52 protein-coding genes (1 of these 52 only partly in view) are annotated in these 56,378 nt (G+C 70.7%); 26 read left to right on the top strand and 26 right to left on the bottom strand.

What is annotated here, in order from left to right; all coding sequences use genetic code 11:
- The 3 genes from QQM67_RS12230 to QQM67_RS12220 all read right to left on the bottom strand — a co-directional run.
- Positions 1–1,938, bottom strand: the 5' portion of a protein-coding gene (locus QQM67_RS12230; protein ID WP_314173728.1) for a DnaB-like helicase C-terminal domain-containing protein. Its footprint begins 411 nt before the window's first position; the window shows 1,938 of its 2,349 coding nt (coding positions 1–1,938); its start codon is at positions 1,936–1,938; the stop codon falls past the left edge of the window.
- A 2,524-nt stretch (positions 1,939–4,462) separates the two neighbouring features.
- Positions 4,463–5,041, bottom strand: coding sequence for an alpha/beta fold hydrolase (locus QQM67_RS12225; RefSeq protein WP_314173727.1), 579 nt, complete (start codon positions 5,039–5,041; stop codon positions 4,463–4,465).
- Between the two features lie 445 nt (positions 5,042–5,486).
- Positions 5,487–5,933, bottom strand: a complete 447-nt coding sequence (locus QQM67_RS12220; RefSeq protein ID WP_314173726.1) for an HAD family hydrolase — start codon at positions 5,931–5,933, stop codon at positions 5,487–5,489.
- A gap of 323 nt (positions 5,934–6,256) precedes the next feature.
- Between QQM67_RS12220 and QQM67_RS12215 the strand changes: the two genes are divergently transcribed.
- From QQM67_RS12215 to QQM67_RS12205, 3 genes are all read left to right on the top strand, one after another.
- Entirely contained in the window at positions 6,257–6,964 is a 708-nt protein-coding gene (locus tag QQM67_RS12215) for an SDR family NAD(P)-dependent oxidoreductase (protein ID WP_314173725.1), read from the top strand.
- 79 nt (positions 6,965–7,043) lie between these two features.
- Positions 7,044–7,889: an NAD(P)-dependent oxidoreductase gene (locus tag QQM67_RS12210; protein WP_314173724.1), complete on the top strand. Its 846-nt coding sequence runs from the start codon at positions 7,044–7,046 to the stop codon at positions 7,887–7,889.
- Positions 7,890–8,500: 611 nt separating this feature from the next.
- A complete protein-coding gene (locus QQM67_RS12205; protein WP_314173723.1) occupies positions 8,501–9,439 on the top strand; it encodes a hypothetical protein in 939 nt (312 codons plus the stop codon).
- 272 nt (positions 9,440–9,711) lie between these two features.
- Here the strand turns inward: QQM67_RS12205 and QQM67_RS12200 are convergent, their stop codons facing one another.
- The 7 genes from QQM67_RS12200 to QQM67_RS12170 all read right to left on the bottom strand — a co-directional run bounded on the left by QQM67_RS12200 (position 9,712) and on the right by QQM67_RS12170 (position 16,303).
- Positions 9,712–10,404: a calcium-binding protein gene (locus QQM67_RS12200; protein ID WP_314173722.1), complete on the bottom strand. Its 693-nt coding sequence runs from the start codon at positions 10,402–10,404 to the stop codon at positions 9,712–9,714.
- 462 nt (positions 10,405–10,866) lie between these two features.
- The gene (locus QQM67_RS12195; protein WP_314173721.1) at positions 10,867–12,369 is read right to left on the bottom strand and encodes an FG-GAP repeat protein; all 1,503 of its coding nucleotides are present in this window, start codon (positions 12,367–12,369) and stop codon (positions 10,867–10,869) included.
- 547 nt (positions 12,370–12,916) lie between these two features.
- Complete coding sequence (locus QQM67_RS12190; RefSeq protein WP_314173720.1) at positions 12,917–14,209, bottom strand: glucarate dehydratase family protein; 1,293 nt, start codon at positions 14,207–14,209, stop codon at positions 12,917–12,919.
- A gap of 288 nt (positions 14,210–14,497) precedes the next feature.
- Positions 14,498–14,794: a DUF3817 domain-containing protein gene (locus tag QQM67_RS12185; RefSeq protein ID WP_314173719.1), complete on the bottom strand. Its 297-nt coding sequence runs from the start codon at positions 14,792–14,794 to the stop codon at positions 14,498–14,500.
- Between the two features lie 2 nt (positions 14,795–14,796).
- Entirely contained in the window at positions 14,797–15,249 is a 453-nt protein-coding gene (locus QQM67_RS12180) for a hypothetical protein (RefSeq protein ID WP_314173718.1), read from the bottom strand.
- Entirely contained in the window at positions 15,246–15,563 is a 318-nt protein-coding gene (locus QQM67_RS12175; protein ID WP_314173717.1) for a hypothetical protein, read from the bottom strand. The genes QQM67_RS12180 and QQM67_RS12175 overlap by 4 nt, the downstream gene beginning before the upstream one ends.
- Before the next feature lie 50 nt (positions 15,564–15,613).
- Entirely contained in the window at positions 15,614–16,303 is a 690-nt protein-coding gene (locus QQM67_RS12170; protein WP_314173716.1) for a DJ-1/PfpI family protein, read from the bottom strand.
- A 194-nt stretch (positions 16,304–16,497) separates the two neighbouring features.
- Here QQM67_RS12170 and QQM67_RS12165 point away from each other — a divergent pair, with 194 nt between their 5' ends.
- Positions 16,498–17,436, top strand: coding sequence for a GlxA family transcriptional regulator (locus QQM67_RS12165; RefSeq protein WP_314173715.1), 939 nt, complete (start codon positions 16,498–16,500; stop codon positions 17,434–17,436).
- Between the two features lie 99 nt (positions 17,437–17,535).
- Here the strand turns inward: QQM67_RS12165 and QQM67_RS12160 are convergent, their stop codons facing one another.
- Positions 17,536–18,681 (bottom strand): GAF domain-containing protein, encoded by a 1,146-nt coding sequence (locus QQM67_RS12160; protein ID WP_314173714.1) that lies wholly within the window; start codon positions 18,679–18,681, stop codon positions 17,536–17,538.
- 246 nt (positions 18,682–18,927) lie between these two features.
- Here QQM67_RS12160 and QQM67_RS12155 point away from each other — a divergent pair, with 246 nt between their 5' ends.
- Positions 18,928–20,745 (top strand): NAD(P)/FAD-dependent oxidoreductase, encoded by a 1,818-nt coding sequence (locus tag QQM67_RS12155; RefSeq protein WP_314173713.1) that lies wholly within the window; start codon positions 18,928–18,930, stop codon positions 20,743–20,745.
- Positions 20,746–20,825: 80 nt separating this feature from the next.
- Positions 20,826–22,208 carry an FAD-binding oxidoreductase gene (locus tag QQM67_RS12150; protein ID WP_314173712.1) on the top strand — a complete coding sequence of 461 codons (1,383 nt, stop codon included), beginning with the start codon at positions 20,826–20,828 and terminating at the stop codon, positions 22,206–22,208.
- A gap of 60 nt (positions 22,209–22,268) precedes the next feature.
- On the opposite strand, the gene QQM67_RS12145 is transcribed toward QQM67_RS12150, so the two are convergent.
- Entirely contained in the window at positions 22,269–23,039 is a 771-nt protein-coding gene (locus QQM67_RS12145; protein ID WP_314173711.1) for a FadR/GntR family transcriptional regulator, read from the bottom strand.
- 224 nt (positions 23,040–23,263) lie between these two features.
- On the opposite strand from QQM67_RS12145, the gene QQM67_RS12140 reads away from it, so the two are divergent.
- The 6 genes from QQM67_RS12140 to QQM67_RS12115 all read left to right on the top strand — a co-directional run bounded on the left by QQM67_RS12140 (position 23,264) and on the right by QQM67_RS12115 (position 30,444).
- Positions 23,264–24,523 (top strand): M20 family metallopeptidase, encoded by a 1,260-nt coding sequence (locus QQM67_RS12140; protein ID WP_314173710.1) that lies wholly within the window; start codon positions 23,264–23,266, stop codon positions 24,521–24,523.
- Positions 24,524–24,573: 50 nt separating this feature from the next.
- Positions 24,574–26,028, top strand: coding sequence for an aldehyde dehydrogenase family protein (locus QQM67_RS12135; protein ID WP_314173789.1), 1,455 nt, complete (start codon positions 24,574–24,576; stop codon positions 26,026–26,028).
- A 23-nt stretch (positions 26,029–26,051) separates the two neighbouring features.
- Positions 26,052–26,852, top strand: coding sequence for an SDR family NAD(P)-dependent oxidoreductase (locus tag QQM67_RS12130; RefSeq protein ID WP_314173709.1), 801 nt, complete (start codon positions 26,052–26,054; stop codon positions 26,850–26,852).
- Between the two features lie 72 nt (positions 26,853–26,924).
- Entirely contained in the window at positions 26,925–27,302 is a 378-nt protein-coding gene (locus tag QQM67_RS12125; RefSeq protein ID WP_314173708.1) for a DUF3311 domain-containing protein, read from the top strand.
- Entirely contained in the window at positions 27,299–28,822 is a 1,524-nt protein-coding gene (locus QQM67_RS12120; RefSeq protein ID WP_314173707.1) for a sodium:solute symporter family protein, read from the top strand. The genes QQM67_RS12125 and QQM67_RS12120 overlap by 4 nt, the downstream gene beginning before the upstream one ends.
- Positions 28,819–30,444, top strand: a complete 1,626-nt coding sequence (locus QQM67_RS12115; RefSeq protein WP_314173706.1) for an amidohydrolase — start codon at positions 28,819–28,821, stop codon at positions 30,442–30,444. The genes QQM67_RS12120 and QQM67_RS12115 overlap by 4 nt, the downstream gene beginning before the upstream one ends.
- Positions 30,445–30,493: 49 nt before the next feature.
- Here the strand turns inward: QQM67_RS12115 and QQM67_RS12110 are convergent, their stop codons facing one another.
- The 5 genes from QQM67_RS12110 to QQM67_RS12090 form a co-directional block, all read right to left on the bottom strand.
- Complete coding sequence (locus QQM67_RS12110; protein WP_314173705.1) at positions 30,494–30,700, bottom strand: hypothetical protein; 207 nt, start codon at positions 30,698–30,700, stop codon at positions 30,494–30,496.
- 233 nt (positions 30,701–30,933) lie between these two features.
- Positions 30,934–32,013 (bottom strand): LacI family DNA-binding transcriptional regulator, encoded by a 1,080-nt coding sequence (locus QQM67_RS12105; protein ID WP_314173704.1) that lies wholly within the window; start codon positions 32,011–32,013, stop codon positions 30,934–30,936.
- Positions 32,014–32,113: 100 nt separating this feature from the next.
- Positions 32,114–32,560 carry an SRPBCC family protein gene (locus QQM67_RS12100; RefSeq protein ID WP_314173703.1) on the bottom strand — a complete coding sequence of 149 codons (447 nt, stop codon included), beginning with the start codon at positions 32,558–32,560 and terminating at the stop codon, positions 32,114–32,116.
- Positions 32,561–32,607: 47 nt separating this feature from the next.
- Entirely contained in the window at positions 32,608–33,144 is a 537-nt protein-coding gene (locus QQM67_RS12095; protein ID WP_314173788.1) for a Dps family protein, read from the bottom strand.
- Positions 33,145–33,349: 205 nt separating this feature from the next.
- Positions 33,350–34,504 carry a polyprenyl synthetase family protein gene (locus tag QQM67_RS12090; protein WP_314173702.1) on the bottom strand — a complete coding sequence of 385 codons (1,155 nt, stop codon included), beginning with the start codon at positions 34,502–34,504 and terminating at the stop codon, positions 33,350–33,352.
- Between the two features lie 480 nt (positions 34,505–34,984).
- Between QQM67_RS12090 and QQM67_RS12085 the strand changes: the two genes are divergently transcribed.
- Positions 34,985–35,320, top strand: a complete 336-nt coding sequence (locus QQM67_RS12085; RefSeq protein WP_314173787.1) for a DUF3140 domain-containing protein — start codon at positions 34,985–34,987, stop codon at positions 35,318–35,320.
- 125 nt (positions 35,321–35,445) lie between these two features.
- A complete protein-coding gene (locus QQM67_RS12080; RefSeq protein WP_314173701.1) occupies positions 35,446–36,981 on the top strand; it encodes an ATP-dependent DNA ligase in 1,536 nt (511 codons plus the stop codon).
- Positions 36,982–37,109: 128 nt separating this feature from the next.
- Here the strand turns inward: QQM67_RS12080 and QQM67_RS12075 are convergent, their stop codons facing one another.
- The gene (locus QQM67_RS12075) at positions 37,110–38,162 is read right to left on the bottom strand and encodes a phosphatidylinositol-specific phospholipase C domain-containing protein (RefSeq protein ID WP_314173700.1); all 1,053 of its coding nucleotides are present in this window, start codon (positions 38,160–38,162) and stop codon (positions 37,110–37,112) included.
- Positions 38,163–38,374: 212 nt separating this feature from the next.
- Positions 38,375–38,641, bottom strand: a complete 267-nt coding sequence (locus QQM67_RS12070) for a GlsB/YeaQ/YmgE family stress response membrane protein (protein ID WP_314173699.1) — start codon at positions 38,639–38,641, stop codon at positions 38,375–38,377.
- A 245-nt stretch (positions 38,642–38,886) separates the two neighbouring features.
- Between QQM67_RS12070 and QQM67_RS12065 the strand changes: the two genes are divergently transcribed.
- Both QQM67_RS12065 and QQM67_RS12060 read left to right on the top strand, forming a co-directional pair.
- Entirely contained in the window at positions 38,887–39,561 is a 675-nt protein-coding gene (locus tag QQM67_RS12065) for an alpha-ketoglutarate-dependent dioxygenase AlkB family protein (RefSeq protein WP_314173698.1), read from the top strand.
- Positions 39,562–39,673: 112 nt separating this feature from the next.
- Positions 39,674–39,904, top strand: a complete 231-nt coding sequence (locus QQM67_RS12060) for a DUF6480 family protein (RefSeq protein ID WP_314173697.1) — start codon at positions 39,674–39,676, stop codon at positions 39,902–39,904.
- 462 nt (positions 39,905–40,366) lie between these two features.
- Here QQM67_RS12060 and gndA read toward each other — a convergent pair whose 3' ends face one another.
- The 4 genes from gndA to QQM67_RS12040 all read right to left on the bottom strand — a co-directional run bounded on the left by gndA (position 40,367) and on the right by QQM67_RS12040 (position 44,723).
- Positions 40,367–41,809, bottom strand: a complete 1,443-nt coding sequence (gene gndA / locus QQM67_RS12055) for an NADP-dependent phosphogluconate dehydrogenase (RefSeq protein ID WP_314173696.1) — start codon at positions 41,807–41,809, stop codon at positions 40,367–40,369.
- Between the two features lie 102 nt (positions 41,810–41,911).
- Positions 41,912–42,499 (bottom strand): pyridoxamine 5'-phosphate oxidase family protein, encoded by a 588-nt coding sequence (locus QQM67_RS12050; protein ID WP_314173695.1) that lies wholly within the window; start codon positions 42,497–42,499, stop codon positions 41,912–41,914.
- Positions 42,500–42,609: 110 nt separating this feature from the next.
- A complete protein-coding gene (locus QQM67_RS12045) occupies positions 42,610–43,410 on the bottom strand; it encodes a DUF427 domain-containing protein (RefSeq protein WP_314173694.1) in 801 nt (266 codons plus the stop codon).
- Between the two features lie 83 nt (positions 43,411–43,493).
- The gene (locus tag QQM67_RS12040) at positions 43,494–44,723 is read right to left on the bottom strand and encodes an acyl-CoA dehydrogenase family protein (RefSeq protein ID WP_314173693.1); all 1,230 of its coding nucleotides are present in this window, start codon (positions 44,721–44,723) and stop codon (positions 43,494–43,496) included.
- A gap of 154 nt (positions 44,724–44,877) precedes the next feature.
- Here QQM67_RS12040 and QQM67_RS12035 point away from each other — a divergent pair, with 154 nt between their 5' ends.
- The 6 genes from QQM67_RS12035 to QQM67_RS12010 all read left to right on the top strand — a co-directional run bounded on the left by QQM67_RS12035 (position 44,878) and on the right by QQM67_RS12010 (position 49,875).
- Positions 44,878–45,525, top strand: a complete 648-nt coding sequence (locus tag QQM67_RS12035) for a TetR family transcriptional regulator (RefSeq protein ID WP_314173692.1) — start codon at positions 44,878–44,880, stop codon at positions 45,523–45,525.
- Between the two features lie 158 nt (positions 45,526–45,683).
- Complete coding sequence (locus QQM67_RS12030) at positions 45,684–46,922, top strand: MurT ligase domain-containing protein (protein WP_314173691.1); 1,239 nt, start codon at positions 45,684–45,686, stop codon at positions 46,920–46,922.
- Between the two features lie 30 nt (positions 46,923–46,952).
- A complete protein-coding gene (locus tag QQM67_RS12025) occupies positions 46,953–47,681 on the top strand; it encodes a type 1 glutamine amidotransferase (protein WP_314173690.1) in 729 nt (242 codons plus the stop codon).
- Positions 47,682–47,830: 149 nt separating this feature from the next.
- Positions 47,831–48,790 carry a cytochrome c oxidase assembly protein gene (locus QQM67_RS12020; RefSeq protein ID WP_314173689.1) on the top strand — a complete coding sequence of 320 codons (960 nt, stop codon included), beginning with the start codon at positions 47,831–47,833 and terminating at the stop codon, positions 48,788–48,790.
- A 108-nt stretch (positions 48,791–48,898) separates the two neighbouring features.
- Positions 48,899–49,057: a hypothetical protein gene (locus QQM67_RS12015; protein WP_314173688.1), complete on the top strand. Its 159-nt coding sequence runs from the start codon at positions 48,899–48,901 to the stop codon at positions 49,055–49,057.
- Between the two features lie 86 nt (positions 49,058–49,143).
- Positions 49,144–49,875: a lysophospholipid acyltransferase family protein gene (locus QQM67_RS12010; RefSeq protein WP_314173687.1), complete on the top strand. Its 732-nt coding sequence runs from the start codon at positions 49,144–49,146 to the stop codon at positions 49,873–49,875.
- 157 nt (positions 49,876–50,032) lie between these two features.
- Here the strand turns inward: QQM67_RS12010 and QQM67_RS12005 are convergent, their stop codons facing one another.
- Together QQM67_RS12005 and QQM67_RS12000 are read right to left on the bottom strand one after the other, a co-directional pair.
- Positions 50,033–51,685, bottom strand: coding sequence for an alpha/beta hydrolase (locus tag QQM67_RS12005; protein ID WP_314173686.1), 1,653 nt, complete (start codon positions 51,683–51,685; stop codon positions 50,033–50,035).
- Positions 51,686–51,948: 263 nt separating this feature from the next.
- A complete protein-coding gene (locus QQM67_RS12000; protein ID WP_314173685.1) occupies positions 51,949–52,590 on the bottom strand; it encodes a TetR/AcrR family transcriptional regulator in 642 nt (213 codons plus the stop codon).
- A 110-nt stretch (positions 52,591–52,700) separates the two neighbouring features.
- On the opposite strand from QQM67_RS12000, the gene QQM67_RS11995 reads away from it, so the two are divergent.
- Both QQM67_RS11995 and QQM67_RS11990 read left to right on the top strand, forming a co-directional pair.
- Complete coding sequence (locus tag QQM67_RS11995; protein ID WP_314173684.1) at positions 52,701–53,750, top strand: ABC transporter permease; 1,050 nt, start codon at positions 52,701–52,703, stop codon at positions 53,748–53,750.
- Positions 53,751–54,068: 318 nt separating this feature from the next.
- Positions 54,069–54,965, top strand: coding sequence for a M28 family metallopeptidase (locus QQM67_RS11990; protein WP_314173683.1), 897 nt, complete (start codon positions 54,069–54,071; stop codon positions 54,963–54,965).
- A 51-nt stretch (positions 54,966–55,016) separates the two neighbouring features.
- Here the strand turns inward: QQM67_RS11990 and QQM67_RS11985 are convergent, their stop codons facing one another.
- A complete protein-coding gene (locus QQM67_RS11985) occupies positions 55,017–55,319 on the bottom strand; it encodes a type II toxin-antitoxin system Phd/YefM family antitoxin (protein ID WP_314173682.1) in 303 nt (100 codons plus the stop codon).
- A 73-nt stretch (positions 55,320–55,392) separates the two neighbouring features.
- Between QQM67_RS11985 and QQM67_RS11980 the strand changes: the two genes are divergently transcribed.
- Positions 55,393–56,037, top strand: coding sequence for an ATP-dependent Clp protease proteolytic subunit (locus QQM67_RS11980; RefSeq protein WP_314173681.1), 645 nt, complete (start codon positions 55,393–55,395; stop codon positions 56,035–56,037).
- 7 nt (positions 56,038–56,044) lie between these two features.
- On the top strand, positions 56,045–56,359 hold the full coding sequence (locus tag QQM67_RS11975) for a hypothetical protein (RefSeq protein ID WP_314173680.1): 315 nt from the start codon (positions 56,045–56,047) through the stop codon (positions 56,357–56,359).
- Positions 56,360–56,378 lie beyond the last annotated feature (19 nt).

The raw sequence follows: 56,378 nt of genomic DNA, 5'->3' as shown, positions 1-56,378 counted from the left end.
CAGGGTCTCCCGGGCGCAGCGCTGGAGGAGGCGGAGGGTCGGTTCGCTCACCCACACCTGGCCGGCTGTGCGGCGGTCTCCGAGGGGGGAGGGCAGATCGGTGTGGTCCCAGGCGGGCGGGGTGATCAGGTGGATGCCTGCGCGCTTGGGGTCGTGGGTGCCGCTGGTGTCCTGGGTGAGCTGTCCGATCGGCAGGTAGGTCTTGAACGCGGACAGGTAGGCGGCGTTGGCATCGAGCGCGACGACCTCGCGGGGGGTGGCGTCTGTGCGGATGTTCATGTTCTTCCAGTTCAGGCGGCCTTCCCAGATGGCATCGGCGCCTTTCTTCTGGCCTTCTTTCTGGAGCTGGGCGAGCTTGGGCGGGAAGCTGGAGTGCTCGTAGCGGGAGCCTTTGCGGGTGCGGTCGAACCAGGACATGACGTCGGGCACGGCTCGCTTGTCCAGCGCCTTGATCGCGGCGTCCGCGTCGCCTCCGGCGGCGTCGAGGGCGTCGGTGACGGTGGCGTGGATCTGCTCGATGACGTCGGTGTCGACGGAGCCCGAACGCGCCGCCGCAGGGCGGGAGTTGGGTGGCTTCGTCGGGGGCGCGGCAGCGGGCGCTGCCGGAGGGGTTTCCGGGGAGTTGAGCCCGGGGTGTGGTGCGGGGGCGGCGGGGAGCGCAGCCGCCGTTTGCGCGGCCGCTGGTGCAGGTGCGGATTCGGGGAGCGCCGCCGCCTGTTCGGGGGCGGGGGCGTCGAGGAAGCGGGCGCGCAGGAAATCCGGGCGCAGCCGCACCGCGGTCACGTCGTGGGGGTCGGTGCCGAAGTCGGAGTCGGCGACGGTGAGTCGGGCGGTCTCGCCGTCCCGCTCCAGGCGGAGGACGACGTCGGCGCGCAGCCTGGTCAGGACGGCGGGGTCGTCGGTGTCGACGGCCGCGAGCACCGGCAGCTGGTGTTCCCGGGCGAGGCGCACCAGCTCGCGCGTCGCCGCGGGCAAAGCGTCGCCGGACAGCGGCACGGCCGGGTCGCCAGCGGCCTGGAGACGGTCGACCACGAGCAGGGCCAGACCCTCCACATCGGCGACGGTGCCCGCGATCGCGCTGATGTCGAGGTCCTCGCCGTCGTCGACGAACAGCGGCACGTTACGGGCCGCGTCGACCGCGGCGCGTACCTCCGCGGGCGCGTCCAGGGTGCCGGCGCGCAGCAGCTGGTAGTTGGCGCCCGCGTGGGCCGCGGCGACACGGCAGGAGACGTCCGTCGCGGACGGTCCCGACGCCGCGTACAGGACGGTGCGGCCGTGCACGACGGCGGCGTCCCGGGCCGCGGACACCGCCAGCAGGCTCCCGCCGACGCCGGGCGCGGCGGCCACGAGGGCGAGGCGGCCGGGCAGCAGACCCCCGGTCGCGTCATCGAGCGCGGGCAGTCCGTAGGAGAGCGGGGCGCGGCCGGTGGTGGCCAGCGAGTCGAGCGCCGCCGCAGGAGCGGTCAACCGGCGGCGCCCGTGGGCGAGTTCAGCGGGAGCCGTCCGAGCCGGCGATACCGCACCGCCGGCGACGGCAACCTGCACCGAGGTCGCCGAGGTGGTGGCCGAGGTCGACGGGGCGGCCGGGGTCGACGGGGCGGCCGGGGTCGACGGGGCGGCCGGGGTCGACGGGGCGGCCGGGGTCGACGGGGCGTCGGCGGGAAGCAGAGCCGCCACGTCCCGTCCCCGCTTGGTCAGGCGCTGCGGAGCACCAGCGTGGGCCTGTGCGACGAGGTTCCCCAGGGTGCTCCGAGCCCGCGTGAGAGCGTGAGAGGGCCAGGACGCAAGCGCCGTGCGCTGCCGCTCGGACAGGGTCTGCAGTGGTGCGAGGACGGCGCGCTGCGACTCCCGCGTGATGACCACCTGCTCACCGGCCTCCAGCAGCCGGAACAGCTCCTTACGGGCCTGCTCGGTACCAACGGTCGACGCGTCAGGCATCCCGCCCCACTCCCACCACCAAAACGTAAGCACCACCCTAACATCCCGTAAGCCACAGGATGTTGACGTGCTAAAACCCCTGCCTTACACATTTCTGTAAGGACCGAACGGGCCTTGGCCGGAAGATCCCCGCACAACACCGCACCTGCGTGCCGCAAGACCGGAGCTGACACCTCACCAGCCCTGCCAGCACGGACAAGGAATCCAGGCGAAGGAATTGAGGCGAGGGAATCGAGGCGCCGCGACGGGAAGCGAACACGAGCAGCAGACCCTTCTTCTGCCGCCGCACGGACCCCGCACGGACCCTGCGGCCAGCGCGGGCCACGACGCGTACGGCCGCACGCCCGCCTCAGTTCCCGCGGAGCGGAAGCAGGAGCCGGTGCCGGCCGCCGCGCAGGCCGAGCCGGAGATCGCCGGGCAGCGGGTTCCCGAGCCCGAGCCACGCGAGACACGACGTACCAGACGGCCCCGCCCCCACCGCGCACCTCCCCTGACCCGGCGCACCGTATGCCACACGGCACACCGTCAAAGGCGCACGACGTCACCTGTACCGGGCCGTCAGGGGGCTTAGGCCCGCGATCGCCGCGACCGGAATCGTCGAGGGTGGATCTCGACGTGGCAGCCACCCTCGCGGCGCAGCGGGCGACTCCACGGGCTTCCCGGCCGACGCCGACGCCGTCGCGGTCCACGGCCTGGGCCAGCCGCCACCACCACCTGCACCATCCCCAGGCGCCACGAACGGCAGGGGCCATGTCCTGGGTCGCGTCTTCCGGAAGCTTGCCGGGTCCTCGCGGCAGCGGCTCGCACAAACACTGCGCAGCCTCGCCGGCCGGCTCGAACCCCCCGCTGCGACCCGGCGCTTCAGCCAGCTCGATCACCTCCATCATCAGCCGGGAGACGATCTCCCCTCTCGGCCCTCCTTGATGAATGCCGGCGGATCAGCTCCCCGCATCGCCCCCGTCACCCCGGGCGCCAACCAACGGCGGACAGGCCGCCGGCAACAAGGGCCAGGCGCGCGGAGATGCCGACCGAGGCGCATCGCGCCGAGCTCACCTCAGCCCGGACTTCACACCGTAGATGACGTCCACAACCACGCCGCACGCAGCGGCGGACAGGCGAGAGACCTCAGGCCCTTGCCCAGAGGGAAGCCCTCGGCCCTGACCCCCGCGCCCCTGAAGCGCGTCGAGCGGGCACGGCACACCTGGAGACCAAGGTGCGGTTGACCGCAGCGCGCGCCTCGCCCCCCGGTGGCCCCTCGAACCTCTCCACGAACTCCCGCTCCATGAACTCCCCTACGGCCCCGGCCATTTCACGGCAGTCGGCCCTCATCCACCCCGGGCCAGCCGATCCCGACACCATCCAGGACCTCACCAGCCAGCCCGGACGGAACCTCACCACCCATCCCCCGCTACCCCCTACGCAGACGTTCAACGCCCTGGCGACGAACGATTCGAAGCACAAGCAAGGCGGAAAGGGCACCAACATGCCGTATGCAAGACGCAGTCCGAACCCGCGCATCCCGGTAACGGCGTCCACATCCGGGGCCGAGAGTTCGCAGGGAACCTTCAAAAACGGGAAGGCGCGCGTGCGGCCAGTGAGACCAATTACACCCCGTTACAACGGTCGTGAGGCCGTTACCGCTGCACCCCACCCGGTCCGCTCCGTCATCGAGTCAGCCAGCATGCAGACCCGCAGAACAGTGCGCAGCATCGCAGCACGAACAGGTCCATCCGCCGAAAACGACTGCTGCCAGCTGCTCTCCTGGCAGCCCAACCCCTCCCAGAAGGCCTTCACTTCACCCTCGCCCGCCAGTGAATTCACCCGCACAAAGACCTACCTGCTCCGGGACCGAGCCGCGAGGAGCTCGTACGAACGCGCCGAGTGATCCTCTTGCCCGCGCCACGGTACCCACCACATGATCTCGGAACGCCCACGGACCGCTTGAGCCGTGTTGCGCCGGCCTGGGATACGGGCCGGACGGTGAACTGGAAGACGCTCGTCCACCGAGCCCGGGACACCCGCTCCACCCGCCAAACCCCGCCGCCGAGCCGCGGGAGATCTGCGCGCACCTCGCCCGCCACAGTGAGCAGCCGCGCCCACCTACACGCTCCAGCTGGGCCCAGGTGCGGTGGATCTCCGCCGCTGCCCGGCCTCATCGGGCAGGGGGCAAGGGCCGACTGATGCCGGCACCCGCCGAGAGGCACTGACGGTGCGGCAGAAAGCCGCACGGGCCGTGGCCGCCTGCTGGCACAGCCCCGGCGAGGCCCCCGCACGGCCACTGCAGTACGGCTCCCTGGCAGGGGAACGCGGCTTCACCCCGTGCCACCCGCCGTCCTTACCGCTTCGTTCAGCGACGACGTTCAGCCGCGGCGCTCGGCGACGGGAGCCAGCAGCAAAGAGGGGGGGCGGATCAACCAACGAACTCACAGAGAATGGCAGGGAGTTGAGAGCCACTGAGAGCCGTTGAGAGCCGCCGCCCCACCGCCAAAGGGGCGGCACGGTGCGTCTCAGGGCAGATACCCGGTCAGCCGGTCGACGAGTTCGACCGGGCGCGACAACGCGACCAGATGACCGCCGGGGACGTCGTCCGCGGTGATCCCCAGACGGTCGCGGGCGACCCGGCGCTGGAACCGCGGGGGAAAGAACCGATCCTCGGCAGCCGCAAGAACGCGTGTGGACACCTCCGGCCACCGTTCGATGTCGCAGGGCCGGCCGAAGACGACGCCGCGCCGGCGGCGGCGACCTCGGCCGGTACGTCGTGCAGGAAATAAGTGTCCAGATCGAACTGAACAGGGTAGCCGCCCGCCTCGGCCGCCGCGACGCGGGCCGCCTCCGACCCCGTGTTATCCCACCACTGCCCGGGAGTCTCGCCCGGCAGCGGAATCATCGCGTTGACCAGCACCAGCAGACCCACCGGCACCCGCGCACAAGCCATCGCAGCGGTGAAACCGCCCAACGACTGAGCCACCAGCACCACACCATCATGATCACCGATCGCACCGACCACCCGCTCGGTATACGCGGACAGCCCCGCAAACGCATCGGCACCCGGCAGATCAACCGCGACCGCCTCATGCCCCCGGACCCGCAACTCCGGCACCACACGATGCCAGTACCAGGCCGCCCCTCCCGCCCCCGGCACCAACACAAACCTGCCCACCCCTCACCCCTCCCGCCACACTCACCGCCCCAACAGGCCCATGAACCATGAAGACCCTCGCAAGCAGCAGGAATCACCGAAAACAGCAGACGTCGCCAGGAACAGCAGGACACCACCGAAAACAGCAGGAAGCCACCAGGAACAGCACCATCCCCTAGCCCCCCCCCGGCCCCGGCCCCGGGCCCGGCGTCGACTCCGGTTCGGCACGGCAAAGAGCGAGCTGAAACGGCTGAGCGCGGGACCTACGGTGTGGACCGCCGACCCCGCACTCGACCTTGCTGCCCCCACACCCGGCCAGCCCCACGCAACCCATCCACCGCCAGATCCCGGCGCGCCCCCCGTGACCCGTGACCCGTGAACGCCCCACCGTCACGGCCAGGGTTCGAGCTCACCCTCCACGAAGAAGCGACGCTGCCCCGCTCGTCTCCAACACCGGGGCAAGGCCAGCAAGACGCAAAACCGCCTCCAACCCCCGATATGAGCCGGGCGCCGCCCCCGCAGGAAGAACCAGGCAACGCAGCCCCACCCCAACCGCACCACCGTCCTTGGCGGGATGATCGCCCACCATGAGCGTCTCGGCAGGCTCGCTGCCAAGCTCCCGGCACGCCTGATGGAAGAGGAACGGATCCGGCTTCTCCGTGCCATGTTCGTAGGAATGCACCCAGGACGAGACGTAGCCCTCCACACCGTGATGAGCGAAAGTGGCCCGTAGATCCCACCCCACATCACTGACCACACCCACCACCACACCCCCATCCACCAGCCGGCCCAGCGTGGACGCGGCATCCGCGTAGGGGACCCAATACCCGGGGTCCTGGAGCTGGCCATAGAGCACCCCGGCGACAGGAGCAAGCTCCGGGAGATGCGGGAAGTGACGGGATCTGCAGCGAGTGGCTCATGCCGTCTTGGGGCCCCCGAGTTCGCGCTCGCGGCCCTTGCTATCACCGCTTGGTCAGCACTGCGCTGCTTCGCGTACCACCTTGATCGTTCGTGATTGCTGACACCGACCAAACAGGCAAACGGTTGTATACTCCGCATTTCGGTCATCGACTCGCTGTATTCAGAAAGCTAAGAGGTCTCTGGACTGGCCACCGCATGCACACGATTTGCTGCGCATGCGATCAATACCTTCGTGACATACGGCAGGAGAACAAGGCCATGACGACAACACTCATCACCGGCGCGAACAAGGGCCTCGGCTATGAAGCCGCCCGACGACTCGTCGCAGCAGGCCACACGGTCTACGTCGGTGCCAGGAGTCCCGAAAGGGGCCGCCGTGCTGCTGAGCAATTGGGTGCGCGTTTCATTCAGCTCGACGTCACCGACGACACCTCGGTCACTGCCGCGGCCAAGGCCATTGAGGCCGACGGCGTCCTCGACGTTCTGGTCAACAACGCCGGGATCGAGCCGCGCACGGCCGATGGTGGCTTCGTCCCCGCCACCGAGGTGAGCGCCGAGTTGCTGCGCACCGTGTTCGAGACCAACGTGTTCGGCCAGGTTCGGATGCTCCACGCCTTCCTGCCGCTGCTGCAACGCTCCGCTGCCCCGGTCGTGGTCAATGTCAGCAGCGGCGCCTCGCTGACGCGCGACCTTGCAAACCCGGACTCGCCTGCGCACTTCTACCCCGACATCGCTTACCCGTCCTCGAAGGCGGCGGTCAATATGCTCACGGTCCAGTACTCGAAGGCGTTCCCCGGCGTGAAGATCAATGCCGTCGACCCAGGGTTCACCGCCACCGACCTGAACCGCCACGCCGGCGCCCAGACCGTAGAGGAGGGCGCCGAGATCATCGTCCAGATGGCTCGCATCGGGCCCGAAGGCCCGACCGGCGGATTCTTCGACTCCAAGGGAACCATCGCCTGGTAGCCCCCTCCAGGGCCGACGTCCTGTCACGCCCCGGGCGCCCTGACCAGGCCCGACAGCACAAACCAAGAGGAGAACCGGGATGCCTGAGCACAACGCCAAGCCCGCAGTAGGGTTCATCGGACTCGGGGACCAGGGTGCGCCGATCGCCCAGGCGCTCGCCCAGGGCGGCTATCCACTTCACGTGTGGGCCCGGCGCCCGGAGTCGCTGAAAGTGCTGGTCGACTACCCCTACACCGCGAAGGCCACGATCGCCGAACTCGCCGCCGCGAGCGACGTCGTCGGGCTATGCCTCAGTCAGGACTCCGACAACATCGAAGTAGCCGTCCGAGGCGGGCTGCTGGAGAACATGCGCCACGGCGCGGTACTGGTCAACCACGGAACCGGCCTGCCGCAGGCCGCCCAAGAACTCGCGCAGCTGGCCGCGCCCTACGGGATCGAGGTCGTGGACGCGCCCGTCAGCGGCGGGCACGCCGTCGCCGTCGCCCGCCGGCTCACCACGATCGTGGGTGGCGACCAGCAGGTCGTCGAACGAGTGACACCGATCTTCGCGACGTTCTCCAGTTCGGTCATCCACGTCGGGCCGATCGGCGCCGGCCAGTACGGCAAGCTGTTCAACAACGCATTGATGATGATGAACCACAAGAACGTCGTCGATATGCTGCGCCTGGCCCAGGCGCTCGGCCTGCCGCTCCCGTCCCTGCTGGAAGTGGTCCGTTCCGGGTCAGCGACCAGCTTCGCCCTCCAGGCGATCGGCCCGTCCATCACCTCCGGGAACGTCCAGCACCTCCAGTCCCTGGAGCTCGTCGACGTGCAGCTGTTCAGCGGCGCCGTCGATGAAGTCGGTGGCCAGGCGGCGTGCGTCGTCGATCGCGCTACGGCCGGCGCACGGGAGCTCGATGAGCTCACCAGCCTCGTCGGAGCCTGAAACGACGCATGATCCGCCGCCAGCTGTCCGTCGAACCGGCTCAGGCCCGACCTGCCCAGTTGAACTCGTCCGGCGTGTCTTGACCTCCGAAAACGCCATCCTCTAGGGGCGTAGAGAACGACGTTCGTGTGCGGCCCCACCAGCAAGATCACGATCTACGGCTGGACTACCAGCCCCCCAGCTCCAGCCCCAAATCCCTTGCGTCCCATGCCTCTTGGTCCACGACCGTAGGCAACATACGACGTGACCCGGGAGTGTTGAAACTTCCCGGCCAGTGGCGCCGCTGCGTGGAAGTCCGCGCTGCGAGGACGCCGGGAACCGCATGTCAGGGGGACTCCCGCGCCGCAGCACGCCGCGCCTGACCGCCGGCCCGGGAGGGCGCGTGCAGGGGCCGCTTCGCTACGAAGAGGTCACGGGTGCAACTGCCGCCTCCCGCTGGGTCGTCTGACCGTGGTCAGTGGGCGAGGGCATGCGTCCCACATTCCGCTCATAGTCCTCGAGAGTCGCCGAAACGGTTAGCAACGTTGTCGCGTCACCCGCCACCGAGAGGCGGCATGCGATTCCGTGACCGACGTCGGCGCCAGTCGCCGACCGGAGGAGGCAAGGCAGTGATGAGTTCGAAGCGCGCGAGGGTGCTTGCGGGTGCGGCAGTACTGGCCGTGGTGGCAACCACCGGCTATATGACGACCGTTTACGCGACGGACAGCGCGGGCCGGCCGGTGACCGACGCGGGAGAGACGCCGGAGAAGATCGACTCTCGCATCATCAAGGAGACCGAGAACCGCACGGTGATCGAGCTCAAGGACAAGCGCCAGGTGTCCCTTGAGTATGTGCAGAAGAAGGGGCTGGTTGAGCGGCACAAGCCAGCCAAGGGCGGCGACTGGTCGGCGCCGAGCACGATCCACCAGACCAAGACCGAGTCCTGCCAGGGCATCGACGCACGTGCGCACGGCACTACGGTCACGGTAACGGCCAACTGGGGTCTGTACTGCTCGGACGGCGAGCCCCCGCAGGAGTCCATTGCCGCCGTGGGCGTCGGCGACCTCACCAAGTGGGAGACCGACCTGACCAAGGGCTTCGACGGCTGGCCCCCCGCCAAGATCTACGACGCCGGGGACAAGGTCCAGTTCGTGGACAAGAGGTGGGACGGCACCACCACGCTGACCTGGAAGAAGGGTGCCGGATTCGGCGAGCCGTCGGACGTTTACAAGCCCATCCCCAGGCGCTTCGTGGGCAGTTGGCGCGCGAAGGACGGCAGCCACCGGCTCACGTTCACACAGGCAGCCCCGCAGAAGCGCCCCTCGCTGACCATCGAGACCCTCAAGGGCAAGCGGTGCGTGGGGAGCGGCCCGGTGACCAAGAACTCTGTCACATCCGTCGAGTTGAGGGACTTCAAGGTCAAGGAGGGTACGGAGACCAAGAACTGCCCACCCGAGCTGCATGAGACCGTCTTCAACGTGGAGACGGCAGACGGCGCCATGCAGCTGATGGAGTTGGGCCAGCCTCCCAAGCCTCTGGTGACCTACGAGCGGGACGACAGCGGCGACTGACCGAGCGCGGTACATGTGCCGCCCGGTACGCATGTGTGCCGTACGCCGGACCGGCGCCGCCAATGAAGTCCCCACGGCCGGTGAGCGGTTACGAAGCAGCGGTCACACTCGCATCGTTTCTGCTCTGGGCCGGACAGGCCCTGGCGCGGCCGAGGAGCCACACCGTCACCCAGGTCACCGGCACCGGCTGGCTTAGGCCCGCGACCGGGCAGGCCGACGGGTCAGGCCGCAACCACCGGAGGGTGGAGCTGCGTTCCGGCGAGCCGATGCTGTCAGTTCTGGTGGACGCTGTCCTTTCCGGGACCTCCGGAGAGCTTGTCCTGTCCGCCGCCTCCGTGGATGAGGTCATTGCCACTGTTGCCGTAGAGGGTGTCGTTGCCGGCCCGGCCCAGGAGCGAGTCGTGACCGGGGCCGCCGGAGAGGGTGTCGCTCTCGTCGGTGCCTATCAGGGTGTCGTTGCCCGCGCCGCCGTTCGCCCCGTAGTCCGGTGACGTGAGCAAATCGTCGCCGTCCCCGCCCAGTTGGGATCCGCCCACGAAAGTGTCGTCGCCGTCCTCGCCGTAGAGGATCTCGTGGCCGGTGCCGTTGAGGGTGTCGTCGCCTGTGCCGCCGTGGACGGCGTTCTCGTTGCCCGCTCTGATGACGAGGTCGTCCTTCTGGTCACCCAGATCGGCATACACGTGGGTCCAGAAATCACCGAACTCGGTGAGGGTGCATACGACTTTGGTGAGGTCGGAGGTGTCGGGATGCACACAACCGGTGCCGGGCGTGATCGGCACGTCGTCGTCGATGGTGAATTCGGTCATGCCCTTGGAGTCGGTGATGACGACGTGGTTGAACTGGCCCTGGGCGGCCTTGAAGTAGACGGCGTGGCCGCCGTTGTCCGTGTGGGCGGTGGCAGTTGTCTCTGCTGTCTCTGCAGCGGCCGCGGCGGGCACCGTTGCCGCCATGAGCCCGGCAGCCACGAAGACCGAGATTCTGAGAGGTGAGATCCGGCGTGACATGAGATTCCCCCTGGTCGCGTCTGTTCATGTCCGGAGAGGTGTGCGCTACCTGTTCGGTGATGAACCGGTATCAAGACTGACAATTGGCGCGGCTCAATGGTTGCGCTCCGGATGTCGGGACCAGGTGAGCGTGCCGGGCGCCCTGTCCACCAGCCCCTGGTCGTAAGGCGTCGCCCACGATGAGGCCCGTCGACCGGGGGCGGCCCGGCACAAGCAGGCGCCAAGCTCCTTGCGGTGACCGCGTATCGAGACCGCGACAGCCGCCGTTCCGTCGACGACTCCGGCTCGCCGCCTGGCCGGCGCCGGGTGTCCGCTGTCCCCACTCCGCGGGCGTCTCCTGCGGCTGAGCGCGGGACCTGCGGTGTGGACCGCCGGCCCCGCGCTCGACCTTACTGCTCCCGGCCGCCCCCGCCGGGGCGTGGGTCACTCGTCGATCGCCGCTCCGAACTGCGCGTTGGCCACGGGCGCCCCGAGACGTGCCCCGTCGTAGGTCCACGTACCCGTGGCGACCAGTCCCGACGACGACGCGGGCAGGACCCATACGAAGCCGTCATTGGTGTTCTCGCCCGGCGCCGCCGCCAGCAGGCCGAAGAGGCCGTTCTTGTCGGCGTCGATGAGCCGCACCTGGGCGCCCCACCGGTCCGAGGCCTCCGCTGTGCCGGGGATGCCGGCGTGGTTCTGGTCGAAGCTGCGTGCCCCGGTCGCCGTCAGCCCGCCCGGCCCCCCGCGCAGTGTCCAGACCGCACCCGCGTCGGGCGTGGAGCCGATGTCCTCACCGGGTGCGCCGATCGCCAGGTCGGGACGGCCGTCGCCGTTGGTGTCGCCGGACGACATCTCCGAGCCCCACATGTCGCCCGCCTCGGCCACGCCGGGAACCCCCGCGGAGTCCTGCGTCCACGTCTGCGACGGGGCCGGGTCGAGACCGGAGAGATCGCCCTTGCCGAGGTAGACGGAGACGGAACCGCCCAGCGGCGAGCCAGAACCCGTGTTGCCGATGGCGAGATCGTCCTGCCCGTCGTGGTTGAAGTCGCTGGAGTTGATGCCTGGGCCGCCCTCGAACGTGCCGCCGTCTCCCATCGCGCCCACGTCCGGTGCGCCGTGCAGCACCTGCGTGACACCGGCGCCCGGCTTGTCACCGGTGGTGACCCCGGAGATCGCCAGGTCCGCCCAGGAGTCCTCGTTGTAGTTGCCGTGGCTGAGGCTCCGGAGCGCCAGGCCGTCGGCGGCAGGGGCAACGTCCAGCGCCCGTGATCCTCCGGCGGCCGGCTTCAGCTGCTGGGCCACAGCCCCCGGCGGGACGGTGAAGAACAGCAGTGTGTCGTTCTCCAGGACGGCGATGCTGTCGCGCAGGTTGGCGTCCGGATCGGCAGGGTCCGGGGCGAAGTACCGGGCCGCTTCGATGGCCCGCCCGAAGTTCGCGCCCGCTCGCGGCTGGTCGGGGTTCTCCAGCCAGATGCTGTCGCTGCCGTGCAACCCGGTCGGCGAGCCCCAGAAGACGATGGCGCCGCCCGCGTCGGACAGCCCGGCCAGGTCCTCGCCGGGGATGCCCACGATCGCGTCGTCGTAGCCGTCGTTGTCCAGGTCGCCGGAGGCCACGGCCCGGCCGAGGCCGTCGCCGGCCTCGGCACCGCCGGGGACGCCGGAGGTGTTCTGGTTGAGGACGCTCCTCTTGGTGGTGCTGAGACCGCTCGACGAGCTGTACTGCACGGTGACGTAGCCGGCGCCCGAGGCGCCGCCCACCGTGGCGCCGGGGGCTCCGGTCAGCACATCGTCGTAACCGTTGCCGTCGTAGTCGCAGTTGCGCTGCTGCCAGCCGATGGACGGGAAGGGCACGGAAGCCTGTGCGGCGGGCGCCGCAACAAGGGCACCGCCGGAGAGCGTGAACACTGCCGTGGCCGTGAGGGCCACGCTTCTGAAGTACCGCACAGGAGAGCCTCCTTGGTCCCCTCAAACTGCTGTGCCGTGCTGGTCAGCCGCTGTGGACTGTGCGTGGGCGGAGAGAGCGCGGCCGGGTCCCGGGAGGACCCGGGGAGCCGGCCGGCAGGTTCCCCGGAGAAAACGGTGACGCCGCGGCGTAGGCCGCGGTGCGGCGTCGGGTCCCTCCGCGGCCTCGCCCGTTGAGTGATGCGATGACAGCGATGACGGCAATGTCCGTATTGCAGTCGTCTAGAAGACACTCCAGGTTCGTCCAGGGTTGTACGGGACGTGACAGCAACGGGCTGCCCGGCGGTGCAGCCGGTGGACGAGCGCGGCCGGTGCGGCGGAGCGACCGCAGGATCGCCCGGCCGTCCGGGCTGCCAACAGGCCAAAGCCGCTTTCCGTCCCCGACCCGTGACCGATTGCGTGACCAAGTCCCTTTTTACTGCCCGGTCCCGCGGGCTGACGTGGCGGATTCGGCCGGCACGTCCCACCCGCGGCGTGGGCAGTGGAGGTTACGAAGGTCCGGGGCCGCCCGGCTAGGGAACGGCAGGGATCACCAGCGCGGGACGGCGGGGGTGACCCAGTCCGGGTCGGCCTTGCGCATGGCAGCGGCGTCGTCGCGGTCGCGCATGGCACCGTCGTCGTCCAGCCAACGCCGGTGCAGAGCGGCGAGCTTGCCGTGGTCGAGTTCGACGCCGAGGCCGGGTGCGTCGCTGACGTCGACGCACCCGTCGCGGAAGGTCAGGCGTCTGGTGAGTACGTCCTCGGCCTGCCAGGGGTAGTGACTGTCGCAGGCGTAGTCCAAGTTGGGGACGGTCGCGGCCACATGGGTCATCGCCGCGAGGCTGATCCCGAGGTGGGTGTTGGAGTGCATGGACAGACCGACACCGAACGTGCGGCACACGGCGGCCAGTTCACGAGTACGGTGAAGCCCGCCCCAGTAGTGGTGGTCGCTCAACACGACCTGGACGGCGCCCGCGCTGAAGGCCTCCGGTATTTCGGGGAAGGTCGTCACGCACATGTTGGTGGCCAGCGGCACTCCCCCCTTCTCGGCGACCTGCGCCATGCCGGCCATACCGGTGGTCGGGTCCTCCAAGTACTGGAGCACGTCCCGGAGTTCAGCCGCGACGTGCAGCGAAGTCGGCACGGACCAGGCACCGTTCGGATCGAGCCTGAGGGGTGCGCCGGGGAACGCATCGGCGAGGGCCCGTACGGCGGCGATCTCGTGATCCGGTTCGTGGACGCCGCCCTTGAGCTTGAAGGAGCGGAAGCCGTAGTCGCGGACGAAGCGGCGGGCCTGGCCGACGATGCCGGCGGGGTCGGCTGCCTCGCCCCAGCCGTCCGCCTCGCCCACACCGCCGGGGTGCCGCGCCCACCGGTAGAAGAGGTACGCGCTGTACTCGACGCGGTCCCGCATCTTGTGCCCGAGCAGCGCGTGCACGGGCAGGTCGCAGGCCTTGCCGAGAGCGTCGAGGCAGGCGACCTCGAAGGCCGAGGCGACCGAGAGGCGGAGCTTGTCGGCGGTCTGCACGCCGCGCAGCCCGCCGAGGTCGCCGGTCTCCCGGAGGCGCGCGGAGTCGACCTCGACCGTGGCGGCGAGTGCTGCCAGCCCGTTCAGATCGCTGACCCGGTGTCCTGGGAGGGCGTCCGCCAACGGACGGGCCAGCTCAAGGTACTTGGTGTCGCCGTAGGTCTCGCCGACGCCGGTGACCCCGCCTGCCGTGACGACCTCGACGATCAGCCTCGGTGCGTATGGCTGGTGCACGCCCTGTGTGTTGAGCAGCGGCGGGTCCGAGACGAGGACGGGGGTGAGCCGTACCTCGGTGACGGTCAGGTCGGCGGTCATGCGGCGGCTCCCAGTTACGGCGCGCGGGCACCTGCAGGGACGCGCTGCTCGGCGTCACCATCTCCATACATAGATGCCGTCTACGTATGCAAATGGAGGCTAGGCAGGGGACCAACAGCGGTCAAGACTTCGCGCAGCGCCGGCCGGCGTCACCACAACTCGCCTTCCAACCTCGGGGATTGGGCGAGGGCAGGTGAGTGTTACGGCATGCGTCCGGAGCTGCGCCCCGCGGCAATTCCCCTCTTTCCTCGGCGCGCTGATCTGTTCCAGGACCCTGCAACAGGCGACTCAGGAGGAGACGACCCCTTCGCGGCGGGGGCGGGTCGTGTCGGCTCGGTCGAGCTGCCGCAGTGCGAGCAGCCCGCCGATACCGGGGACGAGGGCCAGGACCTTGGCAGTGGTCGTGGCCTGCCCAAGGCGCCAGGTCGCGATCACGACGAACAGGTAGGCGCAGCCGTGGGTGGGGCCCGTCAAGGAGGAGACGGGCTTGAGGTGGACAGTGAACAGGTTGGCCAACATCACGATCAGCGAGATGAGTTCGGTCCTCGCCGCGAAACGGAGATGGCGCGGAAACCGCAGGTGCACGGTCAGCCTCCCGTGGTGGAGCCGGGGCGGACGATCATCAAGACGGTGACCGTGGCCCAGAGCAGATTGAAGATGCCGGTCAGCATGGCGAGACGGCCCGGTGCTGACGAACTGGAGCCGGAGCTCCCGACAGCGGCGAGCTCACGATCCTGGGCGGGCAGGATCAGCAGGGCCAGAATGCCGGCGGCCGCCGCGGTCAGCAGGATCGAGACGATCAGCCAGGTGTCCCCGAGCACGCCGAGACTGCTGGCCGTGGCGAAACCGAAAAGGGGAACGGCGATACCGACGCCCGCGTAGACCCGGCAGATGCGGTGCAGCATCCGCAGGGTCACGTGAGCGCCTCCGTCATCGGCGGCACGGCGCAACGCCGGCGGGAACATGCTCGCGGCGACGGTGACCGGGCCGACGGCCACGATGGCGGCCATGACGTGCAAGGAGAGCAGGAGCTTGGTCACGGCCGGCGCTCCTGGGCGGTACGACGCTCACCGGTGACCTTCGAGGCCGGAAGGCGGCCGGCCGTGGAAGTGCCCTGAAGCGTGTCGCCTTCGACGGTCACGTCGAAGGCGAGGTTCAGCCGCAGGGGCTTGGTGATGGCCTGCTTCCAGGTGAGCCGGTTGCCGTCGAGGACGACGTCGTGCAGTGCCACCTCCTCACCGGCTCCGTAGGCGGAGCCGGTCAGGACACCGTCCTCCCGCCGGAGTGCGATCACGGCGTTGATCTTGCCGATAGGGGTGGCCATGGACAGGTCCCATGTGCCTTCTGCGAACATGCTGCTGCTCTTCCTCACGGTGCCGTACGGATAGTTGACGAAGTGCGGGGTCAGAGAGTGGCGGGAGCCGGACCGTGGGCGCGCCAGACGGTGCCGCGCCGTTCATGGGCGAACAGGTCCTCGACGGCGTGCGCGATGCGGGGGCCCACTTCGCGCTCGAGCAGGTACAGCGCGAGATCGAGTCCGGAGGTGACGCTGCTGCCGGTGACGAGATCCCCGTCGTCGACGACGCGGGCACGGACCGCGTGCGTCCCGGTGGCGTCCAGCATGTCGAGGCCCAGGTGATGCGTGGTGGCGTGGCGCCCCTCCAGCAGGCCGCTCATGGCCAGGACGAGCGAGCCGCCGCAGACGGTGGCGACCGTCACCTCCGGGTTGTCCATCGCCGCCCTGAGCAGCGCGGGCAGTTCGGTGGTCAGCGTGCGTCCCAGCAGTACCGGGATGAACTCGTCCTGCTTCCACTCGCCGGCCGCCGCGTCCTCGTCGGGAACCTCGCCGGGTTCGCCGACGCGGCCCGAGGCGCCGGGGACCAGGACCAGGTCCGCGCGCTCCGGGTCGAGGGCGGCAGTGGCACGCAGGACCAGTCCCCCGGTGCCACTGATCACCTCTCGGGGTCCTTCCGCGGAGACCAGTTCCACGCTGACCGCGCCCTGTGAGGCCAGGCCGCCGGCATAGAGCACTTCGTAGGGGGCGATGGCATCGAGCGGGTCGAAGCCGTCGAACAGAACGACCTGAATGTGCATGGGTTTTCCTTCGGGGTGGTTTCGCCGGCGTCCCGAAGTCAACCGGCTCCCGGCGTGGTCGCCCAGTGGCATCAGTGACAGCTTTCAACGGGATAATGCCAACGGCTTCCCTCAGGGCTCAGAGCTGCTGTGACATGGGGTTTTCCAGATACCGGTCCGAGGGCATCGCACCGATGAGGAGGTAGGTTCCGGCCATGCATGCCGTCGCCGTACTCGCGCTGGACCAGGTGATCCCATTCGACCTGTCCACCCCGGTCGAGGTCTTCACGCGCACCCGCCTGCCCGATGGACGGCGTGCGTACCAGATCCGGGTGTGCGCCGAGCGGGAGGAGACGGATGCCGGCGCCTTCACCCTGCGTGCCCCGTGGGGTCTTGAGGGCCTCCGGGACGCGGACACGATCATCGTGCCGGGTGTCGCCGATCCTTCGGCCCCGCTCTCTCCGTCCGTCCGCGACGCGCTGCGGTCAGCCGCCGCGGAGGGGACCCGCATCGCCTCCATCTGCTCGGGCACCTTCCCGCTGGCCGCCACCGGCCTCCTCGACGGGCTGCGGGCCACGACCCACTGGCGTGCGGCCGGAACACTGGCCGCCATGTACCCGGAGATCGACGTCGATCCGGACGTCCTGTACGTCGACAACGGGCAATTCCTCACCTCCGCCGGCGCCGCCGCGGGACTGGACCTGTGCCTGCACATGATCCGCCGTGACTACGGGTCCGCCGTCGCCGCCGACGCCGCCCGGCTGTCCGTCACTCCACTCGAACGGGAGGGCGGGCAGGCCCAGTTCATCGTGCACGACTACCCGCCCACCCCGCAGGGGTCCGCGCTCGAAGCCCTGCTCACCTGGCTGTCGGACAACCTGAGCCGCGACCTCACCCTCGCCGACATGGCCGCGCAGTCCGGGACCAGCAGCCGGACCCTGATCCGCCGCTTCCGGGAACAGACCGGCACCACCCCGCTCCAGTGGCTCCACCGGGCCCGCGTCCGCCAAGCCCAGCACCTGCTGGAGACCACCGAGCACTCCGTCGAACGCATCGGCGCCCAGGTCGGTTTCGGCTCACCCACCACTTTCCGTGACCGCTTCAAACGCACGACAGGCGTCAGCCCACAGACCTATCGGCGCACCTTCAGCTGAACCGCAATCACCAGACCGGATACCGCTTCAAGTGGTTGGAGACACAGCGCCTCTGCCGTGGTGTCGCCTCGCCGGCCTTGTCGACGCCTGCACGAAATCTCAGCAACCACCCGAGCGGGCAAGGTGATCCGCCGTCGCGCGGGGCGGATGGATGGAGAGCTGCACGCCCTCGGCGAGCCGGTAGGGCCGTGTGGCCACGACGGCGCCGAGCAGGCGGCGGAGTCGGCTGACCTCCGCCCTCACGGTGACGAGGTGGTCGGGATCGCCGAACAGGGATCGGCTCAGCGCGGCCGCTGTCAGACCGTCCGGGCCGGCCGCGTGCAGCAAGGACAAGATCTCAGCGTGGCGTCGGGTGATGCTCCGGCACCAGCTGGAGTCGCCGGAACTCGCCCGCAGCACCGGTGTCCCCGACAGATCGAGATCGAACAGCACCGTGCGGGCGCGGCCCAACGGGCGGACGAGCCAGCCCCGGGCGAGCTTCTCCGGCAACCACGTGCCGAGGCCGGGCACGGCGATGGCCTGGCCGGCCCGCGGTGCGGCGATCCGGTCGCCCACAAAAATGCCCGTGCGGTGTGCGACCCAGCCGTTGTCGTCCACCACCATGGACGGTTCCGTACTTCCGGCCAGCAGCGGTTCGGCCAGCTGCCTCAGCGCGTCCAGCCGTTTCTGGTGGGAAAGCCACAGCTCTGCCTGGGCCAGCCGCGTTGCCGTCTCGACCAGCACCCCGACGGCGGGGTGCAGGGCGAGCGCGGGACCGCTGACGTCGATGACTCCGAGCACTTCACCGGTACGCGGGTCGTGAACCGGTGAGGCACTGCAATACCAGGCGTGCTGGCCCTGTTCGAAGTGCTCGCCGGCGAGGAGTTCGACGGGTGCGGCTTCGGCCAGCGCTGTTCCGATCGCGTTCGTGCCGACCTTGGCCTCGGTCCAGTCCGCGCCTTCGGTGAACTCGAGTTCGTCGGCCCGGCGGCGAACGCCCGCAGTGCCCGCCCGCCAGAGGACGGCGCCGTCGGCATCGGTCACCACGAGCATCATGGTCGCCGCGTCCGAGGAGGCGTTGAACATCTCGGCGATGCGGTCGACGACGTCGCGCAACGGCGAATCGTGACGCCGGCGTTCGACCTCGTCCTCAGTGAAGAAGTCGCGCTTGTTCACGCGGTCCGCGGTCAGGCCGAGCTGCTGCATCCGCGACCAGGAGTGAGACACGATGTCGCGCGGACGCAGCGGCGGTGGTGTGCCCGCCATGACCGCTTCATGCATACGGACCAGGTCCCGGGCATGAGTTGGGAGGTTACGGCCCTGTGGGACGGCACTGCGCACGCGCACCACCTCCGGGCTACCGCGCCGTCGCGTCAGCCGCTTCAGGATAGGAGCCGGCCGAGGCGATGACCACGGCCCTGCGTGCGTGCAATTCGATGCAACCCTTGTCGCCGGAACCCCGGTCGGCGTGTGATCGCACCACGGCATGAGCGCCGATCGGAGGGAGTCGCGATGACACAGACGATGGACGCGGCGCAGCGGGAGCGTTCCCCTCAGACGCGCGTGGACGACTGGCTCGCGCGGTTCGAGTCCGCACTCGTGGCTCGCGATGTGGGGGCCGCGGCCTCGCTGTTCGCACTCGACAGCTACTGGCGGGATCTGGTCGCCTTCACCTGGAACATCAAGACGGTGGAGGGGCGGGACGAAGTCGCCGACCTGCTCACCGCATGCCTCGGCGACACCGACCCGTCCGGTTTCCGTACGACCGAGACGCCGTCAGAGGCCGGCGGCGTCATCGAGGCGTGGATCGAGTTCGAGACCGCGGTGGGGCGGGCCACGGGCCACCTGCGGCTCAAGGACGAGGGCGCGTGGACGCTGCTGACCAGCCTCAGCGAACTCAAGGACTTTCCGGAACCGCGTGGCCATCTGCGGCCCAGGGGCACGCGACACGGAGCGATCGCAAACCGCCGGTCCTGGGCCGAGGAACGGGAACTGGAGCAGGAACAACTGGGTCATGACCGGCAGCCGTTCGCGGTCGTCATCGGCGGCGGCCAGGGCGGGATCGCGCTCGGTGCCCGGCTGCGCCAGCTGGGTGTGCCGGCCTTGGTCGTGGAGCGCAACGACCGGCCGGGCGACTCCTGGCGGAAGCGCTACAAGAGCCTGTGCCTGCACGACCCCGTCTGGTACGACCACCTTCCCTACTTGCCCTTCCCGGACAACTGGCCGGTGTTTGCACCGAAAGACAAGATCGCGGACTGGCTCGAGATGTACACCCGCGTCATGGAGGTGCCGTACTGGACGCGGTCGGAGGTCACTTCGGCCGCGTTCGACGAGACGAGCGAGACCTGGAAGGTCGTGGTGAACCGGGGCGGCGAGGAAGTCGTGCTCACGCCGCGTCACCTCGTGTTCGCCACCGGTATGTCGGGCAAGCCCAACCTGCCCTCGTTCCCCGGCATGGACGAGTTCGCCGGGGACCAGCATCACTCGTCGCAACACCCGGGGCCCGACCGGTACGCCGGCAAGAAGGCGGTCGTGGTCGGCTCGAACAACTCCGCGCACGACATCTGCGCGGCGCTGTGGGAACACGGCAGTGATGTGACGATGGTTCAGCGTTCCTCGACGCACGTCGTGAAGTCGGATTCGCTGATGGACCTGGGTCTCGGGGATCTGTATTCCGAACGCGCGGTACGCGCAGGAATGACCACCGACAAGGCCGACATGGTGTTCGCGTCGCTGCCCTACCGGATCATGCACGAGTTCCAGATCCCCATCTACGACCAGATCCGCGAACGCGACGCCGACTTCTACGAGCGCCTTGCCAAGGCCGGCTTCGAGCACGACTGGGGCGACGACGGCTCGGGCCTGTTCATGAAGTACCTGCGCCGCGGCTCCGGTTACTACATCGACGTGGGCGCAGCCGAGCTCGTGGCCGACGGCAAGATCAAACTCGCTCACGGACAAGTCGATCACCTCACCCGGACCGGTGTCGTGCTCGCCGACGGCACCGAACTGGACGCCGACCTCGTCGTGTACGCGACCGGGTACGGCTCCATGAACGGCTGGGTCGCCGACCTGTGCGGGCAGGAGATGGCAGACCGGGTCGGCAAGTGCTGGGGACTGGGCTCGGGCACCACCAAGGACCCCGGCCCGTGGGAAGGTGAACAGCGCAACATGTGGAAGCCCACCCGGCAACCGGGCCTGTGGTTCCACGGTGGGAACCTGCACCAGTCCCGGCACTATTCGCTGTATCTGGCTCTGCAGTTGAAGGCGCGCTACGAAGGCCTCCCCACCCCGGTCTACGGTCTTCAGGAGGTCCACCACCTCGCCTGAGCCGAGCCGGCCCGGCCGTCCCCCTTCCGGCCACGCCACTCCCGAGCGTTACCGTCGAGAATGGGAGGAAGGGGGACAAAATGTCGTCCCGGATACTGCATGACACGGCGCTGAGCGATCTGCGCTCGGGATTTACAGGCGCGCTGCTCACTCCCGGTGATCCCTCGTACGAAGAGACGCGTGCCGTCTTCAACGCGATGATCGACCGCTCCCCCGCGATGATCGCTCTTCCACACAACGAGGCCGAGATCGCCAAGGCGGTCGCCTACGGACGCACCGAGGGCCTGCCGATCGCGGTCCGCGGCGGCGGTCACAGCGTCGCGGGCGACTCGACCAGCGACGGGCTGGTGGTGGATCTGCGGCGCATGAACAGCGTGACCGTCGATCCCACTGCCCGCACCGTCCGCCTGGGCGGCGGTGCCACCATCCGTGATCTCGACGCGGCCACCCGGCCCTACGCGCTCGCCACGACCGGCGGCCGGGTCTCGACGACCGGTGCCGGCGGGTTCGTGCTGGGCGGCGGCTCGGGGTGGCTGGAGCGGGCCTTCGGTCTGGCCTGTGACAATCTGCTCGCCGCCGAGGTCGTGACCGCGGACGGCGATCTCGTACGGGCCACCGCTCACAGCAACAGTGATCTGTTCTGGGCGCTGCACGGAGGGGGCGGCAACTTCGGGGTGGTGTCGTCCCTGACGTTGCGCCTGCATCCGCTGCCCGCTCTGACCACCGCTCTGCTGGTGTGGCCGGAGGAAGCAGGGCCCCAAGTCGCCCGCGCGTACCGGGACTTCATGGAGACCGCTCCCGATCAGGTCGGCGGAGGGCTGATCTACCTCACGGGGCCCGAGGAGCCGTTCGTCCCGGAGGAGCTGACCGGGAAGCTCGTATGCGCCGTGCTGATCACCTACACCGGGCACGAGGCGCAGGCTCGTGACGTCATGGCTCCGATGCTGCGCCTCGGGCATGCGGGAGGGATGATCGCCGAGATGCCGTACGCGCAGTTGCAGACGATGCTCGACGACCCTCCCGGATACCGCAATTACTGGTCCGCGGAGCATCTCGACGCCTTTCCCGACGAGGCCGTCGACCTGTTCTGCGCGCGCGCTCACGACATGGTGGTGCCCTCGCCGTCCCAGCATGTGCTCTTCCCCCAGGGCGGCGCCGTCGCGCGGGACGCGGATCTCTATCCGCTGCCCTGGCGCACCGCTTCGTGGATCGTGCATCCCTTCGGTCTCTGGGACGATCCCGCCGACGACGCCCGCGCGAAGCAGTGGGCCCATGGCCTGCGCAGCGATCTGAAGCCGTGGGCGAGCGGCGCCGTGTATCTGAATTTCACCGGGCAGGAAGGGCAGGACCGGATCGTCGCGGGCTTCGGGCGTGAGAACTACGAGCGGCTGGCGGCGGTGAAGGCCCGTTACGACCCCGGCAACGTCTTCCGGCTCAACCACAACATCAAACCGGCCAGTTGAGAGGCGTACACCGCGAACTCTCGCCTCCTGTCCGCCCGTTACTCCTCACGCCGTATCGCGTCACCGCTCTTCGAGCGCCGCGACGAGCAGTTGGCGGGTGCTCTCCTCGACGTGTCCGGCGTAGTAGTCGTAGAGGGCCTGACGTCCCAGACGGGCGGCCAGGGCGCCGTCGCGGTCGCGGATCGCGGCGAGGACCTGCCGGTGGTGGGCGATGGAGCGCTCCATCCAGACAGTGGCGTCGGCGGCCACCGCGATCTTCCCCTCGATGACGTCGACGACGGCGTCGTGGACGGCACGCGCGCACAGCCCCAGCAGTGAGTTGCCGCTGGCCTCGGCGACCGCCTGGTGGAAGAGCGCGTCGGCCTCGCTGAAGGCGTGCAGACCGGAGTCGTCGGCGCTGAGGGTCTCCATCCGCGCGATCTGCTCCGCCATACGCTCCAGGTCGGACTCACTGTGCAGCCGGGCGGCGAGCCGGTTGCTCTCGGCGTCCAACACCATGCGGAACTGGACGAGTTCGCCGAGCGTCGACAGATGCGAGCGGGCGAGCCGCCCCAGCGCACGGCTGAGGTTGACCGGCGTGACCCCGAGTACCTCCGCGCCCAGCGGGTCCCCTGGGCGTGAGCGGACCAGCCCGGCGGACTGGAGCACGCGCAGAGCCTCGCGGACCGTCGAGCGCCCGACAGCGAACTGACTGACCAGCTCACGCTCGCCCGGAAGCCGCGAGCCCGGCGGCAGATCCCCGCTGAGGATGCGCTCCTCGATCTGCTCCGCGACACGCTGATAGGCGCGCACCGGCTCCACCGGCCGGAAGACCGCCCCATCCGCGGACATGTGTTCCCCCTGTTCCTCGCTCTTGTTCTCTGCTTTTCGCCGGCTTTCCGCCCGGGTCTCGCTCAGCCCTTCACATGCTGCGCGCACCGTCTCGGACGCCGGTCCGGGCGTACGAGCACGGTCTCACCTCTTGACCGGCGCGTGGGCGCGCTAGGACAGTACGGGAGATCGCCTGGTCTGACCAGTCCCCTGGCTCTCTGGCCAGGACTCTTGGAGGTTGCCGCATGCGTTCCAGTCCCGGTGCTCCGCCGCGTGACTCCGTCCTGGCCCACGCCGTCGACGCCGAGGCCGCCGTCCGTCTCACCCGCGATCTCGTACGGCTGCGCACGGTGAGCGATCCGGGCGCGGCAGACGTGGAGGGTCCGGCGGTGCGCATGCTCTCGGAGCTGTTCACCGAGTTCGGCTGGGAGCACGAGGTGACCGAGGTGGCTCCGGGGCGCCCGAATCTCGTCGCGGTCGTCGAGGGCGGCGGCGGTGACGGGCCGACGCTGATGTTCGAGGGGCACACCGACGTCGTGACGGAGGGTCGCGGCGAGGACTGGAGCGTCGACCCGTACGGCGGCGACATCCGCGACGGCAAGCTGTGGGGCCGCGGCTCCGCCGACATGAAGTCCGGCGTGGCCGCGATGATCCACGGTGTGCGGGGGCTGGAGCTGGCGGGGCCGTTCCCCGGCCGGATCGTCCTCGGCGTGCTGTGCGACGAGGAGGGGATGATGCTCGGCGCGAAGGCGTTCGCCTCGTCGCCGCAGGCGGACGGCGTGGACGGCGTCATCGTGTGCGAGCCCGAGGGCTACGAGGTGTGCACCTCCGCCCGTGGCGGCATCCGTATCCGCCTGGCGCTCACCGGTGTCATGGCGCACGGTGCGATGCCGCAGGAGGCGCGGTCGCCGCTGGTCGCCGGAGCCCGGATCGTGGAGGCGCTGGCCGGCGTGGAGGAGTGGGCGGTGCGGCGCTTCGGCACGCATCCGCACGCCGGGTCGGTGACCGTGACGCCCACGGTGCTGCATGCCGGGGACCCCGGCCAGCTCAACGTGATTCCGGCGCACGGACTGGTCGGCGTCGACGTGCGTACGGTCCCCGGCACCGATCACGAGGAGCTGATCGGCCGCGTGCGGCAGGCGGCCTGCGACGCGGCCGCCACGGTGGGTGTGACGGTCGCGACGACGGTCGTCGACGACCGGCCGGCCGTCGAGATCGGCGAGGACCACCCCGTGGTCGCCGCGCTGGTGGCGGGGCACCGCGACGAGCACGGACGCGAGCCGGCCATCGGCGCGGTGCCCGGCACCACGGACGGGACGATCCTCACGCGTGACGCGGGCCTGCCCACGGTGGTGTACAGGCCGGGCGGCAAGTGGATCGCGCACCAGAAGGACGAGTACGTCGAGGTCGCGCAGATCGGCGAGTACGCCCGGGTCTACGCGGCCGCGGCCCGGCATTTCCTCAGCGCGGGCGCCACTACGGACGCCGAGGGGGCCGCGCGGTGAGCGTCTCCTGTACCCCGGGCCCTTCAACTGGCTCTGATTCAAACGGTCTTCTGCCGCCCGGCGTCCTGCCGGAGCACCTGACCAGCACGCTTCCGGTCGGCGGGGAGTGGGTTCCCGCCACCCGCCGAGAGCCGGTGATCTTTCCGTACGACGGCAGCGTGGTCGCCCACGCCCCCGTCGGCGACGAGACGCTCGCACGGCAAGCGGCCGGGCACGCGGCGCAGTTGCGCAGGCAGGTCGCGAAGCTGCCCACCCGGGTGCGCAGGCGGGTGCTCGCCGGTGTCGGCGCCGCGCTGGAGGGGGTCGCCGCCGGCATGGAGGACCTGCTCGTCCTGGAGACGGGCAAGCCGCGCGCCGACTGCCGCACCGAAGTGGTGCGGGCCGTGGCCACTTGGGAGGCCGCGGCGGACGAGGTCTCCCAAGTGCACGGCGAGACAGTGCCGTTGGACGGGCTGCCCTCGGGCGACGGGATGACCGGGTTCTGGACGCGGCGGCCCGTCGGCGTCGTCGTGGGAGTCGCCGGGTTCAACTATCCGATGATGCTTGCCTCCCACAAGATCGCTCCGGCGCTCGCCGCGGGCTGCCCCGTCATCGTCAAGCCCGCGCCGGCGACGCCGCTGGCCACGCTGTGGCTCGTCGCGCTCGTACGGGAGCAGCTGAGCGCGGCCGGTGCCCCGGCGGGCGCGGTCCAACTGGTCACCGGGGACGGCGGTGTGGGACGCGCGCTGACGACGCACCCCGACGTGGCCGCGGTCTCCTTCACGGGCTCGGCGGAGGTCGGCCACCGCATCGCGCGGGAGGCGGCGCCGCGCAAGGTGGTGCTGGAGCTCGGCTCGAACGCGGCACTGGTGGTGGCCCCGGACGCGGATCTCGACGCGGCGGCCGACGCCGTGGTCCGCGGCGGCCTCTACGCCTCGGGACAGGCGTGCATCTCCGTACAGCGGGTGATCGCGGTGGAGCCGGTAGCGGAGGAGCTGGAGCGGAAGATCGCCGAGCGGCTGCCGGACGTCGTCGTCGGTGATCCGCGCGATGCCGCCACGAAGGTCGCGGCTCTCATCGACGAGTCGGCGACGGAGCGGGTGTGCTCGTGGATCGAGCGTGCCCGTGCGGCGGGGGCGCGGCTGGTGCACGGCGGTACGCGCAGCGGCACGTGCATCGAGCCGGCGCTGCTGACCGGTGTGCCCGACGGTGAACCCGCGTGGGACGAGGAGATCTTCGGCCCGGTGGTGTGCCTGCGCTCGGTGCCGGATCTGGACGCGGCGTACGCGACGGTCAACGCCAGCCGCTACGGACTGCACGCCGCGGTGTTCACCCGGGATCTGAGAACGGCGTTCGACGCGGTCGAGGAGCTGGAGGCCGGAGGCGTCGTCGTCAACGAAGTGCCCGGCTACCGCTGCGACATCGCGCCGTACGGCGGTGTGAAGGACTCGGGAATCGGCCGGGAGGGGCCGCGGTTCGCGATCGAGGAGCTGACGGTGACGCGGATGGCGGTGTTCCGCCGGTGAGGGCGGCACGGGAGGAGAGCAGGGTGGGGTACGCGGATCTGTTCCGTCTCGACGGGCGCCGGGTGGCGGTGGTCGGCGGGGCCAGCGGCATCGGCAGGGAGTCGGTGCGGGCGCTGGCCGCGCACGGCGCAGAGGTGCTGGTCGCCGACCGCGACGTGCGGGGCGCGGAGGAGACGGCGCGGCTGGCCGCGGCCGAGCGGCCGGCGCCGGGGTCGCGCACGGGGCATGTGGGCGTGTATCCCCTCGACGTACTCGACGAGGCCGCCGTGCGCGAATCGGCCGCGGACTGGGGTGCGTTGGACGGTCTGGTCGTCACGGTGGGCGCCAATGTGCGCAAGCGGATCGCCGACTACACCCTCGACGACTTCGACCGCGTCGTCGCGCTCAATCTGCGGGCGTATCTGACGCTCGTGCAGTCGGCGGTCCCGGCCATGGCCGAGCGGGGGCGCGGCAGCGTCGTCGGGATGGCGTCGATGCGGGCCTTCCAGGTGGAGGCGGGGCAGAGCGCGTACGCGGCGGCGAAGGCGGGGCTCGTACAGCTGCTGCGCACGGCGGCCGCGGAGTGGGGGCCGCGCGGGGTGCGGTTCAACGCGGTCGCGCCCGGTGTGGTGCGTACCCCGCTGACCGACCAGATCGCCGCCGACCCCGAGTGGTATGAGGCGTACGCGCGGGCGTCGGCGCTCGGGCGGTGGGCCGGCGCGGAGGAGGTCGCGGGCGCGGTGACGTACCTCGTCTCGGACGCCTCGACGTACGTCACCGGCAGCGTCCTGACCGTGGACGGCGGCTGGACCGCGGTGGACGGACGCTACGAACCCTCCGTGTAGCCCGGCCGGTTGGGCCAACGGCGCACGCATCGAGCAGCAGCACAGCACAGGCGGCAGCACAGAAGGAGCGATATGTCCGACAGCCTCTCAGACGCAGGACGGGAGAGCCCCGGCGGGCCCGGCCCGCTGCCGTTCGCCGCCCTGCCCGCGGCCAACAGGCGCCGCCGCTCGCTGTGGCTGCTGCTGGTGCCCGGTGTGCTGTACTGCGCGGCGCCCCTGGTGGCCAACAGCATCGAACCGCGGGTGTTCGGCGTGCCGTTCCTGCTGGCGTGGATCATCGCGGCGACCGTCGTCAGCCCGCTGGTCATCTGGGCCGTGGCGCGATCCGATCCGGCGTACCGGACGGGGGCTCTCGAACCGATACCCGTGGACGACGTCCCGGGCTCCGGCGAAGACGCGGGCGGCGACGGGCACGGGAATCGCGGACCGGACGCGGGAGGTGCGGCATGACCTCGTCCGCCGCGATCGCGACGACGATCTTCGGTCTGGCGATGGTGGCGACCATCGTCGTGGGCCTGCTCAGCGCACGCGGCCGGGACAAGGGGCTCGCCGAGTGGTCGGTCTCCAGCCGCGGGCTGGGCGTGCTGTTCATCTGGCTGCTGATGGCCGGGGAGACCTACACCAGCTTCTCGTTCCTGGGCACGGCCGGCTGGTCGTTCTCCTTCGGTGTTCCGATCCTGTATCTGGTGGCGTATCTGACGACGGGCTTCGCCGTGGCGTACGTCGTAGGGCCGGCGCTGTGGACGTATGCGAGCCGGCACCGGCTGATCTCCATCGCGGACATGGCCGAACACCGGTTCCGTTCCCGCCCGTTGGGGATACTCGTCGCCGTCGTGGCCACGGTCTTCATCGTCCCCTACATCCAGGTGCAGATTCAGGGGATGGGCGTGGTGGTCAACGCCATGACGTACGGGAGCGTCGATCTGCGCGTGGCGGCGGTGATCTCGTTCGTCGTGGCCGAGGTGTTCATCCTGGTGTCCGGGCTGCGCGGCTCGGCGTGGGTCAGCGCGCTCAAGGACGTCCTGGTGATCGCGGTCGTGGTCTTTCTCGCGGTGTACGTTCCGATGCACTTCGTGGACGGGCTGGGCGACTTCATGGACCGGATGGTCACGCAGAAGCCGGAGTGGCTGACCTTCCCCGGTCACGAGTCGGGCGGCCTGGACGGTACGTGGTTCGTCACGACGCTGCTGCTGAACGCCGTGACGATCACGATCTTCCCGACGACGGTCGCGGGCTATCTGAGCGCGAAGTCCCCGAACGCCCTGCGCCGCAACGCCGTTCTGCTGCCCTGGTACCAACTCCTGCTCTTCATACCGATGTTGGTCGGCGCGACCGCCCTGTTCGTGGTGCCCAACCTGGACAACCCCGATCTGGCGCTCTTCTCCCTCGTCACCGATGCTCTCCCGGCTCCGCTGGTCGCGGTGATCGGTGTGGCGGGGGCGCTCTCGGCGATCGTCCCGATGAGTGTGTTCATGCTCGCCATCGGAACGCTGTGGGGTCGTACCGTGCTGGGCGGCGGCAACGGCGCCGATCCGCGCGCCCGCCGCGCGGGTTCGGAACCGGCGGGCGACATGCGCGCCAAACGGCTGTCGCAGCTGGTCTGTCTGCTGGCGGGGCTGCTGGCGCTGGCGGGCAGCCTGTTCTTCCCCAACACCCTTGTCCAGCTGTCGGTTCTCTCGTACGAGGGGCTGGCGCAGCTGGTGCCCGCGGTACTGCTGGCGCTGTACTGGCGGCGGATGCCGGCGGCGGCCGCCGTCGCGGGCATGCTGGTCGGGCTGACGGTGATGACACTGCTGTGGGCCACCGGCAACGATCCGCTGAACGGCGTCAACGGCGGCGTCATCGCCCTGGCGGCGAACCTCGCCGTCACCGCGTCCGTCACCGCGCTGCGTCCTGCCGCCGGCGGCCCGCCTCGTACAGCGGTACGGGCCGGCACGGCGGATGCCGCTTACACCGGGGAGGCGTCATGACAGGCGGAATCGACGAACTGCGGCCCGTGCTCTACCGCGCCGCACGGATCGTCAGCCAGCAGGCGGGCGGCGGCCCGGAACCGGAGGCGATCGCCGTCGCCGGCGGCCGCATCACCGCCACCGGCACCATGGCGGGGCTGCGCGAACGCTTCCCCGGCGCCGAGGAGGTCGACTTCGGGGACGCCGCGCTCGTCCCGGGCCTCAACGACGCGCACATCCATCTCGCCATCGCCGCCGAGGACTTGCTGCACCTCGACCTCTCGGCGGGAGCCGTCGGCGACGTCGAGGACCTGCTCGGCCAGGTGCGCGCCGAGGCCGCCCGGGCGGCTCCCGGTGAGTGGATCCGCGGAAGCCGCTACGACGACACCAAGACCGGCCCGCTCACCCGCTGGGACCTGGACCGCGCCGCACCGGGCCACCCGGTGCTCGTCGTTCAGGTCGCGGGCCACTGGGGAGTCGCCAACTCGGCGGCGCTGCACGCCCTGCGCCTCGACGAGGGCTCCTCCCCTCCGGACGGCGGCGAGTTGGGGCGCGACGCGGACGGCCGCCTCGACGGGCGGCTCGTCGAGCGGGCCCTGATGAACGTCGTGTATCCCGCGACTGCCCGCGGCGACGCCTCTCCGCTGCGTCCCAGCTCGCCGCAGGAGAAGCTGCGGGGCCTGGCCCGGGCCCAACGCCAGTGGCACGCCGCCGGGTTGACGTCCGTGTGCGACGCGCTCATCGCCCCGGAGGACATCGCCCTGCTGCGTCAGGCACGTGCACGGGACGAACTGACGCTCCGCGTGGGCATGTTGCTGTCCATCGAACATTACGCGGCGGCGCAGGCGCTCGGAGTCGGCAGCGGCTTCGGCGACGACCTGCTGCGGCTGGTCGGGGTCAAGGCATTCGTGGACGGTGCGATAGGCGGACGCACCTGCCTGCTGGCCGAGCCGTACGCCGACTCCTCGGGGCACGGGCTCCAGACCACCCCCACCGAGGAGTTGTTCTCGCAGGTGCGCACGGTGCACGAGGACGGCAGCCGCATCGGCGTCCACGCCAACGGGGACGCGGCGATCCGCCTCGTCCTCGACGCGTTCGAGGCGGCGCACCGCGAGACGCCGCGGCCCGGGCTGCGGCACCGCATCGAGCATTGCAGCGTCGTCGACGAGGACATCGTGGAGCGGATGCGGAAGCTGGGGGCGATCGCGGTGCCCTTCGCGGGCTATGTCGCCTACCACGGCGACGCGCTGAACCGCTGGTACGGCCCGGACCGCACGGAGCGGATGTTCGCGCACCGCTCCTTCCTTGACGCGGGTGTCACCGTGGCGGGTTCGTCGGACTATCCATGCGGCCCGTTCCAGCCGCTGCTCGGCATCCAGTCGATGGTGACCCGAGAGGGCATGGACGACGGCGCGCAGGTCGGTGCGGCGCAGCGGATCAGCCCGGAGGAGGCGCTGGCCGTCTTCACGCTCGGCTCGGCGGAGGCGGAGGGCACCGCCCATGTGAAGGGCCGTCTGGCGCCCGGCTTTCTCGCCGACTTCACCGTGCTGGGCGAGGACCTGCGCACCGTCGATCCGCAAGGCATCGCTTCGGTGCCGGTGCGCGCGACGTACGTCGGCGGCCGGCGCGTCCACGAGGCGTGAACGGCCGCCTGGGCCGGCGCACTTGGAATCGTCCGCCGGCCCGGGCGTGCTATCGGGGACGCGGCTGAAGCGCCGGGTCGACGCAGCGGGGCGGTTCCAGCCGGTCCGCGAGGCTGCGCAGTGTCTGCGCGAGCCGCTGCCGCGATGACCGTACGGGCCTCGGCGGCTCGTCCGGGACCACGGGAGCGTCGGGCAGCGCGGAGTGAGCGAGGCTTCGCGTCGCGTCCATGGCGAGGGGACCTTCGATCGGGAACATGCCGTCTCCTTCGGGTTCGCTTCGGTACGGCCTGAGTTCGGTACGGCCTGAGTTCGGTGAGGCCCGGCTTCTGTGAGGCCAGGGTTCGGTGAGGCCGGGTTCAGAGGCCTCGGGTTCCGTACGGCCGCGTTCAGCCGCCTCGTGCTCAGGTGTCTCGTGTTCGGGGGTCTCGGATCGAGTGCGGCCGGGGCACGGAACCGCGTCCATGCGGCCCGGGTCGGGGAGGCTCGGAGTCAGCGCGGCACGGGGCCGGTGGTCGCGCGTACGACCAGTTCGGTGGGCAGCTTGATCCGCGGCGGCTTCTCGTCCTCCGGGGGTTCGAGCAGCAGCCTCCCTGCGATGCGGCCCTTCTCGCCCATGGGCTGGCGCACGGTCGTCAGGCGTGCGCGCGCCGCCTCCGGGACGTCGTCGAAGCCGACGACCGAGATGTCGCGTCCGGCCACGAGGCCCCGCTGCTCGCACGCGTCGAGCACACCGAGCGCGAGTACGTCGCCGATCGCCAGTACGGCGGTGGGCCGTTCGGCGACGTCGAGGAAGTGAGCCGCCGCGGAGGCCGCCGCCGAGCGGGAGTTGCGGCCCGCCGCCACGACGCTGACGCTCCCCCAGTCCACCCCGGCCTTCTCCAGCACGTCGCGGTAGCCGCCGAGCCGGCCGAGCAAGTCCCCACAGCCGGAGGCGAGTTGCTCCTCGATGCTGGCCGGGCCCGACGTTCCCGGAGCGACCACGTAGTCGACCATGACGGCGACGCGCCGGTGACCGAGCCGGGCGATGTGCTCCGCGGCGAGCCGGGCCGAGGCACGCTCGTCGATGCCGACGTACGGGATCGCCGGGTCGTCGCTCTCGTCGGTGGTCACCAGCGGCAGGCCCCGTGCCCGTATCAGCTCCTTCACGGGATGGAGCACGGGCACGCAGTACAGGCAGAAGCCGTCGACCACCGCGTTCCGCACGGCCGTCTCCGGATCGTCCGCGCCGGGCGGCAAGGGGATCAGGAGCAGGCCGGTGTCCGAGGCCTCGGCGACCTCGGCGACTCCGCGCAGGAATCCCACGGAGTACGGATCGGCGAAGGCGTACGAGAGCGTCTCCGTGAAGACCAGCCCGATCGCTCCCGCTCTTCCCCGCCGCAGCGAACGTGCCGACGCGTCCGGCCCCGGGTAGCCCAGGCGGCGCGCGGCATCGAAGATCCGCTCACGCAGAGCCTTGTTGAGCTGGTCGGGACGGCTGTAGGCGTTGGACACGGTCGTCCGCGAGACGCCGACCTCGTCCGCGACGGTCTGAAGCGTCGCCCGCTTACCCCGCGAATCCGTGACCCCCACCGCAGCCCCTACCGCTTCTGTATCGATTAAGTCTGTATCGATACAGTACGGCGCGGCCCCACGTCGTGTCCAACCATTTTTCCGCGCGACAGAAGCTCGTTCAGGCCGACTCGACGGCCGCCTTGATGCGCCGGCCGAAGTCCTCCGCGTCCTTGCGGGCGGCGTTCAGCGCGACTCCGGCGATCATCTTGCCGACGCCGTGGCCGGTCAGGGAGTTGAAGAGCCGGACGCGGGTGGTTCCCTCGCCGGTGGACTCGAGGTCGTAGCCGCCCTCCTCGGCGGTCACCAGGTTCTCCGAGGTCTCCGTCCAGCGGATCGTGGTGGGCGGTTCGAACTCGGTGATGCGGAACTCCCTGCGCGTGCGCACTCCGGCGTCCTTGACCGTGCTGCGGTAGACCGTGCCCACCGCGGTCGGGCCCTCGGTCACCTTGGTCATCTCCTGCACTCTCGGGCTGAATCGGGGATCGTTCTCGCCGTCGGCGAGGTAGGCGAAGACCTCCTCGATGGGGCGGTCGATCTCCGTCGTCACCTCGAACTGTCCGGCCATCGTCTCTCTCCCCTGCCTCGGATCACTCCCTCATGGCGGCGCATCGCTCAGGGCTGCTTGCGGGCCTGCCTGGTGGCCTTGCTCGCGGCGTCGCGCTCGGAGCTGGCGCTGGCCGTGCTCAGCGCACCGCCCGCGCTCTCCAGGTGGGCGCGGACGAACCACTGGAAGAGTTCGAGGCTGCGCAGCTGCTCGATGAGCATGTCCTGCGTGACCAGGTCGCTGTCGTCTGTGATCTTCACTGCCTCGCGGTGGTCCTCGATGACCCCGGTGTAGACGAGGTCCAGGGCGCCGAGGTGCTCGATGGCCTCCGCGCGCCCGATCCCGTAGTCCTCCCACTTCCGCTCCGCCACGAGGGCGCCCGGGGTGCCGTGCGGGGAGCCGCCGAGCGTGGAGATGCGCTCGGCGGTGGTGTCGGTCATATCGCGTACGGAGTCGACCTGGGGGTCGAGCATCTTGTGCACGGCGATGAAGTGCGGGCCCACCACGTTCCAGTGGATGTGCTTCAGGGTCAGGGCGAGGTCGTTCAGGGCATGCAGTCGCATGTTCAGGAGCTGGATGACGTCGCGGCCGTCCCGCTGCGTCATGCCGGGCACCGTGTACTTCGGTTCGGGCACACTGCTGGCCACGGGTCTCTCCCTCTCCGCCTGGACGGCCCGCCCCGGTCGGCGGCTTCTCCCCATGCCAACACCGGCGGCCTCCGGGCGCGCGCCGGGAGAGCGCCGAGTCGTCCATTCGGGAGGCGTGACGCCCGCCGGGTCGTACGCGGGGTGCGCACGGGCGGAGCCGCCGTCACTCCGGAGGTGCGGAGACGCTCCGTACGAGCGCGTTCAGCCGCTGGTCCGCGGGCGGCGCCAGGTGCGCCTGGTCCAGGGCTGTGAGCGCGGAGGCGGTGAGCTGGCCGATGCGCGCCTCGACAGCGGCGACCGCCCCGAGCCCGGTGAGGAGTTCGCGGATCTGCTGGAGTTCGCCCTCGTGCAGGTCGCGGTTGCCGAGGGCCGCGCGCAGCCGGCGTTCGGCCTCGTGCCTGCCGTGGGCGCGGGCCCGCTGCAACGCGATCGCCACCAGGTACGTGGAGTCGCCGTCCCGGATGTCGTCGCCCGCGGGTTTGCCCGTACGGGCGGAGGGGCCGAAGACGCCGAGCAGGTCGTCGCGCAGCTGGAAGGCGACACCGGCGCTGCGTCCCGCGCGGCGCAGCGCCGCGATGACGTCGGGGTCCGCGCCGGCCACGGCGGCTCCGAGGTGGAGCGGGCGCTCGACGGTGTAGAGGCCGCTCTTGAGGTAGGCCACGCGCAGGGACTCCTCGGGGGAGTCGACGCCGGTGCCCTGCCCGTACAGGTCGAGGTACTGGCCCGCGATGGTCTCGGTGCGCATGGCCTGCCAGGCGGGACCGACGGCGCGCCTCGCCCGGCTGTCGAGCCCGGCGGTCTCGAAGAGGTCGTCGGCCCAGACCAGGGCGAGGTCTCCGGCGAGGATGGCGGCGGAGACCCCGAAGGCGTCGGGGTTGCCGCGCAGTCCGGCCGCGCGGTGCTGGTTGGCGAACGCGACGTGCGCGGAGGGGGCGCCCCGGCGCAGCAGCGAGCCGTCCATGAGGTCGTCGTGGATGAGGGCGCATCCCTGGATCAGCTCCAGCGCGGTGGCGACCTTGAGCACCGCGTCGGCCGCGGAGCTGCGGGGCATGCCGCCGCAGCCGCGCCAGCCCCACCACAGGAAGGCGGGGCGGGTGCGCTTGCCGCCCCGCAGTACGACGTCGGCGAGCAGGTCGATGACGTCCTCGGCGAATCGGTCGCTGCTGCGCGCGGCCTCCTCGCGCCGCGCCGCGATGTGCCGGGACAGCAGCGCCTCGATGACGGCCGCCGTGTCGTGGTCGGGGTCGATGCCGAGCGCACGGACGTCCCGGACGTCCTGGTTCCCTTCGCGTACGTGTGCACTCGGCCGGCGCTGCATGGCGGCTCCTTCCCGGGAGGTCGGCCCGGCCAGCGCACAGCACGAGACTCGCGCTCGCGGACGGTGAAGGGAGATCTACCGAGAGTTTTTCAGCAGTACCCCGCGCCTGCACCTCGCACCGTGCGAGTGCCGCCTGCCTGCCGTACGGGAGCGGGGGACGCGGGCCCGCCGTGCGCCGGCCGGGTCTGCGGCATTCTCCGCAGCCGTCGGGGCACCCGCACCACGGAAGGCGCACATCAGGTGAAAGGCGGCATGTACCCATGTCGAGGGGCAGGAGGATCCACCGGCGGCGGGCCGTCCCGGCGGACGCACGGAGACGCGGTGCCGGGGAGCGTCCGTCGCACGACGGCCAGACGGGAGCACGCGCGGCGGCTCGCACCACGACCGCCGTCCCCAGCGGTCGCCTACGGACCGGAGCGGCGGGCGCGGACGGCTGCCCGGAGGACCGGCACCGGCGAGGGGGCGTGCCTCGTGAGTGACATGAAGCAGAGGGCCCAACGCGACGAACTCTTCTCGGACTTCGCGAGGGCCGTGAACCTGCCGGCGGGGCAGCTCGAACGCTGGCTGGAGACGGAGCGCTCACGCAACGTGGGCCGCCACAAAGGGCAGCGCGAGAGCCACAGCCACGCCGCGGGACGGCGCGTGCTGCGGCTTCTGCGGACGCCCAAGGCGGACTTCACCGCGGACGACCTGGTCCACATGCGCAAGGTGATCCACCACATCGACCGGCAGCTCAAGCACCGTCCGCGGGGAGACGTCAGCGACACCGACTGGCGCTACGCCCTCATGAACTGGGGACACGACCCACAGCGCTGAAGCCGCCCGGCGACCGCGGACGGTGGACGGCCGGACCGGTCAACCGGGAGCACCGGGCACGCCGGGAGTGAGCTGCCCGTTCCCGCAGGGCTGCGCGGCAGCCTCGGCGGAGTGAGGATGGAAGCATGCTGCTGGCCGACATCGCCCGCACCTCGAAACAGATCACGACCGTCTCCGGGCGCAAGGAGAAGGTCACGCTGCTCGCTGAGCTCTTCCGCGCGGCCTCGCCCGGCGAAGTGCCCGTGGTCGTCACGTACTTGGCGGGCCGGCTGCCGCAGCGCCGTACGGGGGTGGGCTTCCGCACGCTCTCCGAGCGCCATCCTCCCTCGCCCGAGGCACGGTTGACGATCGCGGACGTCGACGCGGCCCTGGAGGAGATCGCCGCCGTGAGCGGCAAGGGCGCCCAGGCGGAGCGCAGACGGCTGCTGGCGGCGCTGATGTCGGCGGCGACCGAGGAGGAGCAGAACTTCCTCTTCCGGCTCCTCACAGGCGAGTTGAGACAGGGAGCGCTGGACGCGTTCGCCGTGGAGGGCCTGGCGGAGGCGGTCTCGGTGCCCTCCGCGCAGGTGCGCCGCGCCGTGATGTTCGGCGGTTCGCTCGGCTCGGTCGCGAGCGCGCTGCTGGCCGAAGGCCCTTCCGCGCTCGACGCGTTCCGGCTCCAGACGGGGCGGCCGGTGCTGCCGATGCTGGCGCAGAGCGCGAAGAACGTACTGGAGGCGGTGGACAAGCTCGGCCCCTGCGTCGTGGAGGAGAAGCTGGACGGCATCCGGGTGCAGGTGCACAAGGACGGCGACAGCATCGGGATCTACACGCGCACTCTCGACGACATCACCGCCAGGCTGCCCGAACTCTCCGATACCGTGGGCGCGTTGGCGGCTCGGCAGGCCGTGCTCGACGGCGAGGTGATCGCGCTGGACGAGCAGGGCCGGCCGCGTCCGTTCCAGGAGGTCTCCCAGCGCGTGGGGTCGCACGCGGACGTGCCGACCGCGCGTGTGACGCTGCCGATCACACCGCGCTTCTTCGACGTCCTCTCCGTCGACGGGCGCGATGTGGTGGACCTGGACGCGGCGCAGCGCCACGAGGTCCTCGCGACGGTCGTTCCCGAGTCCCTGCGGGTGCGGCGTCTGGTGGTGCACGACCCGCACGCGGAGCAAGAGCGCCGCGCGGCAGAGGAGTTCGCGCGGGACGTACTGGAACAGGGCCATGAGGGCGTCATGGTGAAGGCGCTGGACTCCGCATACAGCGCGGGGCGCCGTGGCGCGTCCTGGCTGAAGGTCAAGCCGGTCTTCACGCTGGATCTGGTGGTGCTGGCCGCGGAGTGGGGCCACGGGCGGCGCACGGGACGCCTGTCGAACCTGCACCTGGGCGCGCGGTGGCCCGACGGCTCGTTCGCGATGCTCGGCAAGACCTTCAAGGGGCTCACGGACGAGTTGCTGGCCTGGCAGACGGAGCGGCTGCGCGGCCTCGCGGAGCGCGAGCACCCGTGGGGGGTGACGGTGCGGCCGGAGCTCGTGGTGGAGATCGCCGTCGACGGGTTGCAGCGTTCCACACGCTACCCGGCAGGGGTGACGCTGCGCTTCGCGCGCGTCGTCCGCTACCGGCCGGACAAGAGCGCGGCCGAGGCCGACACGGTCGACGACGTCCTCGCGCTGCGCCGGTAGACGGGCGGAGCACGGGGACGCCGGCGACAGGGTGTCCGGGCACTGTGCCGGGGCGCTGTCCGGGGCATTGCCCGGGAGCCGAGCCGTTGTACGCCCGGCCGCCCAAGTCCCGTCCCTGCGGGGCTCGTTCAGCCGCGCGGGACGACCATCGAGAGGACCTTCGGCAGCGGATACCAGTCGGAGGTGGCGAAACTGGCGTGTGCCGAGGCGAGTTGGGTGACCCGGTCGCGGGCCTCCTGCTCGGTCGGCTCGGTGCCGTCGATCTCCGGGGCGACCTTGTGGGCGTCGGTCATCACCGTGAGGTAGCCGTGCTCCTGGTACCAGGCCGTGTCGATGCCGTCGCCGGTGAACGCCGAGGCGTCGCCGTCGAAGACGACGAACCACGGGCGCAGCGCCTCGTCGTAGCGTTCGGTGCGGGGGTCGCCCTTCTCCGCGCCGTGCACGGCGGGGAAGGCGCCGGCCTCGCCCAACCTGCCCTCGGCGGCGAGGTCCTTGAGGTTGGTCGCGTACTCCTCGTCCGTCCACAGGTCGTCGGCCGGGTTCTGCTCCTCGACCGTGCCGGGGATGAGGTCGACGACGAACTTGCCCGCCATGGCGTCCCGGCTGGGCCAGCCGCTGCTGCCCACCGCCTCGTCCAGGTTCGCGTGGCTGCCGGTGACGTCGGCGGGACGCAGGAGCGCGTCGCCGAGCTTCTCCCGCAGCAGGGCGTCGAATTCGTCGGGTCCGCGGTCGGCCTTGTCGTAGAAGCCGTCCTTCATCTCGACCTTGATGAGGATCGGCGGATGCCCTGGGTGTGCGTCGTGCCAGGCGCGCATGTCGGCGAGGCAGCCGTCGAGGCTCTGGTCGCGCTCCTTCGTGCGCAGTTCGTCCGCCGACGCGGCGTTCTCGCAGTTGTTGTCGTTTCCGGTGGGGTTGCCGTGGGAGACGCGCCAGCCCTTACCGACGACGTTGGTCCACACGTCGAGTTCGAGGAGGGAGGCTCCGGAGTCGAGCGCGTCGGCGAAGTACTCGTACTTGTCCTGCTCGTAGGCGTTGTGCACGCCGACGCCCGTGGTGTCGCCGTACGTCGAGGCCGCCGCCTCGTGGGGGCCTGCCTGGGCCGTGACCGGGACGGCGAGAGCGGTGGCGGCGGACAGCAGGGCGGCCGTCGATATGGCGAGAGCCAGGCGGGATCTGCTCATGAGCTGATTCCTTGGTGGTGTGGGGGGTCCAAGTGAGCATCAGCGTAGGGCTGTTCGCGCGCCTCGGATACGGGGCGCGGCGAAAGTGAGCAGCACGGGAGCGACGGGCCAGGGCCATGTGAAGGCCCCCTGCCGGACGTCCGCCCGGGCAAGGGGCCTGCGTTCAGGGCGTGTTCACCGTATGGGCGTGTACCTGGGCGTGCCGCGCGGGCTCAGCGGCGGCCCCGCTTCGAGCGGTCCAGTGCGGAGACGCCGAGCGCGGCGAGGACCAGCTGGATGAGCCACTCGATCCAGTCGACTCCCCTGGTGTCGGCCACTCCGAAGTACGTGGCGATCGCCGTGCCTATGAGGGCCGCGACGATGCCGACCCCGATCGTCAGCAGTATGCCGACGCGCTGACGCCCCGGAACGATGAGCCGCCCGAGCACGCCGATGACGATCCCGATCACGATGGCGCTGATGATGCCTGAGATCTCCATGATCTCCCCTTGCCGGTCGTCGTGTTGCCGGTCGTCGTGTCCCCTTCTTGTGCCCGCTCCGCCGACCGGCACTCGGCGGCTACGGCCGGGGCGGCGTGCACCCGTACCGGCGGACCGGCCGACTGCCGTGCCGGGCCCCCGCGTCCGGTTTCCGCCAGAAGCTCACATGCCGGGCTGCGACACTGGCCGGTGTCCGGCCGCGCTCCCCGCGCCACAAACCCCCTGCACGAAGAGGACGGAACAGGATGGAGGTCTCGCCCGTGGACGCCCTCGTCCCCGTCCCGCCGTCGCGGCCCGCGCCCGGCGCGGTGCATCTGCCCGGCTGGCTCGGCATGGATGAGCAGCGCCGTCTGGTCACGGCGTGCCGCGAGTGGGCGGCCGGCCCCGTACCGCTGCGGCACACGCGTCTGCCGCGGGGCGGAGTGATGTCGGTGCGGACGGTGTGCCTGGGCTGGCACTGGCAGCCCTACCGCTACACGCGCACCGCCGACGATGTGAACGGACGCCGCGTCGCCGACCTCCCCGGCTGGCTGGCGGAACTGGGCCGCCGGGCGCTGGCCGACGCGTACGGCGGCACCGCCGAGGCGCAGGCGTACGAGCCGGACACGGCGCTGATCAACTTCTACGACGGCAGCGCGCGCATGGGGATGCACCAGGACAAGGACGAGAGGTCGGCCGCGCCGGTGGTCTCGCTGAGCATCGGCGACACGTGCGTCTTCCGCTTCGGGAACACCGCGTCGCGCGGCAGGCCCTACACGGACGTCGAGCTGTCCTCGGGCGACCTGTTCGTCTTCGGCGGACCGTCCCGGTTCGCGTACCACGGCGTCACGAAGGTCTTCGCGGGTACGGGCGATCCGGCGACGGGGATGGCGTCGGGGAGGCTGAACCTCACGCTCCGGGTCACCGGGCTGACGGACTGAACCGGGCGTACGGGCCGAAGCGGCCCTACGGGCAGACGGAGCGGCTGCGCCGCCGCCGCTGGCCGCCACGTACGCCATGTATAAGTCGCACGTTGCTGCGTACCCGGGCGCCATGGACGAGAGGTATCCCGATCCGGACGACCCCCGGCACATCCCCGGCCTCGAGCCCGGCGGCCAGGTCCCGCCCGGTGAGACGCCGCCCGGGGAGGACAGCACCGGAGGCGCCGGCCCCGACGAGCGCCACAACCCCGCGAAGGGCTGGTCCAAGGGGCCGTTGATCGTTCTGGCGCTGCTCGTCGCGGTCTTCTTCGTCTACTTCCTGGCCTGGGCGATCGAGCTCTGAATCGCGCCCAGGCGAAAGCAGCGGGGCCCCGTCGCCGGGGCCCCGCTGTTCATCTGTCGCCCGCTCTCTCCGAGCCCGAGCGGCGGTCTCGCGTCCTCACGGCGCGGGCGGCGCCGGCTGCGGCTCCGGCTCGGGCGGTACGGGCTCGGGCCCTGGCGCCGGCGGAATCGGGTCGGGCGCCGGCCCCGGCGGCGGACTGGGTGTCGGCGCCGGCACCGGGTCCGGAGCGGGCCCCGGCCCGGGACCGCCCGGCCCGGGCGGAGGCGTGGGCTTGGGCGGAACCGGGTCGCGCGCCCGGACGGGCGCGATCGCCGTGCCTGACTGCTGCGCCATCACAACTCCAGCGGTCTCACGTAGCGGCGTATCCCTTGTTCCCATTGCGGGTGCCCGGTTGTCGGCACGGCACTCCCGGCCACCGGCCCCGGGCACCTCCCCCGGGGTCCGCCGTCCCCGAGGCCGCGGTCAGTCCGCCGACACCTCGCTGCGGTCCCCGCCCCAGAGGGTGTGGAAGGAGCCGTCACGGTCCGTACGCCGGTAGGTGTGCGCCCCGAAGAAGTCGCGCTGCGCCTGCGTGAGCGACGCCGGCAGACGCGCGCTGCGCTGGGCGTCGTACGAGGCGAGGGCCGCGGAGAAGCCCGGTACGGGGATGCCGTGCGCGACCGCCGTGGCCACGACGGTGCGCCAGTCCGCCTGCGCCTCGCCGATCTCCTTGGAGAAGGTGTCGTCGGCGAGCAGCGTCGGCAGATCCGGCCGGGCCGCGAACGCCGAGCGGATCCGGTCGAGGAAGGCGGCCCGGATGATGCAGCCCGCACGCCAGATGGCGGCCACTGCGCCGGGGTCGATCTGCCACCCGTACTCCTGGCTGCCGCTGCGGATCATGTTCCAGCCCTGCGCGTACGAGGTGATCTTCGAGGCGTACAGGGCCTGTTCGACCTGCTCCGCGAACCGCTCGCCGGCCTCCGGGCCGAGAGGGGCCGGCGTGGGCCCCGGCAGCCCGGCGCTGGCGGAGCGCAGATCGGCGTGCCCGGACAGGGAGCGGGCGAAGACGGCCTCGGCGATGCCGGAGACCGGCACTCCGAGGTCGAGTGCCGTCTGCACGGTCCAGCGGCCGGTGCCCTTCTGCTCGGCCTCGTCGGCGACGATGTCGACGAAGGGCCTGCCGGTCGCGGCGTCGGTGTGCGACAGCACCTCGGCGGTGATCTCGATGAGGTAGGAGTCCAGGCGGCCGGTGTTCCACTCGCGGAACGTCTCGGCGATGCGCGCGGGGGTGTATCCGGCGACGTCGCGCAGGAGGTGGTAGGCCTCGCCGATCAGCTGCATGTCGGCGTACTCGATGCCGTTGTGCACCATCTTCACGAAGTGGCCCGCGCCGTCGGGGCCCACGTGCGTGGTGCAGGGGGTGCCGTCGGGGGCCTTGGCGGCGATGCTCTCCAGCATCGGACGGAGCGAGTCGTAGGCGTCCTTCGATCCGCCGGGCATGATGCTCGGCCCGTGCAGCGCGCCCTCCTCACCGCCCGAGATGCCGGTGCCGACGAAGTGGAGGCCGCGCTCGCGCAGTTCCTTCTCGCGGCGGCGGGTGTCGGCGTAGTGGGCGTTGCCGCCGTCGATGATGACGTCGCCCGGTTCGAGCAGCGCCGCGAACTCCTCGATGACGGCGTCCGTCGGGCCGCCCGCCTTCACCATGATCACCAGCCGCCGCGGCCGCTCCAGCGCGGCGACGAACTCCTCCGCCGACTCCGCGGCGATGAAATCCCCCTCGTCGGAGAAGTCGCGCACGAGGTCGCGCGTGCGGGAGACGGTCCTGTTGTGAAGAGCGACGGTGTATCCGTTGCGGGCGAAGTTACGGGCGAGGTTGCGGCCCATGACGGCGAGGCCGGTGACGCCGATGTGTGCGCTGGTGCTCATGGTGACGCTCCTGGAGTGAGCGGACCCGGGCCGGGTCCGCCCGGATCGGGGTGGACGGTGCGGGCGTTGGCGTTGCGCAGGCGGCGCGGTGCGCGCCGCTGCTCAGGCTGTACGGGGCGGAAGAGGCAGGGGAAGCGCGGCGAGCCCGTCGAGGCTGACCCCGACGTGCTCCTTCGCCTCGCAGTATGCGGCGAACGACTCGTCGGTCTCGCGGAGGAAGCGCTGCGTGTGCAGCGTCCGGTCTCCCTGGTACTCCATGAACGGCACGGCGAAACCACAGGTGTCGCTGATGCGTTCCGCGCGGACCGTGATGACGGCCCGCAGGTCCGTGCGCCGGCGCATGCTCTCCGCGAAGTGCGGGAGGAGCTCCTTCCAGCGCGGGTCGTCCCGGAAGACCGGCGTCCCGGTGCCGTGGACGCGCACGATCCGGGGCGGCCCGCCGAAGGCGCACCACATCAGGGTGATGCGGCCGTTCTCGCGGAGATGGGCGATGGTCTCGGCGCCGCTGCCGCCGAGGTCGAGGTAGCCGACCGTGGTCTCGTCGATGACGACGAACGACCCCGCCAGGCCCTTCGGGGAGACGTTGACGTGGCCGTCGGCGGCCAGGGGCGCGGTCGCGGTGAAGAAGACGTGCTGTTCCTCGATGAAGGCACGCAGTCGTCCGTCGATGCGTTCGTAGATCTTGCCCATTCCGGCATTGTCGGCCGGGAGACGGCCGCGTGAGCCGGATTCGCAAAAGCACGCGGTGCCCGTACGCCCATGGGCCCGTCCGTCCGTCTCCGCGCCCGCGCCCCGCCGAGTCACCCCAGAGGCGTGCCGTCCACCACTGTCTCGATGCCCTCCGCGAGGAAGCACAGGTACCCGCGGGCCCGCATCGCCGCCTCCAGCGGCTGCTCGTAGCACCACGCCGCGTCGTGGATGACGCCGTCGGCGGTATGCAGCGACCGGTACGAGGCCCTGCCCTTGTAGGGGCAGTGGGTGTGGGTGGCGCTGGGCCGCAGCTGCTCGGTGCGGACGTCCTCCGGTGGCAGGTAGAAGCGGTTGGGCAGCCCGGTCTCGGAGAGCAGATAGGCGCGGCGGCTCTCCGCGACCTCCGTGCTCCCCGCCCTGACGACCACATGACGGCTCGTGCGCCGTACGTCGACGCGGTGGTACGGGTCGCGCACGTGCCCCTCGACCTCTTCGTCCTCGTCGAACCAGGCGTCCATGGCGGACCAGTACAGAGCGGCGTGCCCCTTGAGCCACTCCGCGCCGTCCATCGGTTCGGGATAGCTCCACACGGCGTTCTCGGCGAGGCGGTCGCCGACGCGCACGTTCCAGTAGTGCGCGTCTCCCTTGAACGGGCAGTGCGTGCGGTGGCTGCTCTCCTCCAGCAGGTCCTTCCGCAGATCGTCCCAGGGCACGTACAGCTGGGGCAGCAGATTGCTCTCGTGCAGCAGCTTGGCGCTCTCGGAGTCCAGCACCGTCTCGCTGCCCAGCAGCGCGCGTACGCGGCGTACGAAGGGATGCCACAGCAGCCTGTGCGCCGGGCCCTCGATCGTGTAGTTGACGGTCTCCGGGGGCCGCGACGCGAGCGGGCCGCCGCCGAGCGTGAGGGTCATGTCTGCGCCTCCGGGTCGGTGTGGCGATGGGTGCGCAATCCACTCTCGCACCCCCGCTTGCGCGCCGCCCCCGGCGCACCGCCTCACCGGATGGCGGCCCCGGAGACCGTACGGGCGATGACCAGGCGCTGGATCTCGCTCGTACCCTCGAAGATCGTGTAGATGGCGGCGTCGCGGTGCATCCGCTCGACGGGGTACTCGCGCGTGAAGCCGTTGCCCCCGAGGATCTGCATGGCCTGGGCGGTGACCGTCTTCGCCGTCTCGCCCGCGTACAGCTTCGACATGGAGCCCTCGGCGGAGTCGAACGGCTTGCCCGCCGCGGCCATCCACGACGCCCGCCACACCAGCAGCCGGGCCGCGTCGATGCGAGTACGCATGTCGGCCAGCTGGAAGGCGATGCCCTGGTTGTCGATGATCGGACGCCCGAACTGCACGCGGTCCTTGGCGTAGTCGAGCGCGACCTCGTACGCGGCGCGGGCGATGCCCACCGCCTGCGCCCCCACCGCCGGGCGGGACGCCTCGAAGGTGGCCATGGCCGCGTTCTTCACGCGCCCGCCCTGCTTGGCCCTCTCACGCGCGCGGGCCAGGCGCTCGTCCAGCTTCTCCTTGCCGCCCAGCAGGCAGCTGCCGGGAACGCGTACGTCCTCGAGGACGACCTCGGCGGTGTGGGAGGCGCGGATGCCGTGCTTCTTGAACTTCTGCCCCTGCGAGAGACCGGGCGTCCCCGGCGGGACGATGAAGGAGGCATGCCCCTTGGAGCCCAGCTCCGGGTCGACGACGGCGACCACGACGTGGATGTTGGCGATGCCGCCGTTGGTGGCCCAGGTCTTTGTGCCGTTGAGCACCCACTCGTCCTTGGCCTCGTCGTAGACGGCCCGGGTGCGCATGGCCGCGACGTCGGAGCCGGCGTCGGGTTCGGAGGAGCAGAAGGCGGCGACCTGCACGTCGTCGGGCGAGCCGTACATCTGCGGGACCCAGGTGCCGATCTGCTCCTCGGTGCCGTTGGCCAGTACGCCGACGGCCGCCAGGCCCGTGCCCACGATGGACAGGGCGATCCCCGCGTCGCCCCAGAACAGCTCCTCCATCGTCATCGCGATGCCGAGGCCCGTGGGGTCGAAGAACTGCTGCGCGTAGAAGTCGAGCGAATACAGCCCGATCTTCGCGGCTTCCTGGATGACGGGCCAGGGAGTCTCCTCACGCTCGTCCCATTCCGCGGCAGCCGGCCGGATCACGTCGGCGGCGAAACCGTGGATCCACTCACGGATCTCCTTCTGATCGTCATTGAGATCGAGCGCGAATACGGAGTCGCCCATGACCGGTCCTTCCAGCAGCTGAGTTACCAATGGTAATGGCAAGTCTGTTACTGGTCGGTAATCAATGTCAACTCCCGGTCGCCATCGGCCGTCCGCCCTTCTCGGGTGTTACGTTTCGCAGGGGTAGCGATGATGAACCGGGTGGGGAGGCGCCATGGAGACCACACAGCCGGCCGAGCAGCGCAGCGGGGCGGAACGCCGCCGCAAGGAGCTGCTGGAGGCCGCGGACCGCGTGGTGCTCCGCGACGGCCCCGGCGCCTCGATGAACGCCATCGCCGCCGAGGCCGGAATCACCAAACCCATCCTCTACCGGCACTTCGGCGACAAGGACGGGCTCTACCGCGCGCTGGCCGTACGCCACACCGACGCCCTGCTCAGCGCTTTGCGCGCCGCACTCGACGCCCCCGCGGAGAGACGCCGGCGGGTCGAGGCCACCCTGGACACCTACCTCGCCGCCATCGAGGCCCGCCCGCAGGTCTACCGCTTCCTGATGCACCCCTCCGAGGCCGGCTCCGGCAGCGAGCGGGGCTTCGACGCCGGGCAGCACTCGGCCCCCCTGCTGCGCCGCCTGGGAGACGAGCTGGGAAAGGTCATCGAGGAACGGCTCGACCTCGGGCCCGGCGGCACCGAGACGGCACGCATCTGGGGACACGGCGTCGTCGGAATGGCGTACGCCGCCGGAGACTGGTGGCTGCGCGAACGCCCTTGCACGCGGGCCGAGTTGGTGACCCAGCTCGCCGACCTGCTGTGGGGCGGGCTGGCGATGGCCGAGGACCGTCCCGGCTCTCCCGGGCGACTCTGAGCGAAGGACGCCCCCGGCCCGTACGTCCTACGGCGTCCCGCTCCGTACGGACGGCGCCGCGGGCGCGTGCAGCGCGCGCCCGGCGGGTGAGGCGGTTCGGGCGCGGCGGCGGACCTCGGTAGGCTGCTCCCTACCGAGGGGCAAGGAGGAGCAGGACGATGGCAGGCAACCAGGAGCCGCTGTCTCCGCGGGCCAAGCTGGCCGTGACGGCGGGGAAGGCCGCGGCGGCGGTATCGCGGGCGGCGGGTCGCGGCAGCGGATCGGTGATCGGCGGCAGGGTCGCGCTCAGACTCGATCCCGACCTGCTGGCTTCCCTGGCCCATCACCTGGATGTGGTCCTGGTCTCCGCGACCAACGGCAAGACCACCACCACCCGCCTGATCGCCGAGGCGCTGCGCGCCAACGGCGGCGTCGTCTCCAACGCGCTCGGCGCGAACATGCCCGCCGGGATCACCTCGGCGCTGGCGGGCGGATCGGACGCGCGGTACGGCGTGATCGAGGTGGACGAGAAGTACCTCGACGCTGTCGCACGCGATGTGACGCCCAAGGCGATCGCCCTGCTGAACCTCTCCCGCGACCAGCTCGACCGCGCCGCCGAGACCCGCATGCTCGCCGAGCGCTGGCGCGAGGGCCTCTCCGGCACCAAGGCCGTCGTCGTCGCCAACGCGGACGACCCCCTCGTCGTCTGGGCCGCCTCCTCCGCGCCGAACGTGGTGTGGGTGGCCGCGGGCCAGGAGTGGAAGGACGACGCCTGGTCCTGCCCCGCGTGCGGCGGCGTGATGCAGCGGCCGGACGACGACTGGTTCTGCGGCGAGTGCGGTTTCCGCCGCCCCACGCCGAGTTGGGCGCTCTCCGGCGACGAGGTGCTGGACCCGCACGGCTCGGCCTGGCCGATCAAGCTTCAGCTGCCCGGGCGCGCCAACAAGGCCAACGCCACCACGTCCGCGGCCGTCGCCGCGGCGTTCGGCGTTCCTCCGCAGACGGCGCTGGAGCGGATGCACTCGGTGACCGCCGTCGCCGGCCGCTACGACGTCGTGGACTACCGGGGTCGCGAGGTGCGCCTGCTCCTGGCGAAGAACCCCGCGGGCTGGCTGGAGACCTTCTCCCTCATCGACGCCCCGCCCGCCCCCGTCATCCTCTCCGTCAACGCCCGCGGTGCCGACGGCACCGACACCTCGTGGCTGTGGGACGTGGACTACTCCCGTCTCGCCGGCCACCCGATCTGCGTGATCGGCGACCGCAAGCTGGACCTGGCCGTGCGTCTGGAGGTCGCCGGCGTCGACTTCCAGGTCTGCGAGAGCCCGGCGGAGGCGGTCTCGGCGTGCCCGCCCGGACGCATCGAGGCGATCGCGAACTACACGGCGTTCCAGGATCTGCGCCGCGTCGTCGGCAACTGAACCCATCGACCCGCTCAAGGAGTTGGCAGCATGAGTGACACGGGCCTGCGGGTGGTGTGGGTCTACCCCGACCTGCTCAGTACGTACGGCGACCAGGGCAACGCCCTGGTGGTGGAGCGGCGCGCGCAGCAGCGCGGGCTGAAGGTGCAGCGCACCGACATCCGCTCCGACCAGCACGTGCCCACCTCGGGGGACATCTACCTGATCGGGGGCGGCGAGGACCGGCCGCAGCGGCTCGCCGCCGAGCGGCTGCTGCGCGACGGCGGCCTCAAGCGCGCCGTCGACAACGGCGCCATCATCTTCTCCGTCTGCGCCGGCTACCAGATCATCGGCCGGGAGTTCGTCAACGACCTCGGCGAACCGCAGGAGGGCCTCGGCCTGCTGGACGTGGTCAGCACCCGCGGCGAGGCCGATCGCTGCGTCGGGGACGTACTGGCCGACATCGACCCGGAGTTGGGCCTGCCGGAGCTGACGGGCTTCGAGAACCACCAGGGGGTCACCCGCGTCGGGCCCGGAGCGAAACCGCTGGCGCGCGTGCGGCTGGGCAAGGGCAACGGCACAGGCGACGGCACCGAGGGAGCGTGGAACGACACCGTGTTCGGTACGTACATGCACGGCCCGGTTCTCGCGCGCAATCCGCAGATCGCGGACCACCTCATCAAGCTCGCGCTGGATGTGAACGCGCTGCCCTCGGTCGACGACCGCTGGTATGAGGCGCTGCGCAAGGAGCGCATCTCCGCGGCGCTGCAACCCGCCTGACCGCGGCCGCGCTTCTCCCCCGTCCCGCCGAGATCGCGGGGCGGGGGTTTCGCATTCTGAGGGCCCGCGAACCGGGGTCCCCCCGCCTCCGCCGATACGGAGGGGAATACGCTTGTCGGGCAGAACGCCCATGTCAGGAGAGAGCGCGGATGGACCACGGCGGGCACGGCGGCCACGGCATGACGATGGATCTGCCGCCGTTCACACTCGGCCGCGGCCTGGAGTTCACCGGTGAGCCGTTCTTCCTGGTGGGGTGCCTTCTCGCGCTGGCGTTGTACGCGGCTGCCGTCGTGCGGCTGCGCAGGCGCGGCGACTCGTGGCCGGTGCCGCGGACCGTCGCGTGGGTGCTCGGGGTGCTCAGTGTCGGCGTGACGATGTGCACGGCTCTCAACGAGTACGGCATGGTGCTCTTCAGCGTCCACATGGTGCAGCACATGATCATCAGCATGCTCGCGCCGATCCTGCTGCTGCTCGGGGCGCCGGTGACGCTGACGCTGCGTGCGCTCCCCTCGGCGGGCCGCGGCCGCAAGGGCCCCCGGGAGGTGCTGGTGGCGGTGCTGCACAGCCGCGTACTGCGCGTCCTCACGCACCCCGGCTTCACGATCCCGCTGTTCATCGCGAGCCTTTACGCGCTGTACTTCACGCCGGTCTTCGACTTCCTGATGCGGTCGACGGCAGGCCACCTCGCGATGATGGTGCACTTCCTGCTGGTGGGGCTCGTCTTCTTCTGGCCGATCATGGGCGTCGATCCTGGCCCGCACCGGCCCGGTTATCTGATGCGGATGCTGGAGCTGTTCGCGGGGATGCCCTTCCACGCGTTCTTCGGCATCGCGCTGATGATGGCCTCGGAGCCGATGATCGCCACGTACGCGCACCCGTCGGCGTCGCTGCGCGTCACGGCGCTGTCGGACCAGACGATGGCGGGCGGCATCGCCTGGGCGTTCAGCGAGATCCCGTCGGTGCTGGTGCTTCTCGCGCTGGTCTTCCAGTGGCACCGCTCGGAGGAGCGCGAGGCGCGGCGCCGGGACAGGATGGCCGACCGCGACGGCGACAAGGAGCTGGCCGCGTACAACGCCTATCTGGCCTCACTCCACGCCCGTCAGCGCTGACCTCCGGGCAGTGGCGCCACCGCGCCCTCGCGAGTGACGATGGGGGCAGACCCGGTCCTTTTGTACGGGAATCCCCGTCACCGGCCGGGCCCGGGAGGAGGTGCCGACATGCCTGGCTCCGCGAAGGCTCTGACCATCGGCACGGTGACGGCGCTGGTGGTCGTGACGGCCTACACGGTGACCATGGGCGCCAGCGGGTGGCTCTGGTTCGCATGGGTCGTGCTGGGTCTGGCCACGCTGGGGGCGGTCTCCTCGCGGCGGAACTGATGCCGTCTCCGGTGGGCCCCCTCCCCCACCGGCACGCAGCGGGCTACCCTGCGATCTCACCGGAACGCATGGGGGAAGGCCGTAGCGTGTTCTACAACTTGTTCAAGTACGTATTGCTGGGGCCCCTGTTGCGCCTGTACTTCCGTCCGCGGATCGAGGGGCTGGAGAACATTCCGGACGACGGGGCGGCCATCGTGGCCGGCAACCATCTCTCCGTATCGGACCACTTCCTGATGCCCGCCATCCTGCGGCGGCGCATCACGTTCCTCGCCAAGTCCGAGTACTTCACGGGGCCCGGTCTGAAGGGGCGCCTCACGGCGGCGTTCTTCCGCAGCGTGGGCCAGATCCCGGTGGACCGCTCGGGCAAGGGCGCCGGACAGGCCGCCATCGACGAGGGCCTGGGCGTCCTGCGCAAGGGCGAGTTGCTCGGCATCTACCCGGAGGGCACGAGGTCCCACGACGGGCGGCTGTACAAGGGGAGGGTCGGCGTCGCGTCGATGGCGCTCCAGGCGGGGGTGAAGGTGATCCCGTGCGCGATGCTCGGCACGTTCGAACTCCAGCCGCCGGGGCGGAAGATGCCCCGCTTCGGCCGCGTGACCATCCGCTTCGGGCAGCCGCTGGACTTCTCGCGGTACGCGGGAATGGAGGGCGAGCGCACGGCGCTGCGAGCGATCACGGACGAGATCATCCACGAGATCCTTCAGCTGTCCGGCCAGGAGTACGTCGACATGTACGCACCCGAGGCGAAGGCCTTGCAGGAGCAGGAGCGCCAACAGGAACGCGCCCGAGGGCGCAGCGAGGAGCGCAAGAAGAGCTGAGCCCGGGCCGGACCCGGTTCCGGGCGCGAAGGCCCGGGCCGGCGGCAGCCGCAGACCGCCCCGTACGACCGTGCCGTTGCCGTACAACCGCCGACGGGCGGGGGCCGGACGAACCTCCGTCCGGCCCCCGCCCGTCGGGCGCTTGCGGCTCCCCGGGTCAGCGCGGTGCGTGCAGCCGGGCCGCGCTGGCCTTGGTCTCCGGCTGCGTCAGGCCGGAGACGATCTGCGGCACCGGCGTGGAGTGCGGAGCGCAGGTCACGTCCTTCGTCCCCGCGTCGCCCTCCAGGAGGTACGTCTCGACGCGCTTGTTGATGCAGGGGTTCCGGACGTTGGTGATGCCGTGCGAGCCCGCGTCCCGCTCGGTGATCAGACGCGATCCCTTGAGGCGCTTGTGCACCTCCAGGGCGCCGCCGTACGGGGTCGCGGCGTCCCGCTCGGACTGCGTGATCAGCACGGGCGGCAGCCCCTTGTCCGCGCCGACCTCGACCGGCTGCTGCTGCTTGACCGGCCAGGTCGCGCAGGGCAGGTTCAGCCACGCGTTGGACCAGGTGAGGAACGGGTACTTCTTGTGCAGCCGGGTGTTGTCCCGGTCCCATTTCTCCCAGCTGGTGGGCCACTTGGCGTCGGTGCACTCGACGGCCGTGTAGACGGCGTTGCCGTTCTCCGCGGCCTTGTTGCCGGCCTTGTCGGACATGTCGGGGCCGGCCGCCTTGACGAGCGGCTTCTCGTCACCCTTGACGTAGTCGGACCAGGCCTTGGCGACCTGGGCCCAAGTCTGGTCGTAGTACGGGGCGTTCTGGAAGAACGCGAGCAGCTCGGCCGGTCCGACGACACCGCCGATGGGCTTCTTCTTCGCCTCGGCCCGCAGCTTCTTCCACTGGTCGTCGACCTTCGCGGCGGTGTCGCCGATGCCGTAGGTGTCGTCGTGCTCGGCGACCCACTTCGTCCAGTCCTCCCAGCGCGTCTGGAAGGCGACGTCCTGGTCGAGGTTGTTCTTGTACCAGATCTGGTCGCGTGAGGGATTGACGACGCTGTCCACGATCATCCGGCGCACGTGCGTGGGGAAGAGCGTGCTGTAGACGGAGCCGATGTACGTCCCGTAGGAGACCCCGAGGTAGTTCAGCTTCTTGTCGCCGAGTGCGGCGCGGATGACGTCCAGGTCGCGAGCCGTGTTCGGTGTCGTCATGTGCGGAAGGAGGTCGCCGCTGCGCTCCTTGCAGCCGTCGGCGTACTCCGCGGCCAGCTTGCGCTGGGCGCTCTTGTCCGCCTCGTCGTCGGGCACCGGGTCCGGCTTCGGCGCCTTCACGAACTCCTGGGGATCCATGCAGGAGATGGGCGAGGAGTGGCCGACGCCGCGGGGGTCGAAGCCGACGAAGTCGTAGGCCCTGGCCGTCTTCATCCACAGCGGGTTGTCGTCGGTGACGCGCGTGGGGAAGGACATGCCGGAGCCGCCGGGTCCGCCGGGGTTGTAGACCAGCGAGCCCTGGCGGTCCTTCTCTCCGCCGGTGCTCTTGGCGCGGTCGACCGCGATCTTGATGGTCCGTCCGCTGGGATCGGCGTAGTCGACGGGGACGGTGACGAATCCGCACTGGATGGGCTTCTCGATGCCCCAGTCCTTGGGACAGTCCTTCCAGTCCACGCCCTCCTTGGCGGCGCGGGCCGCCGCGGCCTGCACGCCGCGGGCCTCCGCTCCCCCGCCGGGCCGGGCCTGGCCGCGGTGGCCGTCCGCGAACGCCGAGGGGGCGGCGATGAGACCGGCTGTGAGCGCCGCCGCTCCGACGGCGGCGATGCTTGCGTTGCGTATCTTCACGTGGGGTGTTCCCCCTTGGGGTGGCTGGCCGCTGGAGGCAGACAGTGATCGACGATCACAGTCACCGACGATCCTTCCGGTCCACAGCGCGCACGGGACAGGGCGCGTTGGCGATCTTTACCAAGTCGTGAATCTACCGGGGCGGGAGGGCGAACGCCTCACCAGCGGGGCCATCCGTGGCATCGCCGCACGTCGCGCGCGTTCCGTCCTCGGCCGTGCCGGGTGCCTCACGCCCCTTGTGGCGACGGGGTGTTGGGGCCGCGTCACTCCGCCGGATGCTCCCCACCGCGCATCTCGGGCACGGTCATGGTGACCAGCGCCCGCAGGCCCTCCTGGAATCCGTCCGGATCCATGCCGCCGAAGAGCGCCTGCTGCACGAAGTAGCCCTGGACCGTGCCGATGAGAGTGCGCGCCACATGGTCGGGATCGGCCTCGCGGTCCACCCAGCCGCGCGCCTGGTACTCCTCGATGAGCTCCACCCACTGCCCGCTCAGCGCCTGGTAGCCGTCGGCCAGCACCCGTGCCAGGTCCGGGTTGCGCAGCGTCTCGCCCCACACCTGCATCAGCAGCTGCGGCAGTGCCCGCTGGTCGTCGGAGTCCCCGAGCGACTTGCGCAGCCGCGAGAGTACGGACGCGAAGAGCACGTCCGGAGTGGGCGGGGGGTCGGCGGCGGCGACGGCCGCGTACGACTCGCGGACGCTCTCCAGCGTCTCGGCGGCGACGGCGGCGACGATCTCGTCCTTGCTGCGGAAGTAGCGGTAGACCGCCCCGGCGGACAGGCCCGCCTCCCTGAGCACGTCCTGCATCGACGTGGCATGGAAGCCGTTGCTCGTGAAGCAGCGGCGGGCGCCGTCGAGGATCTGCCGTCTTCGAGCGTCGAGGTGCTCCTGGGATACCCGGGCCATGGTGAAACAGTAAAACGAACGTTCATTCTTGACAACCGCGAGGCGAAGAGGGACGGTGTGTGCGCACTTAAAACGAACGATCCTTCTCTTTAGATCAGGAGGGCCGCCGCATGTCCGGTTCCTCGCCCCAGCGCCCGCCCCGTCCGCGCTTCCGCGCGCTCGTCGCCGTCCTTCTCCTCGCCCCGTTGGTCGTCGGCCTCGCCTTGTGGGCCTTCGCATGGCCCGCGGCACGGACGGCACCCCGCGACCTGCCCGTCGGCGTCGCGGGTTCGCCCGCCGCCGTCGCGGCCGTCGAGCAGAAACTCAGCGCCGACGAGGACGCCTTCGAGGTCCACCGGTACGGCGACGAAGCCGCCGCCCGCGACGCCATCGAGCGGCGGGAGATCTACGGAGCGGTCGTCGCGACCCCGAAGGGGCCCCGCGCGCTGACGGCGAGCGCCGCGAGCCCGGTGGTCGCCCAGGCTCTCCAGCAGATGGCAAGCGGGCACCCCCCGTCCGGCACGGCGCCTGGCACGGCTCCCGGCGCCGCATCCGGGGCAGCCGACGTGGTGCCCGCCCCCAAGGCGGATCCGCGTGGTGCCGCGCTGAGTTCGAGCGTGCTGCCGATGGCGATCGGCGGGGTGGCGGCGGGCGCGATGGTCGTCACGCTCGGGCTGCGCGGCACCCGTGCCTTCGCCGGGCTGCTGGGCGCGGCGGCACTCGTCGGCGCCGTCGCGGCCGGGATCACGCACAGCTGGCTGGACGTGCTCACCGGCGACTGGTGGGCGGAGTCCGCCTCGTTCGGACTGATCTCCCTCGCGGTGAGCGCGGGTGTGGCCGGTCTCGGCACGCTCCTGGGACCGGCGGGCATCGGATTGGGGGCGATGACCATGGTGCTGTTCGGCAATCCGTTCTCGGGTGTCACCTCCGCGCCGGAGATGCTGCCCCGGCCTCTCGGGGAGGTCGGCCAGTGGCTCCCGCCGGGCGCCGGCGGAACGCTGCTGCGCTCCGTCGGCTTCTTCGACGGGCAGGCCGTCGACTCGCCCGTGCTGGTGCTCACCGTGTGGGCCGTGGCCGGGCTCACGCTCGTGACGATCGGCGGACTGCGGCGGCAGTCCCGCCCCGCGGCCGAGGAGGAGACGCCGGTACGGGCTCAGCCGGCCGGGGTGCCCGCGGCCTGAACCGCCGGGCCTTCGGCCCCGAGTACGGGCCGTACGCCGCCTGTTGGAGGGACGGGCGGCGTACGGCTCCTCGCATGTGCGTACGTCCGCACGTCGGGCTGCGGTACGGCGTCGCGTGCGTCTCGGGCCCCGCCGCGACTCTCCGTATGCCGCAACCCCCCGTCCGGTAAACGCTCTTGACGCCGCACCTGCCCCCGGATGATTCTCATGTGGACGCACGACCCAGCAGTAACTTCGAATCCCCCCACAAGCATCGGAGTACCTGTGTTCCGCAAAGAGAAGCGTCGTATTCTCCTGGTCGCCTCCGCGAGTACCGCGTTGGCGGCCTCTCTTCTCGGGGCCGGTGCAGCTCAGGCGGTCAAGCCCGAGCGCGCAGCCGCACCCGACATCAACGTGGACAGCGTCCAGAAGGACCTGAAGGAGCTTCAGTCGATCGCCGAGGAGAACGGAGGCAACCGCGCCCACGGCGAGCCCGGCTTCAAGGCGTCCATCGACTTCATCAAGAAGAAGCTGGACGGCGCCGGATTCAAGACCAAGGTCCAGGAGTTCGACCAGGGCGGCAAGACCGGTTACAACCTCATCGCCGACTGGGACAAGGGCGGCTCCGCCGACGACACGGTGATGGTCGGCTCCCACCTCGACTCGGTCGGCGACGGCCCCGGCATCAACGACAACGGCTCGGGCTCGGCCGGCGTGCTGGAGGTCGCACTCGCCGTCGCCGAGGCCAAGTTGGAGCCCGGCAAGCATCTGCGCTTCGCGTGGTGGGGTGCCGAGGAGGAAGGCCTGGTCGGCTCGCAGAAATACGTCGACAGCCTCTCCCAGGACGAGGTCAAGAAGATCGGCACGTACCTCAACTTCGACATGATCGCCTCGCCGAACGCGGGCTACTTCGTCTATGACGACGACGAGGCCGTGGCGAAGGTCTTCAAGGACTGGTTCAAGTCGAAGGACGTCACGACCGGGACGTCCCCCGAGGTCAACGGGCGAAGCGACCACGCCTCGTTCAAGGACGCCGGAGTCACCGTCGGCGGCACCTTCACCGGCGCCGGCGAGACGATGACCGAGGAGCAGGCCAAGCAGTGGGACGGCAAGGCGGGCGAGCCGTACGACAGTTGCTACCACTCGGAGTGCGACGACATCTCGAACATCAACGAGAAGGCGCTCGACCTGAACAGCGACGCCATGGCCAACGCGGTGTGGGAGCTGAGCTCCTGACCCCGGAGGCCGTCCCTCCGAACTGAGCCGCGGCGGGACCGCCCGCCCCGGTCAACTCCCCCGGCCCGGCCGCCTGTTACCGGCGGCCGGGTCGCGGTGTTCCGCGGCGATGCCGAAGCGCTGACGTTCGCCTTGAGCGGACGAGACATCGCGCACGGAGGAGACCGTACTGATCACGCCCTCCTCCGCGGCGCCGTTCAGCTCCTCCAGTCTCTCCAGGTCAGCAGCCGATACGAGCGCGACCAGCGGCTTGCCGTGGCGGGTGACCACGACGCGTTCGCCGCCGTAGACCACGCGGTTGATGAGGTCGGCGAGAGCCGCGCGTGCTTGCGTCACCGGAATCTCGTACGTCATGCTCCCAGCATAACGTCATGTACGTCCTGTACATTTTTGACGTAGGGACCCCTACCGAGGGAGAGGTGGCGTGATGCCAGACCGGCCGTCAGCCCGCTACGTACTGCCGGAGCTGACCGAGCGCACCAGCGGCGGCGTCCGCACGCTCGATCCGTACTCCAAGCTCCTGGACGAGCGGATCATCTTCCTCGGCACACCGATCGACGACACCGCCGCGAACGACGTCATGGCCCAGCTCATCCATCTGGAGGGCGCGGCTCCCGAGCGGGACATCTCGCTCTACATCAACTCCCCCGGGGGCTCGTTCACGGCGATGTCCGCGGTCTACGACACGATGCGGTACGTCAGCTGCGACATCGAGACCGTGTGCCTGGGGCAGGCGGCCTCCTCCGCGTCGGTGCTGCTGGCCGCCGGAACTCCCGGTAAGCGGCTGGCACTTCCGGGTGCGCGCATCGTCATCCATCAGCCCGCGTTCGCGGAGCCCGTGCAGGGGCAGGCCGACGACCTGGCGATCCAGGCGAGCGAACTGCTGCGCACGCGGAAGCTGCTGGAGGAGATGTACGCGCGGCACACGGGGCAGTCCCTGGAGACCGTCCGCGCCGATCTGGAGCGGGAGAAGATCTTCGACGCCGAGAGCGCCGTGGCGTACGGACTGGTCGACCGGCTCACGGCCGGCCGCAAGGCCGACGGCGCCGGCCGCCCCCGCACTCAGGGGTGAGGCTGACGTGCTGCCACCCGAACTGCCGCCGCTGCCCGCGCTCACGCGCGCCGAGGGCCAGGTCGTCGACGCGTATCTGGAGGTGCTCGACGTGCTGGGGCGCATCAACCCGGCGCGGGGCGACCGTACTTACAGCGGAGTGCGGGCGGCACAGGCGCTGGTGGTCAAGGCGACCGCGCTGCGCGACGCGCTGACGCTCATGCACGAGCGGGGCGAGAGCGAGCTGCACAGCGCGACGCTGGCGACGGCGCTGCGGGTGCTGGACGGCGAGCGGCGCGCCTCGCACGTGCTGCTTCCGCCGGCCGGGCCGCGGACGGGGTGAGGCCCGGACCGGCCGAACA

This window comes from Streptomyces winkii, assembly GCF_032248595.1.
Taxonomy (GTDB): Bacteria; Actinomycetota; Actinomycetes; order Streptomycetales; family Streptomycetaceae; genus Streptomyces; species Streptomyces winkii.
This window is presented reverse-complemented; position numbering and strand designations above follow the sequence as displayed.

Bases quoted from the DNA above. Each gene is read 5' to 3' on its own strand.
- QQM67_RS12090 (WP_314173702.1), bottom strand. From the start codon at position 34,504: ATGCAGCGCCGGCCGAGTGCACACGTACGCGAAGGGAACCAGGACGTC.
- QQM67_RS12070 (WP_314173699.1), bottom strand. From the start codon at position 38,641: ATGGAGATCTCAGGCATCATCAGCGCCATCGTGATCGGGATCGTCATC.
- QQM67_RS12085 (WP_314173787.1), top strand. From the start codon at position 34,985: ATGAAGCAGAGGGCCCAACGCGACGAACTCTTCTCGGACTTCGCGAGG.
- QQM67_RS12025 (WP_314173690.1), top strand. From the start codon at position 46,953: ATGAGTGACACGGGCCTGCGGGTGGTGTGGGTCTACCCCGACCTGCTC.
- QQM67_RS12030 (WP_314173691.1), top strand. From the start codon at position 45,684: ATGGCAGGCAACCAGGAGCCGCTGTCTCCGCGGGCCAAGCTGGCCGTG.
- QQM67_RS12040 (WP_314173693.1), bottom strand. From the start codon at position 44,723: ATGGGCGACTCCGTATTCGCGCTCGATCTCAATGACGATCAGAAGGAG.
- QQM67_RS12100 (WP_314173703.1), bottom strand. From the start codon at position 32,560: ATGGCCGGACAGTTCGAGGTGACGACGGAGATCGACCGCCCCATCGAG.
- QQM67_RS12175 (WP_314173717.1), bottom strand. From the start codon at position 15,563: ATGTTCGCAGAAGGCACATGGGACCTGTCCATGGCCACCCCTATCGGC.
- QQM67_RS12215 (WP_314173725.1), top strand. From the start codon at position 6,257: ATGACGACAACACTCATCACCGGCGCGAACAAGGGCCTCGGCTATGAA.
- QQM67_RS12205 (WP_314173723.1), top strand. From the start codon at position 8,501: ATGAGTTCGAAGCGCGCGAGGGTGCTTGCGGGTGCGGCAGTACTGGCC.
- QQM67_RS12080 (WP_314173701.1), top strand. From the start codon at position 35,446: ATGCTGCTGGCCGACATCGCCCGCACCTCGAAACAGATCACGACCGTC.
- QQM67_RS12115 (WP_314173706.1), top strand. From the start codon at position 28,819: ATGACAGGCGGAATCGACGAACTGCGGCCCGTGCTCTACCGCGCCGCA.
- QQM67_RS12160 (WP_314173714.1), bottom strand. From the start codon at position 18,681: ATGGCGGGCACACCACCGCCGCTGCGTCCGCGCGACATCGTGTCTCAC.
- QQM67_RS11995 (WP_314173684.1), top strand. From the start codon at position 52,701: ATGTCCGGTTCCTCGCCCCAGCGCCCGCCCCGTCCGCGCTTCCGCGCG.
- QQM67_RS12165 (WP_314173715.1), top strand. From the start codon at position 16,498: ATGCATGCCGTCGCCGTACTCGCGCTGGACCAGGTGATCCCATTCGAC.
- QQM67_RS12050 (WP_314173695.1), bottom strand. From the start codon at position 42,499: ATGGGCAAGATCTACGAACGCATCGACGGACGACTGCGTGCCTTCATC.
- QQM67_RS12145 (WP_314173711.1), bottom strand. From the start codon at position 23,039: ATGTCCGCGGATGGGGCGGTCTTCCGGCCGGTGGAGCCGGTGCGCGCC.
- QQM67_RS12035 (WP_314173692.1), top strand. From the start codon at position 44,878: ATGGAGACCACACAGCCGGCCGAGCAGCGCAGCGGGGCGGAACGCCGC.
- QQM67_RS12075 (WP_314173700.1), bottom strand. From the start codon at position 38,162: ATGAGCAGATCCCGCCTGGCTCTCGCCATATCGACGGCCGCCCTGCTG.
- QQM67_RS11985 (WP_314173682.1), bottom strand. From the start codon at position 55,319: ATGACGTACGAGATTCCGGTGACGCAAGCACGCGCGGCTCTCGCCGAC.
- QQM67_RS12125 (WP_314173708.1), top strand. From the start codon at position 26,925: ATGTCCGACAGCCTCTCAGACGCAGGACGGGAGAGCCCCGGCGGGCCC.
- QQM67_RS12045 (WP_314173694.1), bottom strand. From the start codon at position 43,410: ATGACCCTCACGCTCGGCGGCGGCCCGCTCGCGTCGCGGCCCCCGGAG.
- QQM67_RS12210 (WP_314173724.1), top strand. From the start codon at position 7,044: ATGCCTGAGCACAACGCCAAGCCCGCAGTAGGGTTCATCGGACTCGGG.
- QQM67_RS12110 (WP_314173705.1), bottom strand. From the start codon at position 30,700: ATGTTCCCGATCGAAGGTCCCCTCGCCATGGACGCGACGCGAAGCCTC.
- QQM67_RS12170 (WP_314173716.1), bottom strand. From the start codon at position 16,303: ATGCACATTCAGGTCGTTCTGTTCGACGGCTTCGACCCGCTCGATGCC.
- QQM67_RS12065 (WP_314173698.1), top strand. From the start codon at position 38,887: ATGGAGGTCTCGCCCGTGGACGCCCTCGTCCCCGTCCCGCCGTCGCGG.
- QQM67_RS12140 (WP_314173710.1), top strand. From the start codon at position 23,264: ATGCGTTCCAGTCCCGGTGCTCCGCCGCGTGACTCCGTCCTGGCCCAC.
- QQM67_RS12150 (WP_314173712.1), top strand. From the start codon at position 20,826: ATGTCGTCCCGGATACTGCATGACACGGCGCTGAGCGATCTGCGCTCG.
- gndA (WP_314173696.1), bottom strand. From the start codon at position 41,809: ATGAGCACCAGCGCACACATCGGCGTCACCGGCCTCGCCGTCATGGGC.
- QQM67_RS12155 (WP_314173713.1), top strand. From the start codon at position 18,928: ATGACACAGACGATGGACGCGGCGCAGCGGGAGCGTTCCCCTCAGACG.
- QQM67_RS12060 (WP_314173697.1), top strand. From the start codon at position 39,674: ATGGACGAGAGGTATCCCGATCCGGACGACCCCCGGCACATCCCCGGC.
- QQM67_RS12120 (WP_314173707.1), top strand. From the start codon at position 27,299: ATGACCTCGTCCGCCGCGATCGCGACGACGATCTTCGGTCTGGCGATG.
- QQM67_RS12015 (WP_314173688.1), top strand. From the start codon at position 48,899: ATGCCTGGCTCCGCGAAGGCTCTGACCATCGGCACGGTGACGGCGCTG.
- QQM67_RS12190 (WP_314173720.1), bottom strand. From the start codon at position 14,209: ATGACCGCCGACCTGACCGTCACCGAGGTACGGCTCACCCCCGTCCTC.
- QQM67_RS12020 (WP_314173689.1), top strand. From the start codon at position 47,831: ATGGACCACGGCGGGCACGGCGGCCACGGCATGACGATGGATCTGCCG.
- QQM67_RS12095 (WP_314173788.1), bottom strand. From the start codon at position 33,144: ATGACGCAGCGGGACGGCCGCGACGTCATCCAGCTCCTGAACATGCGA.
- QQM67_RS11980 (WP_314173681.1), top strand. From the start codon at position 55,393: ATGCCAGACCGGCCGTCAGCCCGCTACGTACTGCCGGAGCTGACCGAG.
- QQM67_RS12000 (WP_314173685.1), bottom strand. From the start codon at position 52,590: ATGGCCCGGGTATCCCAGGAGCACCTCGACGCTCGAAGACGGCAGATC.